The organism is Streptomyces sp. NPDC002580 (assembly GCF_042889485.1).
GTDB lineage: Bacteria > Actinomycetota > Actinomycetes > Streptomycetales > Streptomycetaceae > Streptomyces.
In genome coordinates this window covers 1-57,671 of sequence record NZ_JBIAQZ010000005.1, presented here as the reverse complement: position 1 = coordinate 57,671, position 57,671 = coordinate 1, and the positions used below count along the sequence as shown (strand labels likewise).

The window sequence follows — 57,671 nt, the reverse complement described above, 5'->3', positions numbered from 1 at the left end:
AGCCGGTCGGGAAGTCGCGCGCCCATGGGGGGCGGCCGGCACCGGCCGGTTCGGCGTCCGTCCCCACGCCCATGGGGACTCCGCTCCGGAAGGCGAAGCGGCGGACGGCGACCACCGGGATCCACGCCCGTCACGCATCAGTGCGTACGGGCCCGGCCACAGGTCTTTCCTTTCAAGGCTGGTGAGCACCAGCCCGCACACGAAAAGGACCCTCAGCATCAAGCAGGCGCCAAAGGTCCCGATACGGTGCTACAGGCGTTTGGTCACCATACGACATGGCAATGCGGCTTATGGAAGGACTTGAGACATGGATCACAGGTGATCATGGAACCAGATCGATCATTCGAAGGTGATCTCCAGGATCGCATCCCCTACCCCCAGGTAAGAGACACGCGGGCGGACGGTGTGAACCACGGAGGCCGATCGCTGCCCGGGCGCCACGCACGGCGGACTACCATCACCCCATGACCCGTGTACTGCTCGCCGAGGACGACGCGTCCATCTCGGAGCCGCTGGCCCGTGCCCTGCGCCGGGAGGGTTACGAGGTCGAAGTGCGCGAGGACGGACCCACCGCGCTCGACGCAGGAATGCAGGGCGGTGTCGACCTGGTCGTCCTGGACCTCGGACTGCCCGGCATGGACGGCCTGGAGGTCGCCCGCCGGCTGCGCGCCGAGGGGCACACCGTGCCCATTCTCATCCTGACCGCGCGCGCCGACGAGGTGGACACCGTCGTCGGTCTCGACGCGGGCGCGGACGACTACGTCACCAAGCCCTTCCGGCTCGCCGAACTCCTCGCCCGGGTGCGGGCGTTGCTCCGGCGCGGCTCGGCCGAGCCGCAGCAGCCGCCGGCCACCCACGGCGTGCGGATCGACGTCGAGTCGCACCGCGCCTGGATGGGCGACGAGGAACTCCAGCTCACGGCGAAGGAGTTCGATCTCCTGCGGGTCCTGGTGCGCGACGCGGGCCGGGTGGTCACCCGGGACCAGCTCATGCGCGAGGTCTGGGACACCACCTGGTGGTCCTCCACCAAGACGCTCGACATGCACATCTCCTGGCTGCGCAAGAAGCTCGGCGACGACGCGGCCAACCCCCGCTACATCGCGACGGTACGAGGGGTCGGCTTCCGCTTCGAGAAGAGCTGAGGCCCCGCCGGGCGTCCCGGCCGGGCTTTCCCGGCCGGGAACCCCGGACCCGGTGTCCGGGACCTCCGGAGGGTGTCGGTCTCTCCGGCGGGTGCGGGCCGGCCGGCACCGGTTTCCGGCCGGTGGGGTGCCGCCGGGCGGGGCTCGACGCGGAGCCTCACGCCCCACACTCTCCTGCGGGGCCCCGCGGGAGAGCCCGGCGGGACGGCGACGGCGATCCCGATCCCGCCTGCGTCCTGCGTCCTGCGTCCTGCGTCCTGCGTCCTGCGTCCTGCGTCCTCTGCCGTGTGCCCGCCTCCGCCTCCGCCTGTATGCGGGCACGGCACGCTTGCCGCGCCCCGGCTCCGTCCCAAAGGCTTGGGGGCGGCCCTCCCGGCGGGCCGACGACGGAAACCCGCGCCCCCGTCCCCGGCGTCCCGCCCGGGACGGAGCGGCGAACGTGCACACTGGTCCCCGTACAGCCACCTGCCCGGAGGGCCCCGTGCGTCGCCGTCTGATCCAGTCCACCCTCGCCGTCGTCCTCGTCGTGATCGCCGTCTTCGGCGTCTCCCTCGTCATCGTCGAGACCCGCACGATCAGCAACAGCGCCCAGGAACGCGTGGACTCCGAGGCGCTGCGGCTGGCCAGCATCGTGGACAGCCGCATCCTCGGCGACGAGAACATCTCCGGCGCCACGTTCAAGAACCAGGTCACCGACCAGCGCTACGCCGTGATCAGGATTCCGGGCCGCGACCCCATCGAGATCGGCGAGCAGCCCACCGGCGACGTCATCCAGTACACCGCCAAGGGTGAGGAGGGTGAGAAGGTCACCGTCCAGGAGCCCCGCTCCTCGGTGACCAAGGAGGTCGGCCGCACGCTCCTGATCATCGGCGCCGTCGCCCTCCTCGCGATCATCGCGGCCGTCCTGCTCGCCGTGCGCCAGGCCAACCGGCTCGCCTCCCCGCTCACCGACCTCGCCGAGACGGCGGAACGGCTGGGCTCGGGCGACCCCCGGCCGCGCCACAAGCGGTACGGCGTCCCCGAGCTGGACCGGGTCGCCGACGTCCTGGACGGCAGCGCCGAGCGCATCGCCCGGATGCTCACCGCCGAGCGCCGCCTCGCCGCCGACGCCTCCCACCAGCTGCGGACGCCCCTCACGGCGCTGTCCATGCGGCTGGAGGAGATCACCCTCACCGACGACCCCGACACGGTGAAGGAGGAGGCGACGATCGCGCTGACCCAGGTGGAACGGCTCACGGACGTGGTCGAGCGGCTGCTCACCAACGCCCGCGACCCGCGGACCGGCTCGGCCGTCTCCTTCGACCTCGACGAGGTCATCAAGCAGCAGCTGGAGGAGTGGCGCCCGGCCTACCGCGGCGAGGGCCGCGCGATCGTCAGCTCCGGCAAGCGCCATCTCCAGGCGGTGGGCACCCCGGGCGCGGTCGCCCAGGTGCTCGCGGCGCTGATCGAGAACTCCCTCATGCACGGCGGCGGCACGGTCGCCCTGCGCACCCGCGTCACCGGCAACCAGGCCGTCGTCGAGGTCACCGACGAGGGCCCCGGTGTCCCCGCCGACCTCGGCGCCCGCATCTTCGAGCGCACCATCAGCGGCCGCAACTCCACCGGCATCGGTCTCGCCGTCGCCCGCGACCTCGCGGAGGCCGACGGCGGCCGTCTGGAGATGCTCCAGGCCCAGCCCCCGGTCTTCGGACTGTTCCTGTCCCGCACCCCGCTGAAGCGGACCTCGAGGAACACGGAGGACGGCGAGGAGCGCACGGTCAGGTAGGGGAGGGGCCGGCGGGGAGGGCCGGTCTGGGGACGGGAACGGGAACGGTCCTCGGGGATCAGTTCACCCGGGCTCGGGGCCGTTCTGGTTCGGGCTCCTCGTCCAGGAACGATTCCGCACTGGCCACGGCCTCCCGGGCCGGAAGCGTCCGGAACACCCAGGTGCGGTAGGACCAGAAGCGGAAGAGCGTCGCGACGCCGATGCCGAGGAACTTGAAGATGTTGCTCTGCAGCGGACTGTCCCAGCCGAAACCGTACGTCGCCGCGTACAGCACACCGTTCTCGATGACCAGTCCCACCGTGCTGAACAGCAGGAAGAGCGTCAGCTCCTTGGTGCGGCCACCCTTGTCGCGGTCCCGGTAGGTGAAGTAGCGGAACCCGACGTAGTTGAAGACGATGGACACGACCGTGGCGATGACGCTGGCCCGCACGACCTGCAGGCCCGTGAGATGACGTACGACGTTGAACACGAGCAGGTTGACCAGCAGGCCCGCACCGCCCACCGCGCCGAACTTGGCGACCTCGCGAAAGAGCAGGTCGAAGCGGCGCCGAACCGCGCTGCGGGGCCCCGCCTGAGGCCCCGAGGAAGCACTGCCCATGGTGTCGCCAGCCCCTGTCGGTGGGTCATGTCGTCGATCATCTGATGCGTTACGTCAACCCGGCCATGCTAACCAGCCCCTCCGCGCGGCGCCCGTGACTGGGTTCACAGGTAAGAAAAGACGGGGTCACCGGAACGGAAAATCGGTCTTGTCGGTGCGGAAACCGGCCACGGTGGCGCGGCCGATACTCTTGGAGCGTGACGTTCCCGGTAGTCGGCATGGTCGGCGGTGGCCAGCTCGCTCGTATGACACACGAGGCGGGCATCCCGCTCGGCATCAAGTTCAAGCTCCTGAGTGACACCCCCCAGGAATCCGCGGCGCAGGTCGTCGGTGAAGTCGTCATCGGCGACTACCGCGACCTCGACACGCTGCGTGACTTCGCGCGGGGCTGTGACGTGATCACCTTCGATCACGAGCACGTCCCGACCGAGCACCTGCGGGCCCTGGAGGCCGACGGCATCCCCGTCCGCCCCGGCCCGGACGCGCTCGTGCACGCCCAGGACAAGGGCGTGATGCGGGCGAAGCTCGACGGGATCGGTGTGCCGTGCCCGCGGCACCGCATCGTGACCGACGTCGAGGACGTCGCCGCGTTCGCCGCGGAAGGCCTCGCCGAAGGGGCCGGGGGCGACGGTTTCCCGATCATCCTGAAGACCGTCCGCGGCGGCTACGACGGCAAGGGCGTCTGGTTCGTCCGCTCCCTGGAGGAGGCCGCCGACCCGTTCCGCGCCGGCGTGCCCGTCCTCGCCGAGGAGAAGGTCGACTTCGTACGGGAACTCGCGGCGAACGTCGTCCGCTCCCCGCACGGCCAGGCCGTCGCGTACCCCGTCGTCGAGTCCCGGCAGGTGGACGGCGTCTGCGACACCGTGATCGCCCCGGCACCCGGCATCGCCGAGGAGCTGGCCCTCGAGGCCCAGGAACTGGCCCTGCGCATCGCCAAGGAACTCGGTGTCGTCGGCCACCTGGCCGTCGAGCTCTTCGAGACCCGCGACGCCGACGGGAAGCCCGGCATCCTCGTCAACGAACTGGCCATGCGCCCGCACAACTCGGGCCACTGGACCCAGGACGGCGCGATCACCTCCCAGTTCGCCAACCACGTCCGCGCGGTCCTCGACCTCCCGCTCGGCGACCCGCGCCCGCGCGCGAAGTGGACGGTCATGGCGAACGTCCTCGGCGGCGACTTCCCCGACATGTACTCCGCGTACCTGCACTGCATGGCCCGCGACCCGCAGCTGAAGATCCACATGTACGGAAAGGACGTGAAGCCCGGCCGTAAGGTCGGCCACGTCAACACCTACGGCGACGACCTGGACGACGTGCTGGAGCGCGCCCGTCACGCTGCCGGCTACCTGAGAGGGACCATCACCGAATGAGCCCGGTTGTAGGCATCGTCATGGGTTCGGACTCCGACTGGCCGGTCATGGAGGCCGCGGCGCAGGCGCTCGACGAGTTCGAGATCCCCTACGAGGTGGACGTCGTCTCCGCGCACCGCATGCCGCACGAGATGATCGCGTACGGCGAGCAGGCCGCGGAGCGCGGCCTCAAGGCGATCATCGCGGGCGCCGGCGGCGCGGCCCATCTGCCGGGGATGCTGGCGTCCGTCACCCCGCTGCCCGTCATCGGCGTGCCCGTCCCGCTCAAGTACCTCGACGGCATGGACTCGCTGCTCTCCATCGTGCAGATGCCGGCCGGCGTGCCCGTCGCGACCGTCTCCGTCGGCGGTGCCCGCAACGCCGGTCTGCTGGCCGCGCGGATCCTGGCCGCCCACGACGAGGAGCTCCTCGGCCGGATGCGGGAGTTCCAGCAGGAGCTGAACGACCAGGCCACCGAGAAGGGCAAGCGACTGCGCGCCAAGGTCGAGGGCGCCGCCGGCGGCTTCGGCTTCGGGAAGTGACGCGCATGACCTCTCCTTCCCCGGACCTGCCCTCGCTCGACCGTGCCCGCGCGCTGCTCGGCGAGTTCCCGATCGTCGACGGGCACAACGACCTCCCCTGGGCGCTGCGCGAGCAGGTCCGCTACGACCTCGGCGCCCGGGACCTCGCCGCCGACCAGAGCGCCCACCTGCACACCGACCTGGCCCGGCTGCGCGCCGGCGGCGTCGGCGCCCAGTACTGGTCGGTGTACGTCCGCTCGGACCTGCCCGGCGCGCTCACCGCGACGCTGGAACAGATCGACTGCGTACGGCAGTTGATCGACCGGTATCCGGCGGACCTGCGGGCCGCGCTGACCGCCGCCGACATGGAGGCGGCGCGCTCCGAGGGCCGCATCGCCTCCCTCATGGGCGCGGAGGGCGGTCACTCGATCGACAACTCCCTCGCCGCGCTGCGCGGGCTGTACGCGCTCGGCGTCCGCTACATGACCCTCACCCACAACGACAACATCGCGTGGGCGGACTCGGCGACGGACGTCCCCGTGGTGGGCGGTCTGTCGGCCTTCGGCCGTGAGGTCGTCCGGGAGATGAACCGCGAGGGCATGCTCGTGGACCTCTCGCACGTGGCCGCGACGACCATGCGCGACGCGCTCGACACCTCCGCCGCGCCGGTGATCTTCTCGCACTCCTCGGCGCGCGCCGTGTGCGACCACCCGCGCAACATCCCCGACGACGTGCTGGAGCGGCTGGCCGCCAACGGGGGCATGGCGATGGTGACGTTCGTGCCGAAGTTCGTCCTCCAGGCGGCGGTCGACTGGACGGCCGCGGCCGACGAGAACATGCGGGCCAACGGCTTCCACCACCTCGACACCACCGCGGAGGGCATGAAGGTCCACCGCGTCTTCGAGGAGGAGCACCCGCGGCCCATCGCCACCGTGTCGACGGTCGCCGACCACCTCGACCACATGCGCGAGGTCGCCGGCATCGACCACCTCGGCATCGGCGGCGACTACGACGGCACGGCGTTCACCCCGGACGGGCTGGACGACGTCTCCGGCTACCCGAACCTGATCGCCGAACTCCTCGACCGCGGCTGGTCGTCCACGGACGTGGCCAAGCTGACCTGGCAGAACGCCGTGCGCGTCCTGGGCGCGGCGGAGGACGTGGCCCGCGACCTCCGGTCCAGGCGGCCCCCGTCGAACGCGACGCTGGAACAGCTGGACGGCTGACCGCTCGCCTGCTGACCTGGGATCAAGGGTCACCAGCCATGGGCCACGGGTCAGGGGCTCGGTGTTCCTGAAGGCGTCCGGGCCGTGTGCCCAGGCGCCTTCGTCGTGCGCCGGGCCGGTCCCGCGCGGATCTCGGACCCTCGCCCGATGCTCCTGCCGTGGGTCCGGACGGGCCCGTCCCGGCAAGCGGGGAACGTATCGACGGGTGCGCGGCGGAGGCGTCGGAGGGCGTACGAGCCGGGCGTACGCCCGAACGCGCCGTCCACCAGGAAGGCCCCCGGGCTCCGTGCGACGGTGGCGGTACCGGGACCGCCGCCGCCCACCCCACGGAGCCTGTCATGGCAGAACTGCAGGACGAACTGCACCCCGCCGTCGAGGTGGGAGCGCTCGGTCCGCCCGCTGCCTGGCCCTCCTCCGAGCCCCTGCCCTCCGGCACCGACCTCGACGGAGATCCCCGGCTCGACCACGATCCCCGCCTCGACACGGCCGCCGGCACCCCGGACCGCGCCCCGGCGGCCGGTCCGGGCACCGACCCGCTGGCGCGGGCCCGCGCCCTCCTGGCCCGCCATCCCGTCGCCGACGGCTACAGCGGGCTGCCGTGGGCGCTGCGCCACCTGCCCTGGTTCGACCTGGAACTGGGCGAGAGCGCCGTGGACACGGACGTACCGCGACTGCGCGAAGGGCACGTGGGCGCCCTGTTCTGGTCGCTGCACCTGCCGGAGGGGCTCGCCGGGGACCGGGCCGTCGGCGCCACCCTGGAGCAACTGGACCTGGTGAAGACGGTGGTCCACGCGCACCCGGAGGGCCTGCGCATGACCCACGGCGCCGGCGAGGTCGCCGACGCCCGCAACTGCGGCCGCGTCGCGGTCGTCCTCGGTCCCGCCGGTGCACGCGCGCTCGGCGACTCGCTGGGCATCCTGCGCGCCCTGCACACGCTCGGCCTGCGCGTCCTCACGCTCGCCGGGGCCTCCTGGGCCAGCGAGGCGGGCCTGACCCGGTTCGGCGAGGAGGTGCTCCGCGAGATGAACCGGCTCGGCGTGCTCGCCGACCTCTCGGGCACCTCGGACGCCACGACCGGCCGGGCCCTCGCCGCCTCCAAGGCCCCGGTCCTGTTCACCCGTTCGGCCGCCCGCGCCCTGCGCCCCCATCCGTCGAACCTCCCCGACGAGGTCCTCGTCGAACTGGGCGCGGCCAAGGGGCTGTGCATGGTCCCGCTCACCGCCGAGCAGACCGGTCCGTCCGTACGGGACGTCGCCGACCACCTCGATCACGTGCGCCGACTCGCGGGAGCGGACTGCGTAGGCCTCTCGGGCACGTACGACTCGGGGGCGGCCCACCCGCAGGATCTCGCCGACGCGTCCTGCTATCCGCGTCTCGTGGCGGAGCTCATCACCCGCGGCTGGTCGGCTTCCGACCTCGCCCTGCTCACCTGGGGCAATGTCCAACGCGTCCTGCGCGGCGCGGACTTCACGGCCCGCGTCGCCCAGCAGCGCCGCGAGCCGTCCACCGCGAAGATCGCCGACCTGGACGGCTGACCACCGCAGGGCCGGACGGACGGCTCACCCCGGGGGAGCGGGGCGGGCCCGACCCGCCGGAGCGTCGTCCGTGTCCGGCGGGCGCCGAACGGCTTCCTGACGTGCTCCTCGACCGGACGGGCTCAGCCGGCGCAGAGGCAGAACGGGTGCCCCGCCGGGTCGGCGTACACCCGGAACGAACGCGCCCTGTCCTCGGCGTCCAGCGGACGGGCGCCGAGCGCCAGCACGCCCTTCTCCGCCACGTCCAGGTCCTCGACGGTCAGGTCCAGGTGGAACTGCTGCGACCCGTCGGGCGCGGGCCACCGCGGCGGTACGTGTCCGGGGGCGGCCTGGAACGCCAGCTGCTGACCGCCGGGCAGGTCCAGGTCGATCCAGTCGTCGTTGTCCGTGAGGGTGCCGCCGAGCACCTCGGCGTAGAACGCGGCCAGCGCGCGCGGGTCGGGACAGTCCAGGACGACGGTACCCAGCTTGGCGAGTGCCATGACTTCCTCCGTGGTCTTCCAGCTTCGACGGGCTTCGACGAGTTACCGGTGAATCACTTCAAGCGGTAACGGTTACTCCATGCTGCCGCACAGGAGGTAACGTCGCAAGCATGAATGACAGAGCGCCCGCGCCGGGTGGTCTGGCCCTGGTCCAGGCCCTGGTGAACACCCTGAACCTCGAGTCGGGTGCCGACTCCCTGAACACGCCCGAGGGGCTGGCGCGCTTCGGAGTGGCGCCGGGCGAGGCGGAGGACGCGTGCGAGCTGCGCGAGTCACTGCGGGCGGTGTGCCTGGGACACGCGGGTCATCCGGCGCACCGGGAGGTGACCCCGCTCGACGAACTCCTCGCCCGGGCGACCCTGCGGGTGACGGTCGACGCGGACGGCTTCGGCGCGCGCCTGGTCCCGGCCGGCGAGGGAACCTCCCCGGCCTCCCTGGCCGCCCGGATCGCCGCCGCGATCGCCGAGTCCCTGATCGAGGGCACCTGGCCGCGGCTGAAGGCGTGCGAGGACCCGACCTGCCACTGGGCGTACTACGACCGCTCCCCGGCGGCCCGCGGCCGCTGGTGCTCGATGTCGGTGTGCGGCGCGCGCGCCAAGATGCGCCGCTACCGCGCCAAATAGGCGGTGGCGCGGACGCCGGGCGGGCAGCGGACGAGCGGGCACGTGGGGCGTACGGCGGGAACAGGCCGGCGGCGCGCGACCTCCCGCCGGGCCGGACGCGGGCCGGGCGGCGGACCGGCGCGCAGCTCGCGGTCGGGCCCGGCACGGGGTGGGCGGCCGGACGGAGTGCGGCGGTCACCGGTCGGCGCACAGCGAAGTGGTGCAGAATGCAACGGACGCCGGTCCGGCCGACTGAGCCTCGGCCGGACCGGCGTCACCCGTCTGAAGGACCCCGATCGGACCGACGGCACCCGCGAAGCGCCCCGGCCGGTGACGGAATCGGGCCAGTGGCCTCGCGCGTCCCCGGGCCTCCGGCCCTTTGCCCCGGCCGACGGCGGACGTCAGGCGGTCGGCCGCCCCATCGCCCGGTACGTCCAGCCGGCCCGGCGCCACGTCTCCGGGTCCAGCGCGTTCCGCCCGTCCAGCACGATCCGGGACGAGGTGGCCTCGCCCAGCACCGCCGGGTCCAGCTCGCGGAACTCGCGCCACTCCGTCAGGTGCAGCACGACATGCGCGCCCCGCACGGCCTCCACCGCGGTGTCGGCGTACCCGAGCGTCGGGAAGAGCCGCTTGGCGTTCGCCATGCCCTTCGGGTCGTAGACGGTGACCTGACCGCCCTGGAGGTGTATCTGGCCGGCCACGTTCAGGGCCGGGGAGTCGCGCACGTCGTCCGAGTCCGGCTTGAAGGTCGCGCCGAGCACGGCGACCCGCTTGCCGAGGAACGAGCCGCCGCCGAGCGCCTCACGGGCCATCTCCACCATCTGGCCGCGGCGCCGCATGTTGATGGAGTCGATCTCGCGCAGGAACGTCAGCGCCTGGTCGGCGCCCAGCTCACCGGCGCGCGCCATGAAGGCGCGGATGTCCTTGGGCAGACAGCCGCCGCCGAAGCCGATCCCGGCGCGCAGGAACTTCTTCCCGATCCGCTCGTCGTGCCCGATGGCCTCGGCGAGCTTCGCGACGTCACCGCCGGCGGCCTCGCAGACCTCGGCCATCGCGTTGATGAAGGAGATCTTGGTGGCGAGGAAGGAGTTCGCGGCCGTCTTCACCAGCTCGGCCGTCGGGAAGTCGGTCACCACGAAGGGCGAGCCGTCGGCGACCGGCGTCGTGTAGACCTCGCGCAGCAGCTTCTCGGCGCGCTCGCTGCGCACACCCACCACGATCCGGTCGGGGTGCAGCGTGTCGTTCACGGCGAAGCCCTCGCGCAGGAACTCGGGGTTCCAGGCCAGCTCCGCGTCCTCGCCCGCGGGCGAGAGCTCGACGAGCCGCGCCGCCAGCCGCTCCGCCGAACCGACGGGCACGGTGGACTTGCCGACGACGAGGGCGGGGCCGTGCAGATGAGGGGCCAGCGCCTCGAAGGCCGAGTCGACGTACGACATGTCGCAGGCGTACTCGCCGTGCTTCTGGGGCGTGTTCACGCAGACGAAGTGGACGTCCCCGAAGGCCCCGACCTCGGCCCAGTCCATGGTGAAGCGGAGCCGGCCCGTGGAGCCCTCGATCCCGGCCACGTGCTTGCGCAGCAGTTCCTCGAGACCGGGCTCGAACATCGGGACCTCGCCCCGCTGGAGCATCTCGATCTTCTCCGGAACCACGTCGAGCCCGAGCACCTCGAAGCCGAGCTCGGCCATGGCCGCGGCGTGAGTGGCGCCGAGGTAGCCGGTGCCGATCACGGTGATCTTGAGGGCCATGGGTGCTCCTGAGGTGTGCGGCGTCGGTGCGCGCCCGAGCATAGTCGGGGCTCGGGGGAGCGCTTTCACGGGCACTTTCTCCCTGTCGGCAAGCTCACGTATCCCTACCGGCGGGCAGGCCGTTAAAATTTGTGTTACTTAACGGTAGTTAGCGTCGCCAGCACAGCATCCCTTGGAGCGTGAGAGACCTTGGCCGGATCGGCTGATTTCGACCTGTACCGCCCGTCCGAGGAGCACGACATGCTCCGGGACGCGATCCGATCGCTGGCCGAGGCGAAGATCGCGCCGTACGCCGCCGCGGTCGACGAGGAGGCGCGCTTCCCCCAGGAGGCGCTGGACGCCCTGGTCGCCAGCGACCTGCACGCGGTGCACGTGCCCGAGGAGTACGGCGGCGCGGGCGCCGACGCGCTCGCGACGGTCATCGTGATCGAGGAGGTGGCCCGCGTCTGCGTGTCCTCCTCCCTCATCCCCGCGGTGAACAAGCTGGGCTCGCTGCCGGTGATCCTCTCCGGCTCCGAGGAGCTGAAGAAGCAGTACATGACCCCGCTCGCCAAGGGCGACGGCATGTTCTCGTACTGCCTCTCCGAGCCGGACGCCGGTTCGGACGCGGCCGGCATGAAGACGAAGGCCGTCCGTGACGGGGACTTCTGGGTCCTCAACGGCGTCAAGCGCTGGATCACCAACGCGGGCGTCTCCGAGTACTACACGGTCATGGCGGTGACCGACCCGACGAAGCGCTCCAAGGGCATCAGCGCCTTCGTCGTCGAGAAGTCCGACGAGGGCGTCTCCTTCGGCGCCCCGGAGCGCAAGCTCGGCATCAAGGGCAGCCCGACCCGCGAGGTCTACCTCGACAACGTGCGCATCCCCGCCGACCGCATGATCGGCGAGGAGGGCACCGGCTTCGCGACCGCCATGAAGACGCTGGACCACACCCGCGTCACCATCGCGGCCCAGGCCCTCGGTGTCGCCCAGGGCGCCCTCGACTACGCCAAGGGCTACGTCCAGGAGCGCAAGCAGTTCGGCAAGCCGATCGCCGACTTCCAGGGCATCCAGTTCATGCTCGCCGACATGGCCATGAAGATCGAGGCCGCCCGCCAGCTGACGTACGCGGCCGCCGCCATGTCGGAGCGCGGGGACAAGGGGCTCACCTTCCAGGGCGCCGCCGCCAAGTGCTTCGCCTCGGACGTCGCGATGGAGGTCACCACGGACGCCGTCCAGCTCCTCGGCGGCTACGGCTACACCCGCGACTACCCGGTCGAGCGCATGATGCGCGACGCGAAGATCACCCAGATCTACGAAGGCACGAACCAGGTGCAGCGGATCGTGATGGCGAGGAACCTTCCGTAGCGCGCCCCGCGCCGGCGAAGGTGAGCGGCGGAGCGGCGGAGTTGTCGAGCCGTGAAGCTGTGAAGCCGTGAACTCGTAGGACAGCAGAGGTGAGAGGCACTCCGTGTGCCTCTCACCTCTCGTTTTTCCCGCGGACCGGGTTCCCCGCCCCATGCGGGAGACGGCGGACTGCCGGGAGTCCATGCGCGGAGCGTGGCGGCTGGAGTACTCTCTGTGCCCTCGGTCGCACGTCTGGTGCGTGTGAACCGGCGGGGGCGCGGGGGCACGGGTTGGGGATCCCCGGTTGCCGTCGACGCACCCCCGCGTCCGTCGTGTTGTGGGGGTGGGCATGCCGTCAGGCGCCCTGATGGACCGTCATGTCATCGCGCAGAGCATCGAGAACCTCGCGAGGCGGCCGGCGCTCGGAACCCGGAAGGAAGAACTGTCCGCGCTCGCTTCGGCGTTGCGGGACGGGGACGCCGCCGCGCTGGACGCCTGGTCCGAACTCGACCTCCTCGCCGCCTACGCCCGCCCCGAGAGCCTCCGGGCGGCGGGCGGGCAGGACGCGGAACACCGGATCTGGTCCTACGCCGAAGGGGTGCTGGGCGCGCTGGTCTTCGTACCGCTGATGCTCACCTGGTACGGCCTGACCCGGGCGTCGAGCGCCTACGGGGCGCTGACCGGCGCCGACCCGAAGGCCGCCGCCCGGCCCTTCCTGCAACTGTGGCAGTCCGGTTTCGAGGGGCACCTCACCGGCGCGTTCACCTTCGGCCACGTCGCGATGAGCGCCACCGTCGCCATCGCGGTGCTCTTCGCCCTGGTCCTCGTGCACGGTGTGCGGCGGTCCACCGTCGCCCGCCGGGAGGAGGACGCGGACCGCGCCTCCGGGGAGCTGATGGCTGCCTTGGTCCCGGTGCTGACCCGCGCCCAACTCGTCCTGGGCGGACGGCGGTCGAGTTCCCCGCAGCGCTTCGCGGCCGAACTCGCCGGAGCCGCCGCGACCCTGCGGCAGCTGGGCGACCAGGCCGTGCGGGTCCAGGAGGACCTGACGTCGGCCGCCTCGGCCGTCGGCGGTGCGGTGCGGTCCGCAGAACGGACGCTGGCCGGGATCGACACCTCCGTCAAGCCCCTGGAGGCCGCGATGGGCCGCGTCGAGGCCGCCCTGAGCGACGGCGGAGCGCGGGTCGGCGAGGCACTCGACGGGGTCCGCGACGCGAGCGGCGAGGTGCGGCGCGCGGTCGCGGGCGCCGGTGACCGGGTCGAGGACTCCGTCACCGTGCTGGCCGCCTCCCAGCGCGCCTACACCACCGGCATCGAGGTGGCCTCGGACGTCTCCGCCCAACTGCTCGGCCGATTCGCCGAGGTGGCGGACGGGACGGCCCGCGCGGTCGAGGAGTCCCAGCACGCGGTGCGTGAACTGAACGCCCAGACCGGGGTGTTGCGGGCGACCGCCGACGAATTCGCCCGGCTCGTCCAGGAGCTGCGGGCGGACCGCCAGGAACGGGCGGGCCGGGCGACTCCTGCGGGCCCGACCGCTTACGCCGGCCCGACGGCCCCTGCGGGTCCGACCGCTTACGCGAGCCCGGTGGCTCACGCGGACAGATGGGCTCACGCCGGCCCGGCGGATCCGGCCGATCACGCCCACGCTCACAGCCATGCCCACCGCGGTGGCCGTCCCGGCGACGGGACCGGGGCGTTCGAGGACCGGGCATCCGCGGACCGGGGAGGCGCTCCGGCCGAAGGACCGGGCCGCCCCGGCGTCCGCCCCGACCTCCGCAAGCCCCCCGGCGACGACCCCCGCAAGGATCCCCGGCAGCTGCCTCCCACGTCCCTGACCGAGGCCCGATGAGGCGCGGTGGACGGTTCCAGCCGCTGCACCTGGCGGGCTGGCTGTTCGCGGACATGCTGCTCGTGCTCGCCCTGGTGGCCATGGGGGACCGGGGCGACCCCGAGGCCGCGAAGCGGCCGGCCCCCTCGTCCTCCGGCGACACGTCGGCCACCGCGAGGAACAAGCCCCGGCACACCGGCCCGCGGGCGGTGGTCCGCACACCGGTCAAGGTGGCGGTCGACGCGCGCGCCGGGGACGAGGACGGCATCGTGCGCGCCCTGCGCGGGGCGACCGCCCGCTACCAGGGCCGACGCGCCGCCTTCGTGCTGACCTTCGGACGCCACACCGACCCGGCCTCCGGGGGCCGCTACGCCCACGACGTCAACGCGCTGCTGGAGAAGGCCCGTCCGGACATGTTCCGCGCCGCCACCACCCGCGACTTCTGGAAGGGCGGAGCCTCCTCGGGGCACGCCGACATCGAGATCTACTTCTACACGTACTGACCCGGAGGTCCGAGACCTTGCAGATCCTGCCCTTCTACCTGCTCTGCGACGAGTCCGGGTCGATGATCGGCGAGCCGATCGACGCCATCAACGGCGCGCTCCCGGACCTGCACCACGAGATCAGCACCAATCCGACGGTCGCCGACAAGACGCGCTTCTGCCTCATCGGCTTCTCCGACACCGCCACCGTGCTGCAGCCCCTCGCCGACCTCAGCGACATCGACTCGGTGCCCGCGCTTGCCGCGGGCGGGCTCACCTCGTACCGCGACGCGTTCCACATCCTGCTGCGCTGTGTCGAGGCCGATGTGGCGGCGCTCAAGGCGGAGGGCCACGAGGTCTACCGCCCCGTGGTCTTCTTCCTGTCCGACGGCATCCCCACCGACCCCGACTGGGAGCAGGCGTACAAGGAGCTCACCCGGTCACGGTTCTGTCCGAAGATCATCGCCTTCGGCATCGGCGAGGCGCAGGAGCCGACGATCGCGCGGGTCGCCAACTTCCGGGCGTTCATGCAGAAGGACTCGTCGGTGTCACCGGCCCAGGCGCTGCGCGAGTTCGCCTCCAGCCTGACCCGCTCGATCGTCCGGTCCGCCGGGAGCATCGGGGCGGGCGGCGGCCAGGGGTTCACGCTGGCCGTGGACGACACCGTGCCCGGGTTCTCCATCGTCTCTCTCGACAAGATGTGAGGTCGCACCGATGGGGAACGACATGAACTCCGCCGGGCAGCCCCGGTCCGGTCCGCGGCGACCCGGCCCGTGGGAACCCGACGCACGGGAGCCCGCGGACGGCGGCCGGGCGTACGCGGACGAGGCGCACGGCGGCCAGGGGCATCCCGGTCAGGAGCGCGCGGGACAGGGGCGCGCGGGCCGGGCGGACGGCGGCTCTGGGGACACGGACCGGGCGGACGCGCGTCAGCCGGATCTCCCCTGGCCGGAGGCGCGGGAGCCCGACCCGCTGGACGCGACCTGGCAGAGCGTCGACCAGTTCTTCACCCACCAGCCGGAAGCCGACGCGCCGGGCAGCGGGCCGACGCCCTCCACGGCGCCCACGGCCGGACCGCCGCGACCTTCACCGGCCACGACGTACGGGCCGACCCCGCACGCGGCACCACCCGCCTCGTACGACCCGGCACCCCCGGTGCCGTCGTCCGGCTCCGTACAGCGGCAGCCCATGCCCCGCTTCGAGGAGCACACGCCCCCGCCGTCCTCGTACGAACCGACTCCCGCGTCACCGATGCCCGGATACGGGCAGCGGCCGTCAGCACCGTCCGCGCGCGATGCGGCGGAGTCCGGGTCCGACTCCGGTTCCGGGGCCTGGTCCGGGTCCCGGCCCGAGTCCGGGTCCGGGTCCGGTTCCTGGTCAGAGTCCGGGGCCTGGTCCGGACGGGCGGAGGCCGGACCCCCGCGCGAGGAGCCCGTCACCCGGACCGTGCCCGTACCGGTCCTCGGCGCTCCGCGCCACTCCGGTCCCAAGCCCCCGCTGTACGCGCCCGAACCCCTGGAACTCCCCTCGGTCCGGCAGGACCCGGCCGCGGCACTGACACCCGACATGGTGGTGGACGGTGCCGGGTACGGCGCCCTGACGGTCCGGGCGGCGTCCGTGCGCGGCGACTCGCACCGCTACCAGGGAGAGCCGCGCCAGGACTCCCTGGCGGTGGTGCGCCTCGGGGCGCCCGGCGCCGACGGACTGCTGCTGCTCGCGGTGGCGGACGGCGTGGGGTCGGCGGCCCGTTCGCACGTCGGCTCGCAGGAGGCCTGCCGGCTCGCCGCGATGGAGCTGGACGGCCTCTCCGGGGAGCTCTCCGAGACCCTGCGCGTGGGTGACGGGCCCCGGTTCGCCGCGCTGGCGGACACCGCGGTGGGCCGGGTCGCGACCCTTCTCGCGCACCGCGCCCGCGAACGCGGCGACGACCCCGCCGCGTACGCCACCACTTTGCGCGCCCTGCTGGTCCCGCTCGACCCCCGCGTCCGTACCCGCGGATTCCTGGCCGTCGGCGACGGCGGCACCGCGCTGTTGCGCGCCGGCGCCTGGAACCTGTCCCTCACGGACCCCGAGCACGACGGCGACGGAATGATCGACACCCGCACCGCCGCCCTGCCGCACGGCCACCGCGCCCGCGCCCGGCTCCTGGCCCCGGCCCTGCCGGGCGACGTGCTCGTGCTGTGCACGGACGGCCTGTCCACCCCGCTCGCGGGAGACGCCGGGATGCGGGACTTCCTCGGGTCCGGGTGGGGCACCGGGACCGTGCCGGCACCGGCCGACTTCCTGTGGCAGCTCCAGTACCGGGTCAAGTCGTACGACGACGACCGCACCGCCGTCGTCCTGTGGGAGGCCGCTCCGTGAGCCACGGCGACGGCGCCGACGTGTCCCTCGGCCCGCTCGCCCTCGGGGCGCGGATCGGCGACGGCGGCCAGGGCGAGGTGTACGACGTCACCGGTCCGGACGGGCTGCTGTACAAGAGCTACCGCGAGCCGGGGAAGGTCGACGGCGCCGAACTCGCCGCGCTCGTCGCCCTGCGGCAGGGGCTCGCCGCGGCCGACCGGGAGCGGCTGGACCGGGAGACGGCGTGGCCGCTGTGCCGGGTCGTGGACGGCGGCAGGGTGACGGGCTTTTTGATGCGCCGCGCGCCCGGCTCCATGACCTGGCGGACAGGGCGCGGCGAGACCCGGCTGACCGACCTGTCGTATCTGCTCCGGCCGCCGAGGCCGGCCTGGCAGGCCGTGGCGCAGCCCTCGCCGGCCGAGCGGTACGCGCTGGTGGTCGCCGTCCTCGGACTCTTCCGATGGCTGCACACCCTGGGGCTGGTCGTCGGCGACGTGTCCCACGCGAACGTGCTGTGGACCGTCCGGCCGGCCCCCGCCCCGTACCTCCTGGACTGCGACGGCGTCCGCATGGCCGGCCGTCCGCCGGTCCTGGAGCAGGCGGACACACCCGACTGGCACGACCCGCTGGCCGCCGCCGGTACCGCCACGGTGGACAGCGACCGCTACAAGACGGCCCTGCTGGTGGGCCGCGTGCTGAGCCAGGACGCGTACGTCTCCCCCGGCACGTCCCTGAACCCGCTGTCCGGCGTGCTCGACGACCGGCGGGCCGGCGCGGTGCGCGCCCTGTGGGAGGAGGCGTCCGGTCCCCGCGGCACCCGCCCCCACCTGGCCCAGTGGTGCACCGCGCTGGCGGGCCGCGACACCATCCGTCTCGTCGCCGCGGAACCCGGCCCGAGGCCCGTCGTCGACCGCTCCAAGTTCGACGGGCCCCGCACCCGGGGCCACATCACCCTCCGCAAATGAGCGACGGGCACGGGTTCCCGTACGCGTACAGGCACGCGTACAGGCACGCGTGCGGGAACCCGTGCGGGAACAGGTGCGGGAACGACATCACGCGGAGCACCGCGCCGAAGGGCGGTGCTCCGCGTGAGTCGGAGGGTACGGCGGTGCTCAGTTCCCCGAGACCGTGACCGTCTCGTCGTTCTTCAACTGCTCCACCAGGGCCTTCATCTTGGTCCGGTCCCAGACGAGGTTGCCGCCGCTGGAGCCCGAGATCGGCATGTTCATGGACTTGCCGTCGCCGCCGGTGACGCCCTTCATGGCCCAGAACATGTCGGCCAGGTCCCACAGGCCCATGTCCTTGTCGACGATCAGCGAGTCGAGGCCCGCGCCCATCGTCGGGTAGAGCTTGAAGGGGTTCAGGACGGTCGAGGGGGTCGCGACCTGGTGGGCCAGGGCGGCCAGGAACTTCTGCTGGTTCTTGGTGCGCTCCAGGTCCGAGGCGGCGAAGGCGTGCCGGGTACGGACGAAGGCGAGGGCCTGCTCGCCGTTCAGCGTCTGCTTGCCCGCCTTGAAGTCGGCGCCCGAGTACTTGTCCTTGAAGCCCTTGTCGAGGGTCATCTCGACACCGCCGACGGCGTCGACGATGCTCGCGAACCCGCCGAAGCCGATCTCCACGTAGTGGTCGATGTGCAGACCCGTGTTGGCCTCGATGGTGCGCACGAGGAGCTCGGGTCCGTCCATGGCGTAGGCCGCGTTCAGCTTCGTGTGCTTGCCGGTGCCCTGGTACGTCTTGCCGGACTCGGAACCCTTGAACGTGGGGATCTCGACGTCGGAGTCACGCGGCAGCGAGACCAGTGTCGAGCCGTTGCTCCCGGTGTGCAGGATCATCATCGAGTCGGTGCGCTTGCCCTCGGCGGAGCCGGTGTGCAGCTTCTTCTTCTCCTCGGCGGACATGCCGGCGCGGCTGTCGGAACCGACGATCAGGTAGTTCGTGCCCTCGCCGGTCTCCGGGCGGTCGATGACCTTGGAGAGATCCACGTCACGGTGGAGCTTGGAGTCCGCCCAGAAGTAGGTGCCGACGGAGACCACGACCAGCGCGGTGACCAGCGTGATGGCGGTCCACTTGATCCGGCGCCGCCAGTTCGGTGCCGGGCGCTGCGGGTACGCGCCGCCGCCGGGTCCCTGCGGGCCGCCCGGCCCGTCGGGGGCGCCGTACGTCTGGCCCGTGTTGTAGCCGGAGTCGTACCCGTTGTCGCCGTAGCCGTCGTCGTAGCCCTGGCCGTCGACGTACGACGGCTGGCGGGGCACGCCGCCGCCGTAGGGCGGGGCGTCCTGGCCCGGTCCGGGGGCGGACGGGCCGCGGCGGACCTGTCGCATGACGCGGGCGCTCTCAGGCTGGGCGCCTGCGCTGCCGCGTCCGTAGCGGTTGCTGCGGTTCTCGTCGGACCACCCGTCGGGCCAATCATTCATGCGGACCAGTGTGCCGCTCCCCACCAGGCCCCTTACAAGGGAGCGGGGAGATCTGGGTCACGCCTGTTGCAGAGCTGATGCAAAGGGACCGTCCGGCGCCCGGCATAAGGTGGAGGACATGACAGATCAGGCCCCCAGTCCGGAAAACGATATTCCGGGCAAGCCGACCTCAGCGTCCCGGACCACCCTCAGCCACATCATGACCCACAACGACACCAACCTCCTGGGTTCGGTGCACGGCGGAGTGATCATGAAGCTCGTCGACGACGCGGCGGGCGCGGTGGCCGGGCGGCACTCCGGCGGGCCCGCCGTCACGGCCTCGATGGACGAGATGGCGTTCCTCGAACCCGTCCGCGTCGGCGACCTGGTCCATGTGAAGGCCCAGGTCAACTGGACCGGACGTACCTCGATGGAGGTCGGCGTCCGGGTCCTCGCTGAGCGCTGGAACGAGTCCACGCCGGCCCAGCAGGTCGGCTCGGCCTATCTCGTGTTCGCCGCCGTCGACGCCGACGGCAAGCCCCGCCGGGTCCCGCCGGTCCTCGCGGAGACGGAGCGCGACGAGCGCCGCTACCAGGAGGCGCAGATCCGCCGCACCCACCGCCTGGCCCGCCGCCGCGCGATCATGGAACTCCGCGAGAAGCGCGCGGCGGAAGGCCTCGACGACTAGGACCCGCTGTCACCTTCCCGTCCGCCCCGCGACGCCCCGCACGCCAGGGCCCGGGACCTGTCCGTGCGGTCGCGGCGGACGTCGCCGGCGCGGGCCCGGTCCGGGGTCGTCACGGGCACACCACCTGGTCTCCCGTCACCACCCCGGACTCCCCCTGCTGCCGGTCCTCCGCCCGTACCCGGGCGACCTTCTTGAAGTCCGCGCCGGCGATCACCTTCAGCAGCGGGCCCTGACCGGGGACCGCGCGCAGTTCGGAACCGGGCAGCGCGGTCGCGAGGGACTTCGCCGAGCGGTCCCAGCGGGGGTCGTACGCGACGACGGTGCGCCGGACCGTACGGTCCCCGGCGGTGACGGGCCGCCCCGTCGTCCGGAACCCGGTGGCGGCGAGCGCGCCGTCGACCCGTTTGCCGAGCCCCGTCGTCGCGGTCCCGTTCTCGACCTGGACCCGGATCTGCTGCGGGGCCACCGCGACCCGGACGGCCTTCGGCCGCGGCGCCCGGGGCGCCGCGAGCGGCTTGTCCTCGCGCAGATCCTGGAACAGCTTCCGCGCCTTGGTCTCGTCCCACTTCAGGGTCGAGCCGATGCCCTTGACGACGTAGCCCATCCGGCCGATCGGCACGGTCGTGAACTCGGACGAGGACGGGGAGAAGTTCCGCATCGCCCGGCCCAGATCCAGCAGCTCGTCCGTGCCGAAGCCCTTGTCGGCCCGTACCGAGCCCAGCGCGGCCCGCGTCACGTCACGGAACTTCATGGGGTTCAGCAGCACGCCGGACGACGTGGCCTGTCCCACGAGCGCCGCCAGGAAGCGCTGCTGGCGCTGCATCCGGCCGAGGTCGGAGGAGCCGTCGGTGTGCCGGGACCGTACGTACTGAAGGGCCTGGCCGCCGCTCAGCAGGTGCGAGCCCGCGCTCAGGTCGAGGCCGGTGTAGCTGTCCTTGAGCGGCCGCGCGGTGCAGACCCGGACGCCGCCGAGCACGTCCACCGTCTTCATGAAGCTGGCGAAGTCGACCTCCAGATAGTGGTCGATCTTCACGTGGGTCATGTCCTCGACGGTCCGCACGGTCAGGGTCGGGCCGCCCTGCGCGTACGCCGCGTTCAGTTTGAGGGGGTGCGGGGCGGTCCGTCTGCCGGTGACCGGGTCGGTGATCTCGGGGGTCTCGGCGTAGGAGTCGCGCGGCAGGCTGACGATGCTGGCGCGCTCCCGGTCCTCCGAGATGTGCACGATCATGATCGTGTCCGTGCAGTGACAGGGGGCGCCGCCGAGCCGGTACTTCCGCCGCTCCGCCTCGGTGATCCTGTCCCGGCCGTCGGTACCGACCAGCAGCACGTTCATGCCGTTGCCCGCCTCGGGCCGGTTCTTCATGTCCTTGAACGGGTCCACCCGGGCGATGTCCGCGTCCAGGCTGGTCACCACCGCGTGCCCGATCCCCGCCGAGGCGAGGACCACCGCGGAGACGGTGGTCAGCGCCCGGACGGCCCAGCGCGGCTTCCTGCGCCGTACGCGGCGCACCGGGCGTCCGTCGTACCGCCGGGTGGGACGCCGTGCGGGTGACGGCTGCGGGGGGCGCTGGGGTCGGACGGGGGAGCGGGGCGGCGTGGGCAAGGGGGACACCTCCGCGAGGCTGGACGGGGGAGGGGCGCGTTCCGCGAGACCGGGCGGGGCCGCGTTCCGCTGGGCGTGGGGATCCGTGAGCACGGTAGGCCCATACGATCTGCGGCCCGGTCCTTAAGGCCGGGCGGCGCGCGACCGTGTCCCCCGTTCGCGGTAACGTGAGGCCCGATGAGCGAGAAGCCCGACGTGCGGTCCCCCGCCGTTTCTGTGATCATGCCCGTCCTCAACGAGGAGCGGCATCTGCGCGGGGCCGTGCAAGCGATCCTGGCGCAGGAGTACGACGGCGAGATGGAGGTCGTGATCGCCATCGGTCCCTCCACGGACCGGACCGACGAGATCGCCGCCGAACTCGTCCGCGAGGACCCGCGGGTCCACACCGTGCCGAACCCGACCGGTCGCACGCCCGCGGCGCTGAACGCCGCGATCAAGGCGTCCCGGCATCCCGTCGTCGTGCGCGTCGACGGGCACGGCATGCTTTCCCCGAACTACATCGCCACCGCCGTACGGCTCCTGGAGGAGACCGGCGCGCAGAACGTCGGCGGCATCATGCACGCCGAGGGCGAGAGCGACTGGGAGCACGCCGTCGCCGCCGCCATGACGTCGAAGATCGGTGTCGGCAACGCGGCCTTCCACACCGGTGGCGAGGCGGGCCCTGCCGAGACCGTGTACCTCGGTGTCTTCCGGCGCGAGGCGCTGGAGCAGCAGGGCGGCTACAACGAGGAGTTCATCCGCGCCCAGGACTGGGAGCTGAACTTCCGTATCCGTGAGGCCGGCGGACTCATCTGGTTCTCGCCCGAGCTGAAGGTGTCCTACCGGCCGCGCCCGTCCGTCAGGGCGCTCGGCAAGCAGTACAAGGACTACGGCCGCTGGCGGCACGTCGTCGCCCGCTACCACGAGGGCTCCATCAACCTGCGCTACCTCGCCCCGCCGACCGCCGTCTGCGCGATCGCGGCGGGTGTGGTCGTCGGCGCGGCGCTGACCCCCTGGGGCCTCGTCGTCCCGGCCGGGTATCTCGCGGCCATCGCGCTCGGCTCGCTGCCCGCGGGCAAGGGGCTGCCGGCGAAGGCCCGGATCCAGATCCCCGTCGCCCTCGCGACGATGCACATGTCGTGGGGCTGGGGCTTCCTCACCAGCCCGAAGGCGCTGGCGAAGAAGGTCATCGCGTCCCGTCGCCCCGCCGTCCTCGTCGGCTCCGACTGAGCCCGTCCGTACATGAGTCGGGCCCCTCTCGAAACCGAGAGGGGCCCGACTGCCTTTCACCGTCCGTCCCCCGCTACCAGACGAAGTCCGGATTGATGTCCATGCAGGCTTCGGTGTCCGCGCCCTTGTCCAGCTTCGCGGACTCGGGAACCGAGTTGTCGTCCGCGGGCGCCTTGTACGCGGTGCCCTCCCGCCAGTCGGCGCCGACGGCCAGGGTGATCCCGGAGACGTTCGCCGACTGCTCCACCGAACTCGTCGGAATCCCGAGGGACTTGGCGATCCTCAGGGCGTCGCCCTCCAGATCGGCGCTCGGGTAGCGGATCACCGTGGCGTCCTCGGTGGTCGCCGTCGTGGTGTCGGCCTTCGCCTGGGTGAAGCCCTTGCCGACGAGCAGTCCGGTCACCGCGCTCGCGCGCCCGCTGACCGGGGCCAGGGTGCTGGTGCGCGTGCCGTTCTGCACCTGCACCGCGATCTCGCCGTCGGCCGCGGCCGGGTCCTTCGAGGTGCGCTCGGTGGCCTTCTTCTTGCCCTTGCCGTCCAGCGCGATGTCCTCGCGGAGCAGTCGCCAGACCTTGTCCGCGTCGGTCGCCTTGGGGAGCACCCGGGCTCCGTCGGGGGCGTACACCCACGGCATGGTGGTCATGGTGATGCGCTTCGACGGGACCTTCTTCAGCTCGTTGCTGAGGTCGTAGAGCTTGGTCACCGTGCCCAGGCTGTCGTCGACGGTGAGCGCCTTGGTGGCCGTCTCCGCGAGGCTCCTCAGCTTGCCCGGGTTGCTCAGCGTGGCGTTCTCGCGCAGCTCGCGCACCATCGAGTTCATGTACTGGTGCTGGGCCTTGGTCCGGCCGATGTCGGTGTTGTCCTCGAAGCCGTAGCGCGTCCGCAGCCACTGCAGGGCCTGCTTGCCCTTGACGGACGTCGTGCCCGCCTTGAGCTTCAGTCCGGAGCCCTTGCCGGTGGAGGTGCGCGAGTAGACGTTCTCCTTCACGCAGACCGGGACGCCGCCGATCGCGTCGGCCATCGAGACCACACCCGCGAAGTCGACCATGATGAAGTGGTCGATGTGGATGTCGGTCAGCTTCTCCCAGGTGGCGACCGTGCAGCCGGGGCCGCCGCGGCGCAGCGAGTCGTTCGTGATCGTGGGATACGTGCTCGCGGCGTACGTCTTCCGGGTGTCCGGGTCGGTACAGGCGGGTATGTCCACCATGGTGTCGCGCGGCATGCTCACGACCGACATGTTGGTGCGGTCCGCCGAGAGGTGCAGCAGCATCTGGACGTCCGCGCGGACGGACCCGTCGAAGGTGTTCCGCGCGCCCCCGAGCTTCCGGTTCGCGGCGGAGTTCCGGGCGTCCGAACCGATCAGCAGGATGTTCAGCGGGGTCTGGCCCGCAGCGTTCGGCTTCGACTTGGCGGCGCGGTCCTTCTCGTCGCCGATGTTCAGCTCGTCCTGCTTGATGTTGCCGTTCAGATGCCGGTAGTACAGGTAGCCCGCGCCGGCGGTCCCGAGTATCAGGAGCGACAGGATCATCGCCGACCAGCGCAGTATCCGGCGTCCGCGCCGTGGGCGGTTCCCGGTGCCGCCCCGTCCGCCGCCGCCCCCGCCGTGCCGGCCCTGCCCCTGCGTGGCGAGCGGCATGGTGTCGTCGGACGCCGGACTCGCTCCGTCGTCGCCACCCTCGCCGACGGGCCGGGCCCGATCGTCCCCAGCCGTACGAACGGGCTCGCCGCCCTCCTCGTACACGCTGTCGTCCCAGCCCAACTCACCGGCTCGCGGGACACGTGATCGTGCTCCCTCCCCATGCACACTGCTTTGCGCCATCTCCAGCCCCTCCCCACCCTGCGCCTGACAAACGGGTCCGTCACACACCTGGCGGCCGGACGCGCATCGCATCCGGCCGCCGGGCGCCCCTCACGTCCTGTAGGACGCTCGACGGACCCGTCAGGTCATCACTTGGCGCACACTGTTTTGTCCGCCGTGGTCTTGTCGTCCACGTCCGGCGCCTTCGTCGGAGCCGCCAGAGGCACTCCGGCGCCCTTGAAGTCCTTGCCCAGGGTCAGCACGATCGCCGGCAGTCCCTGCGAGTTCTTCTCGCTCTTGCCGGGCTTCATCGCCGAAGCGGGCAGTCCCATCAGATCCGCCAGCTTGCGTGCCTGGTCGGCCTGGTCGGGCGAGTACTCCAGCGTCGTCCTGCCGAGCGGTTCGTCGGCGTTTCCGAGCTGGGTGGACTTGAGCACTCCCTCATCATTCTGCAGCCAGTTGAGAGTCTCCTGTGCGGAGCCGGCCTTGGCGCCGCCGTTGTAGATGTCGACGCGGATGTCGGACGCGGCGGACCGGGAGCCCTTGAGACGGGCGGCCACCGAGGCCTTCTCCTTCTTCTCCTTCTGCTTCACGGCGGTGAAGGAGACGTCGTTCTTGATCGCGTCGAAGACCGGCTGGGACTTCGTCGGGCTGACCACGACCGTGACCGGGGTCTTCTCGGCCGGGTTGTCTATCACCGGGACCGTCGTGAAGGTGATGTTCTTCGGCGGCACCTTCTTCAGCTCCAGGGCCATGTCCTTGAGCGTGGTGGCCTTGCCGATGCCGGTGTCGACGGTGAGCGCGTCGGTGGCGGCCTCGGCCAGCTTGTACAGCTTGGTGGCGCTGGTGAGGGTGTCGCTCGAACTCATCTTGCGCATCAGGGAGCCCAGGAACTGCTGCTGCACCTTGATGCGGTCGAGGTCGCCCTCGTTGCCGAAGCTGTGCCGGGTGCGTACGAACGCGAGGGCCTGCTCGCCCTCGATGGTGTGCTTGCCCGCGGACAGCTTGAGGTGCGAGTCGGGGTCGTCGACGTTCTTCGCGAGACAGACCTCGACGCCGCCCACCGCGCTGGTCAGCGTCTTGACGGCGTTGAAGTCGGCCATCACGAAGTGGTCGACGGTGATGCCGGTGACCGCCTTGACCGTGTCCATCGTGCAGCCCGGGTTCCGGTCGTACTGGCCGAGACTCGTGTTGAAGCGCTGGTTCTCCGTGCCCCGGATGAGCTTCTCGGAGCCGTCCTCCTGCTTCGACTTGCACTCGGGGATGTCGACGATGAGGTCGCGCGGAATGCTCATCGCGGTCGCGTTCGTCCGGTCCTTGGCGACGTGCAGCAGGATGTTCGTGTCGGCGTGCCCGACGCTGTTCTTGTCGCCGTAGCCCTCGTTGCCCGCACCGGTGCGCTTGTCGGTGCCGATGATGAGGAGGTTGAAGGCCTCGTCCTTGCTGAAGCCGCTCTTGGCCGAGCCGCCGACGTCCTCCGTGTGGATCTTGCCCTCAAGATGCTTGAGGTAGGCGTACGCGCCGCCCGTCACGGCCACCAGCACCAGCGCCATGGTGCCGCCGGTCCAGAGCAGGACCTTCTTGGCCTTCGACTTCTTGGGCGCCTTGGTGCGCCCACGGCGACGACCCGGAAGAGGCTCCGGCGGTTCACCGCGCCGCCTGCGCGGCCCTGGTACATCGGGGCCGGGCGCGTCATGTTCCCGCCCCGGCGCTTCACGGTCCCGGCCCGGTGCCGCGCGATCCCTGCCGGATGCCGTCCGGGAGCGGGCCGCCTGGGAGGGATTGCCCCTCCGAGGCCGCGGCACTCCCGATTGCGCTCCGGAAGGGGGCAGTCGCAGTTCGTATTCACCGGTGTTCGGGTTGAGCACCCACTGGTCTGCGGGATCGATGTCGTCCGCCCGCCCACGGCCTTGCGCGTCCACGGTTGTCTGAATCCTCCGTCGGGGCCACGCGGCGCCTTTTTCCCCCTCAAAAAGGCGCTCGGGTCTCGGTCAAGCAGTGCGCGACCGCCAGGACTGTCCTCGTGGCCGGGTGCACCGGATCGCTCACACTATCCGTCCAGTTCAGCGTCTAGCGACGGCCGTGACGAATTCAACGTTCCTACAACCGGGCAATCCGTCCTATTTCTCGGAGAGTTCTTAGCTCAGCTGTTCCCACCCTTGGCGCGGGCTTTACCCGCAGGCATCCTCGGCGGCCGTGTTGCCCCGGAAAGTGGGTGCCGGGTCGGGTGTCCCGGCGAGCGCGGCGGGCCCTGTCGCGTTCGACTTTCCGTCGCCGTCCGACTCCTTTTCGTAGCCGCGCGACGAGTTTCCGTACGGGCTCGGGGAAAGCGGTGGCCGGCCTTGGGTGAGCTTCCGCGACGGTTCCTCGGTGACCGTCACCGGCCGGTCCGCGCGCAGTCGGGCGAAGAGCCGGGTGGCCTCGGGCTCCACGAGCTGATCGCGGTTGGCGTTGAGGACGTAGGAGGTCCGCGGGACGGTCAGGAACTGCACGTTGTCGGTGGGTATGTCCCGCATGCCGCGCACCAGGTCGTACAGGCCGCGCAGGCTCGCCAGCCCCGGGTCGGTGGTCAGCGACGAGGTGGCCGCGTCCAGGACCGGGTACAGCTTCGCCGGGTTGAGCAGGACGTCGTTGCTGCGCACCTTGTTGACGAGCGCGCCCAGGAAGCGCTGCTGGCGGTCCATGCGGTCGGTGTCGCTGCCGTCGCCGATGCTCTTGCGGGCGCGGACGTAGCCGAGGGCCTGCTCGCCGTCGAGCACGACCTTGCCCGCGGGCAGCCTCAGCTTGGCCGCCTTGTCGTCGATCGGCTCCTTCAGGCACACCTCGACGCCGTCCACGGCGTCGACCATGTCCTTGAAACCGTGGAAGTCGACCACCATGTGGTGATCGACGCGGATGTTCGTGAGCTTTTCGACGGTACGGATCGTGCAGGCCGAACCGCCCACCTGGAAGGCGTAGTTGAACATCGCGAACATGGGATCGGTGCGGGTGCCGTCCGGACGCCGGCAGCCCGGCACGTCCACCATCAGGTCGCGGGGCAGCGACATGGCGGTCGCGCTGCGCCGGTTCGCCGAGAGGTGCAGCAGGATCGTGGTGTCGGACCGCTCGGTCCCGGAGTCGCGGCCGTACTTCTTGTTGCCGGCCCCCGATCGCGAGTCCGACCCGATCAGCAGGATGTTCTGCGCGTCGTGCACCAGCGCGGTGGGCCGTTCCTTCTCGTACCGGGCGAGCTCGGCGGCGGCGTCGTCGTCGGCCGTGATGTTCCCGTTCAGCTTCTCGTACGCGGCCCAGCCGATCCCCGCGGCACCGAGGACCGCCACGGTCACCCCGATGGCGGTGTACCGCAGCCAGCGCCGCCGCCGGCGTCCGACCCCGGTGGGCGACGCCCCCAGCCCCGGCCCCTGTTGGCGCCCGGAGGGTGTGCCTGCGGTGTCGGTCACGTCGGAACCACCACCCCTCATGGCGTACGAGCGTGTCGGGCTGCTCCTACGACCATGTCCCGGAGCGGCCGGTGAGGGGCGCCGGTGATGAGCCGAACGGGGGACGGGTCCGTCCGGGCCCCGGACGCCGCCAGGGCCGCCCGCGCCGGGCCGTACGGCTTCCGGACGGGCCGCACGGATGCGTGCGCGTACGCGCGGCGTCGTGGGCGCATGCGAGCGGGTCCCGGCGGAACGGGCGCGTCCCTCCGGCCTGACGCTCCCCGGACGGCCTCTGAGGCCTGCCCGCGATCCCGGGCGGGCGCCCGCCACGACGGCGGCGCCCAGCCACCGGCCGCCCGGTCGGATCGCCGAACGCGCCCGGTGCGAGCACGGCCGCACGGCTGTCCCCCATCGGCGCCGCGCTCCGATGGGCCGCGGACCACGGGGCGGACCGGAGGCGGACCAGGTCCTGCCGCCGCCTTCCCGCCGTCTTTCCGTCGTCGTCGCCGCGGGGCGGGGGGAAGGTGACGGCAGGACCTGGAGGTCGGACCTCAGCGGGCCGTCGCCGTCACCCGCTCGCTCTCGATCCGCTGGGCGAGCGAGTCGTCGTCCAGCCGGTCGAGGTGGCGGCAGAGCACCACCGATCCGCCGGTGGCGAGCGGCGCGTACAGGCCGGCGGCCAGTCCCTCCCAGGTGTCGTACGAGAGCGCCGACAGGATGCGTGAACCGGGTCCCGTCAGATCCAGCCCGGGGGCGTCGGACCGGGCCTGCTCCACGACCTCCGCGCCCGTGTACGCGGCCCCGGCGACGATCAGCGCCCGCTCCTCCGGATCGACCGGCGCGTACGGCGCGAACCGGTCGCCCTGGCTCGGCACCTCCACCGCGTAGTCGGCGTAGCCCGCGGGCGGGGTCGGGAAGCGGCGGCCGAGCGGCGCGAGCGAGAGGGCGAGGCGCTCGCCGGAACAGGCGAGCCCGTCCTCGAACCGCCCGGGGCCCGCGACGACATGGTCGGCGGCGGCCGGGTCGCCCCCGACGTCCGCGACGACGCCCACCGAGGAACAGGCGAGCAGCCACACCGCCGTCTGCCAGTGCGCGGGCAGCAGCAGCGCCACCCGTTCGCCGGGCTCCGCGGACATCTCGCCCTGGAGCAGGTTGGCGGTCTTGGCCACCCAATTGGCGAAGGTGGCCACGGACAATTCGACGCGTTCGCCCGTCGCGTCGTCGTAGAAGGTCACCAGGGGGCGCGCCGGGTCCGCGGAGAGCGCGGATCGCAGCAGGTCGGCAGGGGTGCGGTCGGTGGCGTTCACGCGGGCAAGCGTACGCGGGGGTGCCGCGCGGCACCGGCCGCGCACACCACCGGTTCGGCGGAGCGCGTCCGACGGCCCGTCAATTCCGCGATGGACAGATATGTATGACTATGTCCAGGATCAGGAGCATGCGTGGATTCCTTGCTTCCTCGGTCGGCGTCACCTGCGCGGCCGCTCTCGCCCTTCCTCTCACCCTGCCCGCACCGGCCCAGGCCGGGACGCCGGGGTCGCCGTCCGAGGCCGCCGTTCCCGGCAGCACCCGGTCCCTGCCGCTCGTCCCGCTCAGCGGTGAACGAGCCCTCGGTCCCGCCGCGTCCGAACAGGGCCTCGCGCGCCGGGACGTGAAGCCGTTCTCCCTGGTCGGGATCGTCTGGGACGACCCCGACAGCGAGCTGAACGGCCGGGTCCAGGTCCGCACGCGGGCGGTCGGCACCGACCGCTGGTCGGACTGGCAGGACGTCGACACCCACAACCACGAGCACGCCGCCGACCCGGACACCGCCGAGGGCACATCGCGCCGGGTGCGGGGCTCCACCGCCCCGCTGTGGGTGGGCGACTCGGACGGCGTCGAGGTCCGCGTCGACGCCGAGCGCGTCCCGGGAACCGGGGAGGGCGCGCGGGAGAGCCCGGAACAGAGCTCGGCGGAAGGCCCGGTGGGGAGCTCGGCGGAGCGCCCCGGGGGGCGTTACGGGGTGGGTCCCGAGAAGCGGCGCCCGGCCGCACCGGCGGACTCCCTCCCCAGGGGCCTGCGCCTCGAACTGGTCGATCCCGGCGGGACCGCACCCGGCACGGCCGCCCGGACGGGCGCCGCCCGCCCGGGCACGCGGGTGGGCTCGACGGACGGGGACCAGGGGATCGGGGAGTCGGAGGGCGACCTGGGCGCGGGCATGACGGGCGGAGAACCCGACGAGGGCGCCGGCGCGTGGAACGGGAGCGAGAGCGCGGGCGCCAACGAGATCGCCGCGCTGTCCCGGGAGGAGACGGAGCGCGAGTACCTCCCCGACGAGTTCGGAGAGCGGCGCGCGCAGCCGTTCATCGGACCGCGCCCCCGCATCATCACGCGCCACGGCTGGGGCGCCAACGAGAACCTGCGCGAGCGCGGCTTCGTCTACACGAAGAAGGTCAAGGCGGCCTTCGTGCACCACACCGCCTCGGGCAACAAGTACTCCTGCTCGCAGGTCCCTTCGATCATCCGCAGCATCTACCGCTACCACGTGGTGAGCAGCGGCTGGCGTGACATCGGCTACAACTTCCTCGTCGACAAGTGCGGAAACATCTACGAGGGCCGGGCCGGAGGCGTCGCGAAGGCCGTCAAGGGCGCTCACACCCTCGGCTTCAACACGAACAGCATGGGGATCGCCGTCCTCGGCAACTTCGGCAACACGAAGCCGTCCGACGCCGCGCTCAAGGCCGTCTCGAGGCTCACGGCGTGGAAACTCGGCCTCTACGGTGCCAATCCGCGTGGCAAGACATACCTGACGTCAGCCGGTGGCAATCTCTACCGAAAAGGAAAGAACGTGCGACTGAACGTGATCTCGGGCCATCGGGACGGGTTCTCCACGGAGTGCCCCGGACGGCTTCTCTACGGCAAGCTCGGCTCGGCCAGGAAGACGGCAGCCGGCTACCAGGGCCGCTAGGGAGCAGGGAGCGGGACCCAGGAACGAGCAAGGCCGGCGGGGTTCGTCCCCGCCGGACCGGCACTGATCACCCGAAGTCACGACAGAGGCCCGTCGAAGGACACCGCACGGCCATCGAAGGCGCCATCGAACGGTCTGCATACACTGGCCGGCCGAAAGACAGTTCGGCCGGTCCCGGCAGGAAGCAGAGACGACAGGTGACAGAAGCGATCCTCCTGGTCGGCGGCAGAGGCACCCGGCTGCGCCCCCTCACGGTGCACACGCCCAAGCCGATGGTTCCGGCGGCCGGGGTCCCGTTCCTCACGCACCAGCTGGCGCGGGCGCGCGCGGCGGGCGTCGAGCACATCGTGCTGGCCACGTCCTACCTGGCCGAGGTCTTCGAGCCGTACTTCGGCGACGGCTCCTCGCTGGGCCTCCATCTCGAGTACGTCACCGAGGAGGAGCCGCTCGGCACGGGCGGCGCCATCCGCAACGTGGCGTCCCGACTGCGGTCGGGGCCCGACGACCCGGTGCTGATCTTCAACGGCGACATCCTCACGGGTCTGGACATCCCGGCCCTGGTGGCGACCCACGAGACGACCGGCGCGGACGTCTCCCTCCACCTCACCCGGGTCGAGGACCCGCGCGCGTTCGGCCTGGTCCCCACGGACCCCACCGGCCGCGTCACGGCGTTCCTGGAGAAGCCGCAGACCCCCGAGGAGATCGTCACCGACCAGATCAACGCGGGGGCGTACGTCTTCCGCCGCTCGGTCATCGACACGATCCCCGAGGGCCGTCCGGTCTCCGTCGAACGCGAGACCTTCCCGGAGCTGCTGGCCGGCGGCGCCCACCTCCAGGGCATGGTGGACTCCACCTACTGGCTGGACCTCGGAACCCCGCAGGCCTTCGTCCGCGGCTCCGCCGACCTCGTGCTCGGCCGCGCCCCGTCCCCGGCCGTCCCCGGCCGCTGCGGCGACCGCCTGGTCCTGCCCACGGCCACGGTGGCGCCCGACGCCAAGCTCACCGGCGGCACGGTGGTCGGCGAGGGCGCCCGCGTCGGCGAGGGCGCCCGGATCACCGGCAGCACGGTCCTCGCCGGAGCCGTCGTGGAACCCGGCGCGGTCGTCACCGACTCCTTCGTCGGCGTCGGCGCCCGCATCGGCGAACGCACCGTCCTCACCGGGGCGGTCATCGGCGACGGAGCGGTCGTCGGCCCCGACAACGAACTGCGCGACGGAGCCCGCGTCTGGTGCGACGCCCACATCCCGGGCGCCACCCTGCGCTTCTCCTCGGACCAGTAACCCCACCTCGACGAACCCCGGACGGGCTGGAGATACAGCCCGTCCGGGGTTCGAGGGCGAGCAGATTCCAGCCTGTCCGGCGTTCGAGGACGAGCGCGCAGCGCGAAACGGGGGAGGCGGGGGCAGCGCCCCCGGACACGGGAAGGGCAGGGGCGGAGGGGGCGAAACCCCTCTCGGACCGCCGCGAGGCCGACCGACCGGGCAGGCGGGGGAGAAGCCGACCGGCGGGGAGAAGCCGCCCCCGGCTACAGCCGCCCGATGTCCCCCCGGGGCATCTTCGGCACGCGCCGCGGCGGCGTACGCCCGGCGAGCAGAATCAGCCGGGCGGCCCGATGCCGCTGCCCGGCGTACGGCTCCAGCAGCTCCAGCATGACGGAGTCGTCCGCGTCCCGGTCCCCCGCCAGCGCGTACCCGACGATCCCCGGCAGATGGAGATCCCCCACGGTCACGGAATCCGCCGCGCCGTGACTGCGCTGGACCACCTCCGCGGACGTCCACGGCCCGATCCCGGACACCAGCTCCAGTCGCTGCTGCGCCCGCACCGGATCGAGGGCCACGGCCTCCTCCAGCCGCGCCGCGACCCGTACGGCCCGCAGGATCGTGGCGGCCCGCTTGTCGTCGACCCCGGCCCGGTGCCACTCCCAGGACGGGATCAGGGCCCAGGTCCGCGGCGCGGGCATGACGTGCATCCGCTCCGGGGCGGGCCCGGGCGCCGGCTCCCCGAACTTCCGGACGAGCAGCCGCCAGGCCCGGTACGCCTCGTCGGTGGTGACCTTCTGTTCGAGGACGGAGGGGATCAGCGACTCCATCACCATCCCGGTCCGCACCAGCCGCAGGCCGGGACGGCGATGCCGGGCGAGCGCGACCAGCCGGTGCCGTGGTTCGAAGGCGTCGGGGTCGTCGGCGGCACCGAGCAGGTCGGGGAGCCGGTCCAGCAGCCACTCGGCTCCCGGTCCCCAGGCGTCGCCCCGGACCACCCCACCGCGCAGCGCGACCCGCAGTGTGCCGGGCCCGGCGGGCGTACGGGCGACCCGCCACACGGAGCCGTCGGGCGTCGTCCGGAACGTCGGGTCCCCCGGTCCCCGTCGCAGCGGCCCGAGGACGAGCCCGAGATCGAGCGGTCCGTCGGGAGTCCAGGTACGAGCGCGACCGGGCTCGGCCGACCGGCGGGGCACTCCGCCCGTCGCGGCCCCGCCGGGCACGACGACATGGCCGCCGCGCACGGTCGTACGCGTCGGCCGGGGAGCGAATCGTCCAGACACGAATGAGGTCCTAGAGGTACTTGGGGATGCCCTACGAGAGTAGGCGCTCCCCCCACACCGAGGCCTCCGAACACCACGACACCCCCGGACGGTGCGACGCCGGACCCCCGGCGCCTGCTCCGAGTCCGGCCGACCGGTACCTCCGCTGCCACGCCCCTTCCACAGCTGCGCGAACCGCCGGCCGGGGCCGGGTCCGCCAACCCGAGGCAAGCGGCGCCGTGCAATTTCGGCGCAGCCCCGGCGGGGCATGGACGCACGCACGCCGAACCGGCCCGCACGCCGAACCGGCCGCACGGCGAACCGGCCGCACGGCGAACCGGCCGCACGGCGAACCGGCCGCACGGCGAACCGGCCGCACGGCGGAAGGGCACCCTCGCCGGATCCGGCACGCATCAAAGGGCGGCAAGCACGGCGGCCCGGCACCCACGCCGGATCCGGCGCTCATCGAGGGCCGGTAGGAACGGCGGCCCGACCCGCACAGCGGAGACCCGCACCTCGGGTCGGGCCCGCACATCGGGACGGACTCACACCGGTTCGCAACCCGCACCCCGGCGGGTCAATAGACGGCGAGCCAACCGGCGGCAAGCCCCCGCCCAAGGCGCCCCGCCAGAATCAGCGCAGCTCGATGAAGCCCGCCGCGTCCCGCTCCGGGCGGGCCCGGGGTTCCTCCGCCGCGTGACCGACGGCCACGGCGCCCATGGGGTCCCAGTTGTCCGGCAGCTCCAGAACCTCGCGCACGACGTCACGGCAGAACATCGTCGACGACACCCACGCGGAGCCGAGCCGCTCCCCGGCCAGCGCGACCAGGAAGTTCTGCACGCCCGCCCCGGTGGCGACCACGAACATCTCGCGCTCGGCGGCGTCCCGCCGCTCGTCGCCGTAGGTGTGCGATCCGTCCATGACCAGGCACGGCACCACCAGATAGGGCGCCCTGCGCAGCACGTCGCCCCGGCGGACCCGCTTGGCGATGGACTCCTCGCTCTTCGCGTCGCCCCGCAGATCCGCGATCCACGCGTCCCGCATGGCGTCGAGCAGCCGCGTCCGCGACTCCTCGGACTCCAGGAGCACGAACCGCCAGGGCGTGGTGTGGTGCGGCGCGGGCGCGGTCACCGCCGCGGCGACCGCACGGCGTACGGCCCCGGGGTCGACGGGCTCGTCGGTGAAGGCCCGTACGGTACGCCGCTGGGTCACCGCCTCCCGTACCGCCTCCGAGGTGCCCAGCCGGAACATGTCGTCGCGCGCGTCGCGCACCATCGCCCGCGCCCCGTCGCCGTCCCCGTCGGTCACCAGGCGCGCGAGCCCGCGCACCACGGCGACGGGCAGTCCGGAGGACTTGCCCTTGACCAGGTCACCGGCGGCGGCGAGCTCGTCGGCCGTGGCGACGACGGTCGCGCTCAGCGGATTGCCGTGCGCGTCGGTGCCGCCGCGCAGGTCGTCCAGCACCTGGACGCCCGCGGCGCCGATGGCGACGTCCGTGAGCCCGGTGCGCCAGGGCCGTCCGAAGGTGTCCGTGATGACGACGCCGACGTCGACCCCGAGGGCGTCCCGCAGTCCCGCGCGGATCGCGCGCGCGGAGGCGTCCGGGTCCTCGGGCAGCAGCAGAACGGTCCCGGCGGGGGTGTTGGAGGCGTCGACCCCGGCGGCGGCCATCACCAGACCCTGCCGGTTCTCGACGATCCGCAGCGGGCCGCGGCGCGCCACGACCCGGACGGTCTCGGCGTCGATGGCGGCCTCGCGGTCGGCGGCCTCGACGATCCGGGCCTCCGCCTTGGAAACGATCTTGGAGGTGACGAGGAGCACGTCCCCGTCGACGAGACCGGGCTCGGCCGCCGCGACGAGTTTCGCCAGGTCGTCCCCGGGGCGCACCTCGGGAATCCCGCTCAGTGCCCAGACCCGGTAACCCGCGTCGGCGGGCGGGCCGACGTGTCCCCCCACAAGGGACACCGCGGTCTCGATGCCGGTCACGAGGTCCGCACCTCCTCCGCCAGCTCCAGCGCCGCCCGCGCCATCAGCTCGGTGGCGTCGAGGTCGGACATCATCAGCGGTACGGCCCGGCACCGGATGCCGGCCGCCTCGACGCGCTCCACGGCCGAGGCGTCGACCGTGTCGACGAGCCAGCCGTCGAGGAGACCCGAGCCGTAGTGCTCGGCGACCGCGGCGGCGGTGGACTCGACGCCGACCGCGGCCAGTACCTTGTCGGCCATGCCGCGCACCGGCGCGTCGCCGACGATCGGGGAGAGGCCGACGACCGGTACCCCCGCCTCGGCGACGGCCTCCCGGATGCCGGGCACGGCGAGGATGGTGCCGACGGAGACGACGGGGTTGGACGGCGGGAAGAGGATGACGTCCGCCTCGGAGATGGCCTCCAGGACTCCGGGCGCGGGCTTGGCCTGCTCCGCGCCGACCGGCACGATCGCCTCGGCGGGCACGGAGGCCCGCAGCCGCACCCAGTACTCCTGGAAGTGGATCACCTTGCGTTCGCCGGCGGCCCCGGCCGGGTCGCCGTCCGGCAGCGTGACCGCGACATGGGTCTCGACGCGGTCGTCGGACATGGGGAGGAGGCGCACGCCCGGCCTCCACCGGTCGCACAGGGCCTCGGTGACGGCGCTGAGCGGGTAGCCCGCACCCAGCATCTGCGTCCGCACGATGTGTGTCGCGAAGTCGCGGTCGCCGAGTCCGAACCATTCGGGCCCGAGTCCGTACGCCGCGAGCTCCTCCTTGAGGTGGAAGGTCTCGTCGGCCCGCCCCCAACCCTGCTCCTCGTTGATACCGCCGCCGAGCGTGTACATCACCGTGTCGAGGTCCGGGCAGACCTTCAGCCCGAAGAGATGGATGTCGTCGCCGGTGTTGCCGATGACCGTGATGTCCGCGTCCGGCACGGCCCGCTGGAGACCACGCAGGAACCGGGCACCACCGATACCGCCTGCCAGAACCACAATGCGCATGGGGTTCAGTCTCGCAGGCGGGTACGACAACGTGTCAGCCGGTCACGAGACCCCGGCGCCACGGGCCCGCGGTCCGGTACGGCCTCCTCACACGGCTTCGGCGACCGCGCAGCGCGCCGCGCGCATCGGCATCTCCGTGAGACCCGGGTAGTAGACGTGCAGGCTGACGGCCGGTTCGAGCGAGTCGTTGACGACATCGTGGACGTAGCCGGGCGCGAACACCCGCTGCGCGCCCGCGCTCAGGGCGCGCGTGCCGCGCTCGGTGTGTTCGGTCAGCGCGCCGTCCAGGACGGTCAGTACGCCGGAGGAGCCGCCGTGGTCGTGCCGTCCGCTGCCCTGTCCGGGCACCCAGGACAGGAGCCACACCTCGTAGCCGGGGCCGGTGCGCAGCCGGTGGTACCAACGCGAGGTGGCGTCGTACCGGACGAGGTGCTCCCACTGGGAGCGGTCGGCGGCGATGGAGCGCGCCAGGCCGACGAACTCGGCCACGGTGGAGGGGTGTTCACGCGGCGGCTGGAGCAGGTGCGGTACTTCGAGGATGTCGCCGGCGATCTGGAGGTCGTTGTCGCTGTTCATGGGTGCGGTGGTTCCTCGGCGGGAGAGTGCTGGGGTGTCGCTGGCCGTTCCCGCCCGGGTGACGGGCGGGGGACTCCGCCCGGGTCACGGGCGGGAGAGGAGCCCTGGTGCGGGCGGTGGCCCGGTGAGGGGCGGGGGTTCGCCTCAGTGGCGGCGAGGCAGCCGGAGCGCGGTAGGGCTCAACAGCTGGAACAGCAACAACAGCTACAGCGGACGTGGACAGCACCCTGGGACCCGGCGGTGCGGGTCGAGGTGGTGGCCGAGTTCGCGAGCATGCCCACTAGGACACCGGTTCATCCCTCGACTGTCAACTTCATGTCCGTTATGTGGGAGATGTTTCACCTCATCCGGTTCATCTGGCAGGCGAAAGGTTTGTTCAGGGGTCCCCCCGGACACATGGCGCACAACCGGGTGAACAAACCTCGCCGCGGCCCCGTGATCCAAATGTGATCAGTTTCGCTTCGGAGTCCGCGTCGGAACGAGATCGAACTCCTGGACGTCCTCTCCTCCGAAGGGGTGGACGTCTGACCTGGACCTTTGGGCCGTCAGGGTTTATGCCGATTTGAACACTTTCCGCATAGCCTTGGTTCCGCAGAGTGAATAAGGGGCCCAATAGCAGATCTCGGCTTGACTGGCCCGGATCGGCACACTTGTAATTTCACTCGTGTCGTTCAGCCGAAATCGGTGACGGCAGCATCACGGGGACGCGAAAGACAGACGAGGGGCGCACATGACCGAGCTGGTGCAGCAACTGCTGGTCGACGACGCGGACGAGGAACTCGGCTGGCAGGAGCGCGCGCTGTGCGCCCAGACCGACCCCGAGTCCTTCTTCCCCGAGAAGGGCGGCTCCACCCGCGAGGCCAAGAAGGTCTGCCTCGCCTGTGAGGTCCGCTCCGAGTGCCTCGAATACGCGCTCGCCAACGACGAGCGGTTCGGCATCTGGGGCGGTCTGTCCGAGCGGGAGCGGCGTCGTCTGAAGAAGGCCGCCGTCTGAGGGCGGTCGCACGGAAAAGCGGACTCGGAACAGTCGCCCGCACACGTGGGTACGCCGAACCAAACGGCACACACACCTACGTAACGAACGGCCCGTCGTCAGTGGCTTGTCCACAGGCGGCGGGCCGCCGTCCTGCCCAGCCGTTAGTGTGGGCCCTCGTCCGAGACGTCGCGCTGTCCCCGCCGGACACAGACGTCCACCGCAGTCCATCGAACCGGGGCCCGTACCTCGATGTCCGTGCACAGCCATTCGGCAGCCCGTAACGACGCCGCTGCCGCCCCTGAGTTCCCGCGCCACGTCGTGACCGCGGTGCTCGTCTCCCACGACGGCGCCCGCTGGCTGCCCGAGGCGCTCGCCGGGCTGCTCGGCCAGGAACGCCCCGTGCAGAACGCGTTGGCGGCCGACACCGGCAGCGGCGACGAATCCGCCGAGCTGCTCACCGAGGCGCTCGGCGCCGACCATGTGCTGCACCTGGCACGGCGCACCGGCTTCGGCCAGGCGGTCGAGGAGGTGTCCCGCACCGCCGGCGTGCTGACCCCGGACGACCTGCCCTACCTCAAGCGCCCGAGCGGCTGGGACCCCGTCACCCGCAGCTGGCGCGACGACGCCTACGACCTGCCGGACCTCCCGTACGGCGAGCCGGAGCAGTGGCTCTGGCTGCTGCACGACGACAGCGCCCCGGAGCCCGACGCCCTGGCCCACTTGCTGCGGGTCGTGGAGAACGAGCGGGAGATCGGCCAGGACGTGGCCATCGTCGGCCCCAAGCTCCGCGGCTGGTACGACCGCAGGCAGCTCCTCGAGGTCGGCGTCACCATCGCCAACTCGGGCCGCCGCTGGACCGGCCTCGACCGCCGCGAGCAGGACCAGGGCCAGCACGACCACGTCCATCCCGTGCTGTCCGTGTCCACCGCCGGAATGCTGATCCGGCGCGACGTCTTCGAGGAGCTCGGCGGCTTCGACCGCAGGCTGCCCCTGATGCGCGACGACGTCGACCTGTGCTGGCGCGCCCAGGCCGCAGGCCACCGTGTCCTCGTCGCCCCGGAGGCGGTCGTACGGCACGCCGAGGCCGCCTCCCGCGAGCGCCGCACCGTCGACTGCGTGGGCCGCACCTCCGCGTCCCCGCACAAGGTCGACAAAGCGGGCGCCGTCTACACCCTTCTCGTCAACGCCCGCACCGCGCAGCTGCCCTGGATCCTGATCCGTCTCGTCCTCGGCACCCTGCTGCGCACCGTCGCCTACCTCGTCGGCAAGGTCCCCGGACAGGCCGTCGACGAGATCCGCGGCCTCCTCGGCACCCTGCTGCGCCCCGAGCGGATCATCGCCGGCCGGCGCAGGCGCGGCCGCCCACAGGTCGACAAGGGCGAGCTGCGGGCCCTGTTCCCGCCGCCGGGAGCCACCGTGCGGGCCACCGTCGAGCAGGCCGCCGGGAACCTGACGAGCCGCGCCGACGCCGAGGCCGCCACGGGTGCCGGACGGCACGGCGGCGCCGTCGAGTCCGGACCGGGCGACGACGACGGCGACTTCCTGCAGATCGAGCAGTTCGCCCGGATCAAGCGCATAGCGCGGAACCCCGGCCCGATGCTCTTCCTGGTCCTCCTGTTCTTCTCGCTCCTGGCCTGCCGGGACCTGATCGGCGGCGGAACCCTCGCGGGCGGCACGCTGCTCCCCGCGCCCGCCGACGCCTCCGAGCTGTGGGCGCGCTACCTCGACGGCTGGCATCCGGTCGGCGCGGGCGACACCACGTCCGCGCCGCCCTACCTCGCCCTCGTCGCGCTGCTGGCCTCCACGCTCCTCGGCTCCACCGGGCTCGCCGTCACCGTGCTCCTCGTGGGATCCGTCCCGCTGGCCGGCTTCGCCGCGTACTTCGCCTCGCGGCCCCTGGTCGAGTCGCGCCTGCTGCGCGCCTGGGCCTCGGTCGCGTACGCCTTCCTGCCCGCCGCCACCGGCGCGCTCGCGGGCGGCCGCATCGGGACCGCCGTCCTCGCGATCCTGCTGCCGCTCATCGCGCGCGCGGGCATCGCGGCGAGCGGTCTCGCGCATGCCTCCCGTGCGCGCGGGAGCTGGCGCGCGACCTGGGCGTACGCCCTGCTGCTGACGTTCACCACGGCGTTCACCCCGATCGTGTGGCCCATCGCGCTGGTCCTCGGCGTCGCGCTGCTCGTGGTGCGCCGCAGGGAGATCCCCGCCTACGGGCTGCGTTTCGTGGCCCAGCTCGGCACCCCGCTGCTGGTCCTCGCCCCCTGGTCGCTGACCCTGCTGCCGTTCGGCTTCTTCAAGGAGGCCGGCCTGGAGTACGGCGGCGGCGCGGCCTCCCCGCTCGACCTGCTCGGCGCCAGTCCCGGCGGCCCCGGGACCGTCAGCGGCCTGATGCTCTTCGGTGTCGTACTCGCCGCGCTGGCCGCCCTGATGCGCACCGAACGCCAGGCGGGCATCCTGACCGCCTGGATCGTCGCCGTCGTGGCCCTCGTCTTCGCGGTCCTGTCCAACAGTTCCACCTGGGCCGGCCCCGCGACGCTCGTCTACGGCCTCGCGCTTCTCGCCGCCGCCGCCGTCGGTGCCGACGGCGCCCGCGCGCGTGTCGCCGAGCAGAGCTTCGGCTGGCGTCAGCCGGTGGCCGCGCTCATCGCCTTCTCCTGCATCGCGGGCCCGCTGCTCGTCGCCGCGGGATGGATCATCCGCGGCGCCGACGGCCCCCTGGAGCGCCGCGACCCGGTGCAGGTGCCCCCGTTCGTCGCCGAGGAGAGCGGCACCCGCGACCAGGCCCGCACCCTCGTTCTCGACAGCCCCTCCGCCGCCAAGGTCGGTTACGTCCTCGTGCGCGGTTCCGGCGCCCGCCTCGGCGACGCCGAACTCGCCTCGGCGGGCGGCGGGAACAAGAAGCTCGACAAGGTCGTCGCCAACCTGGTGGCGGGTTCCGGCGCCGACCAGGCCGACGAACTCGGCGGTTTCGCCGTGCGCTACGTCCTGGTACGCAAGGGCGCGCCGCGCCAGGTGAGCCGCGTCCTGGACGCCACCACGGGCCTGACCCGGCTGAGCCAGCGGGACGGCAGCGCCCTGTGGCGCGTCGACCAGCAGGTCTCGCGCGTCGCCGTCGTCCCCGCGTCCGGCGACCCGGAATCCGTCGCCGCCGGACCGGTCGAGGTGCACACGACCGTTCCCACCGGGGGCGAGGGCCGTGTCCTGCGCCTGGCCGACAGCGCCGACGCGGGCTGGACGGCCACCCTCGACGGCAAGCCGCTCACCCGCACCACCGTGGACGGCTGGGCGCAGGGCTTCGAGCTGCCCTCCGGCGGCGGCAGGCTGGACGTCACCTTCGACGCCCCGCTGACCCACACGGCCTGGCTGTGGACCCAGGGCGCGCTCGCCCTGGTCCTCGTGGTGCTCGCCCTGCCCGGCCGGCGCCGGGACGTCGACGACGACCTCCCCGAGGAGCGGGCCGTGCCGGCCCAGGACGTCACGGGCGACGGCCGCCGCGCCCGCCGACTGCGGGCCCAGGCGGAAGCCGAGGCCGAGGCGGAGGCCGAGCCGTCGGACGGCGACTTCGCCGACGAGCCGGCGGCGGACGAGGAGGTCCCGGTCGGGGCCGTACCCCAGCAGGGGACGTACGACGAGTGGGACGCGGCGAACTACGCGGGCGCCGAGTACGGCACCTACGGCGGCGAGCAGTACGACGGGCAGCAGCAGTACCCGGCGGGCGGCTACGACCAGACGTACCGGGCGGACGCCTACCAGGGCGGCCAGTACGACCCGTACGCCTACGGAGGCACGGCGGCGTACGACCAGTACGGCCAGGGTTACGACGCCCAGGGCCAGGGCCAGGGCTACGAGACGGGCGGCCAGGGCTACGACCCGGCGTACGACCCCACGCAGCCCGGGCACGGCACCGACAGTGAGCGCCCCGACGGGAGCCAGCAGTGAACCGCACGACCCTGTCCCTGATCGCCGGCGTGACCACGCTCGCCGCCGTCACCGGATTCGCGACCCTCAAGACGCCGGACGCCACCGGTGGCGACACGGCGAGGACGGCCGCGCGGCTGCCCGTGGAGCGCACCAGCCTGCTCTGTCCGCAGCCGAGCACCTCCGACATCGCCGACACCACCTACACGTCCTTCACCCCGGTCGCGGAGGGTGCGAGCGGCAGCGGCAAGGCCCAACTCCAGGCCGCCGCCGAGGAGTCGCAGGACGACGACGGCAAGAAGAGCGGTGCCAAGGGCAAGACCGCCAAGCCCGTCGTCACTCCCAAGGAGCCCGGCAAGCCGGTGACCGGTGACACCTCGGGTGCCACCACGCCCGCCCTCGTGGGCATCGCGCAGGGCAAGTTCGCGCCGGGCTGGACGGTTCAGGAGACCACGGACGTCGCCGTGGGCACCGGGCGCGGCCTGCTGGGCACCAACTGCACCGCTCCCGACACCGAGTTCTGGTTCCCGGGCGCCAGCACCGCGGAAGCGCGCAGCGACTACGTGCATCTGACCAACCCCGACGACTCCGCGGCCGTCGTCGACATCGACCTGTACGGCAAGGACGGCAAGCTCAAGTCCGCGGTGGCCGACGGGATCACGGTCCAGCCGCACGCCAGCGAGCCGATCCTGCTGAACACGCTGGCCGGCGATCCGCAGACCGACCTCACCGTGCACGTCACGGTCCGCAGCGGCCGGGTCGGCGCCGCCGTACAGGCACTGGACGACAAGATCGGCGGCGACTGGCTGGCCGCCGCCACCGACCCCGCGGACACCCTCGTCATGCCGGGCATCCCCAAGGACGCCACGTCCGTCGACCTGGTCGCCTTCGTGCCCGGTGACACGGACGCCGACCTGAAGGTGCGCCTCGCGTCGCCGTCGGGGACGATCACCCCGGCCGGGGGCGAGACGCTGCACGTCAAGGCCGGCATGACGTCCGCCCTCGACCTCGGGGACGTCACCCGCGGCGAAGCGGGCTCCCTGGTGGTCTCACCCACCGGCACGGCCGTGCCGGTCGTCGCCGCCCTGCGGGTCGTGCGCGGCAAGGGCGACCAGCGGGAGATCGCCTTCATCCCGGCCACCGCCCCGGTCGGGGCGCGCGCGACGGCCGCCGACAACAGGGCCAAGGGCACCACGCTGGCCGTGACCGCCCCCGGTGCGGGGGCCCGGGTCAAGGTCACCGCGTCCGCGGGCAGCGAGGGCGGCGAGGCCGTCACGGAGACGTTCACGATCAAGGGCGGGACCACCCAGAACGTCGAGGCCCCCGTCCCGGACGGCCTCAAGGGCACGTACGCCCTCACGGTCGAGCCGGTCTCCGGAGGCCCGGTCTACGCCTCCAGGATGCTCGCGGTGACCGAGGACGGCGTCCCCGGCTTCACCGTCCAGACCCTCCCGGACGACCGCGGAACGGTCTCGGTGCCGGAGGCGGGACAGGACCTCTCGGTACTGCTCAAGCAGTGATCCGTCACGGCTGATCCGTCCGTACGACCCGGCCCGGGGCCCTCGTACGGACGGATCGGCCTGCCTGCCCACACGGCGTCCGGTCACCACGGACCGATCACCACGGACCGATCACGCCGGAACCTTCCCCACCGTGGACGGCCGCTCACCGTGGGCACCGACCGCCGCCCACCGCCGGTCGCGCATCGCCGGCACTCTCGGCCCGAGCGGCTGCGTGGTCCGTGCCCGCCCGGTCCTCAGTCCTCGCCGTACCGCGGGTCCACCGTCTCCGGTGTCAGTCCCAGCAGTTCCGCGACCTGCTCGACGACGATCTCGTGCACCAGGGCGGCCCGCTCGTCGCGGCCCTTGGTACGGATCTCGACCGGGCGGCGATAGACGACCACGCGCGCGGGATGCCCGTCGCGCGCCGCGATCGTGCCGCCCAGGGGGACCGCCTCGTCGCTCCAGTTCTCGCCCGAGCCCTCCAGACGGGGGACCTCGAGGATCATGAAGTCGATGTCCGCGAGCTGTGGCCAGCGTCGCTCCAGCCGCTCCACGGAGTCCTGCACCAGGTCCGCGAACACTTCGGAACGGCTCGCCGCGAGCGGCACCTGGGGCGGCGCCACGGGGCCGCGCATGCCCCTGCCGTGGCGGTCACGACGACGGGGACCGGCTGCTGCGGCGCGGGGCGGTACGGGGTTGTCCATCACTGACGAAGAGTAGTCCCCGCCCGGCCCGGCCGCCCGGCCCCACGCGGCCGCCCGCCGTCGGGCGGGCGGACCGACGGCGGTGGCCGGAATCCGTTCCGAATGTCTCTCAATGACCATTCAAGCCAACTTGGGCTCGATTTCGTATCCCTCCAGGACTGTCATTGGCATGGAAATTGACATGATTCGTACCAAGTGGTGATCGGATTCAGGTCTGTTCGGCACTCCGGCACCTGATGTCGCCCCAGGCCAGGGGCTGATGGCCGGAGGACGGCGCGCGGCGCTCCACAACACGACACGGTGGGGTGACCTGGGGGAGAGTCGTCGCGGCCCGCTCAAGAGTGCGGTACCGTCCAACCTCGTGAGCCCTGTACGTCGCTGTTCGCGCACCGCTTGCGGCCGTCCCGCCGTCGCGACGCTGACGTACGTCTACGCCGACTCGACCGCGGTCCTCGGCCCCCTCGCCACCTACGCCGAACCCCACTGCTACGACCTGTGCGCCGAGCACTCCGAGCGGCTCACCGCGCCGCGCGGGTGGGAGGTCGTCCGGCTCGCCGACTCCTCCGGCCCCTCGCGCCCCAGCGGTGACGACCTGGAGGCGCTGGCGAACGCGGTGCGCGAGGCGGCCCGTCCGCAGAAGCGCCCGGCGGAGGCCGGCGGCGGAAGCGCCCGCTCGGTGGACCCGATGGAGGTCGCGCGCCGCGGCCACCTGCGGATCCTGCGCTCGCCCGACAACTGAGCCCCGCTCCCCGCGACCGCCCCCTCCGGGCGGCTCGCCCCCTTTCGACGCCGCTCCGCGGACCGGCGACCCCGCACCCGGTTCTCCGCGCTTCCCCGTGATCGCCGCACCCGTCGTCGCGCCCTCGCCCCGCCCGCCTCGGGCGGCGCCTCCTCGCGCCGGTGTCCGGGGCGTCCGTGCGGCACGCGTCCCGCGCCCACCCGGCCCGCCCGCATCCGCCCCGCGTCCTTCCCGTGTGCCGATTCCGCTGAGCGACGCACACCCATCGACGTGAAGCTGTCGAGTCGAGGACATGACGATTTCGCTGTCGTGAGAAATCGCTTTCCGCATCACGGAAACCGGGGAGGCCTCCGTGTACGTCCAGGAGCTGCAACCCGTCGCCGACCCGCCCGGCCTGTCCGCCCTGGTGGCCGCCCTGCCCCTCGTCCTCGTGCTGATCCTTCTCGGCGGCGCCCGCGTGAAAGCCCACCTGGCGGGCCTGACGGGCCTTCTGGCGGCCCCGCTGGTCGCCTGGCTCGCCTACGGCATGCCGGTGGCCCAGACGCTCTCCAGCGCCGCCCAGGGCGCCGTGTTCGGTCTCTTCCCCATCCTGTGGATCGTCGTCAACGCCCTGTGGGTGTACCGGACGACCGTCCGCACCCGGCACTTCGACATCCTGCGCCGCTCGTTCGGGCGGCTGTCCGACGACCCGCGCGTCCAGGCGCTCGTGGTCGCCCACGTCCCGGCGCAACTCGCCGACATCGGCGCCGACTTGGCCGGCGCGGCCGCCCTGGTCGCCGTGCCCCGCGCGCAGGTGCCCGCCGCCGCGTCCGTACGGGCCCGGTCCTGACCGGCGTCCGCGGCAAGGACCTCGACGAGGAGGACCCCCGCCGCGAAGTCGTCCGCGCCCACGCCCCGTACGCCCTGATCGTCGCGATCTTCTCGACCGCTCGGATCCCGGCCGTGAAGGACTGGGCGACGCGGACGTGCGGCTGGCCCTTCCTGGACGTCGTCGACCCCAACGGCAGACCGGTGGGCGGGAACGTCTTCACCTGGCCGATCGTGGCCACCGGTGGCACCCTCGTGCTGCTCGCCGGGGTCTGCACGGCCGTGGTGCTCGGGGTGCGCGCGCGTGGCGCTGCGGGAATGGCTCGCCACCGCGCGCGAGTTGAGGTTCGCGATCCTGACCGTGACCTCCGTGCCGGCCCTCGCCTATGTCATGAACCTCTCCGGACAGGCCGCGACGATCGGCCACTTCGTGGCGGCGGCGGGCGCCGGACTCGCCTTCCTGTCACCCGTGCTGGGCTGGTTCGGCGTCGCGGTGCCCGGCTCCGACACCTCGTCGAACGCCCTCTTCGGAGCCCTCCAGGTGAGCGCCGCCCGCGAGTCGGGGCTGTCGCCCGAACTCCTCGCCGCCGCCGACGGTTCGGGCGGTGTCCTCGTAAAGATGATCTCGCCGCAGAACCTGACCACCGCCTGCGCGGCCGTCGGGCTCGCGGGCCGCGAGGGGGATCTGCTGCGCAAGGTGCTGCCCTGGAGTCTCGGGCTCCTGCTCGTCATGTGCCTGATCGTGGTGGGGCAGAGCTCGCCGGTCCTCTCCTGGATGCTGCCCCGAAACCGTCCGGAGCCCGTCCCGGGTCGGTCCGGTTTCGCGCGCGTGACGGGGCCGTTCCGCTGGTCACGGATGCGCCCCACTCGGGCTCGGCGCGGCTCGCCGTCAGCCCGGACGGGTAGTTTGGGGCGACCGAAGTGGACTTCTGGAGGGTTGGCCGTGACTGCTGATCTGTCGCAGCTCGTGAAGGCGTACGACGTACGCGGGGTGGTCCCGGACCAGTGGGACGAGCCGCTGGCCGAGCTGTTCGGCGCCGCCTTCGTCCAGGTGACCGGAGCGGACGCCATCGTGATCGGGCACGACATGCGGCCGTCGTCGCCCGGACTGTCCCGCGCCTTCGCGCGCGGTGCGGCGGCGCGCGGGGTCGACGTGACCGAGATCGGCCTGTGCTCCACGGACCAGCTGTACTACGCGTCGGGCGCGTTCGGACTGCCGGGCGCCATGTTCACCGCCTCGCACAACCCGGCCCAGTACAACGGCATCAAGATGTGCCGGGCGGGCGCGGCCCCCGTCGGCCAGGACACCGGCCTCTCGGAGATCCGCCGCCTCGCCGAGACCTGGCTCGACTCCGGCGCCCCGACGTCGGACGCCACACCCGGCGCGATCACGAGCCGCGACACGTTGGAGGACTACGCGGCCTACCTCCGCTCGCTCGTGGACCTGACCTCCGTCCGTCCGCTGAAGGTCGTCGTCGACGCGGGCAACGGCATGGGCGGCCACACCGTGCCCACCGTCTTCTCCGGCCTGCCGCTGGAGCTCGTCCCGATGTACTTCGAGCTCGACGGCACCTTCCCGAACCACGAGGCCAACCCGCTCGACCCGGCGAACCTCGTGGACCTCCAGAAGCGCGTCCGCGAGGAGGGCGCCGACCTCGGCATCGCCTTCGACGGCGACGCCGACCGCTGCTTCGTCATCGACGAGCGCGGCGAGCCGGTCTCCCCGTCCGCGATCACCGCGCTGGTCGCCGCCCGCGAGCTGGCCAAGCACGGCGGTGGCACGGTCATCCACAACCTCATCACCTCCTGGTCGGTCCCGGAGGTCGTCCGCGAGCACGGTGGCACCCCGGTCCGCACCCGGGTCGGCCACTCCTTCATCAAGGCCGAGATGGCCACGTCCGGCGCGATCTTCGGCGGCGAGCACTCCGCGCACTACTACTTCCGCGACTTCTGGAACGCCGACACCGGCATGCTGGCCGCCCTCCACGTCCTCGCCGCCCTCGGCGGTCAGGACGGCCCCCTCTCCGGGCTCGTCGCGGAGTACGACCGCTACACCGGCTCCGGCGAGATCAACTCGACCGTCGACGACCAGGCCGCCCGCCTCGCCGCCGTCAGGGCCGCGTACGAGGGCCGCGAGGGCGTCACCATCGACGAACTCGACGGCCTCACGGTGACCACCGAGGACGCGTGGTTCAACGTCCGCCCCTCCAACACCGAGCCCCTGCTCCGCCTCAACGCCGAGGCCCGCGACGAGGCCACGATGACGAAGCTCCGGGACGCGGTGCTGGAGATCATCAGAGCCTGAGCACCGCCCGCCGTCCGCTCCGACCGTGCTCACCGCCCGCCCCCGGCCGGGCGGCAGGCCCACCCTCCCGCGCCTCGTCCGGAGCGGCCGACTGCGGGTCTGCCGTCCGGACGGAGGTCCGGCCGTCCACCAGGAAGGCCGGCCCGGTGCCGGTCGGCCCGGACACCGGACCCGCCGTCCCGGCCGTGCGCCCGGGCGCACGGCCCGGCGAGGACCGCGCGGGGACGCGGCTCCGCACGGCCCGGTGCTCCGGCCCCCACGCCTCCACGAACCGGTCCCGCACCCCGGCGTCCGGGTTCCCGCAGCGGTACCCTGACCTGGCCGCATCCACCGTTTCGGAAGGACACCCCATGCCGCTCGAAGCCGGCCTCCTGGAGATCCTCGCCTGCCCGGCCTGCCATGCCCCGATCAAGGAGCAGGAGACCGAGCTGATCTGCACGGGAGCGGACTGCGGCCTCGCGTACCCGGTCCGTGACGGCATCCCCGTACTCCTGGTCGACGAGGCCCGCCGCCCCGCGTAGCCGAGGCGGCCGCCCGCCGGCGACGGCGCCGCGACCGCCGCGCGCCCGGGGAACGCCGCGCCGTCCCCGGGCGTTCCCACGGCGCGGCAGGCACGACGACACCCGACGACAGGCGACAGCGCCGCCGCCCGCACCGAGAACGGCGCCGCCGCCCCGATCGGCGACCGGCGCACCCGGCCGGCACCGGTCCGACCCAGCGCCGCTCGGCAGCCAGCGCGAGCGGCCCCGTGCAAGTGACCCCGGCGGCTCACGCGCAAGCGGCCCCCGGCGATCGGAGGCTCCCGACCCCATGCTCGACGAATCGCTCCTCGACGATCCCGAAGCGCTCGCCCGGGCCGACCGGCGGGCGCTGCTCCGTGGCGCCGCCGAGGCCGGCGCCCGGGTGCGCACCGCCGTCCGGCACGCCGCCGAGGCCGGCATCTCCGAGCTGAAGCCGGACGGCCGCCCGCGAGGCGTCCTGATCGCCGGCCCCGGCATGGCCGCCACCGGTGTCGCCGAACTGCTCGGCACCCTCGCCGGAGCCAGCTGTCCGTTCACCCGGATCACCCCCACCGGCGTCGCTCCCGCCGGAGGCGCCCTGCGCTGGGACCTTCCCGGCTGGGCCGGCCCCGTCGACCTCCTGCTGATCGCCACCCCCGACGGCAGCGAACCCGGCCTGGAACTCCTGATCGAGCAGGCCTACCGCCGCGGCAGCACCGTCGCCGCGGTCTCTCCCGCGGGCTCCCCCCTCGCCGAGTGGGTGGAAGGCGCGCACGGCCTCTTCGTGCCGATGGCGACCGCCCCGTACGACCAGGAGGAGCCCCTGGGAGCCTCCGCCCCCGGCGTGCTCTGGGCGCTCCTCACCCCGCTGCTGGCCCTCCTCGACCGCACCGGCCTCGTGTCGGCCCCGCCGGAGGCACTGCAGAAGGTCGCCGACCGCCTCGACCGCGTCGCCGAACGCTGCGGCCCCGCCACCGCCGCCTACAGCAACCCGGCCAAGACCCTCGCCGTCGAACTAGCCGAGGCCCTCCCGGTGATCTGGACCGAAGGCACTTCGGCGGGCCCGGCCGGCCGCCGTTTCACCGCCGCGCTCGCCGAACTCGCAGGCCGCCCCGCGCTCACCGCCGAGCTGCCCGAGGCGCTCGCCTCGCACAGCGTGCTGCTCTCCGGAGCGCTCGCCGCCGGCGCGGACCCCGACGACTTCTTCCGCGACCGCGTCGAGGAGGCACAGGTTATGCACGCGCGCGTTGTGCTCCTGCGGGACCGTCCGATCGGCGGGATCAGCGCCGCACCCGCCGCCCGCGAACTCGCCCTCGGCCACGACACCGCGATCAGCGAGCTCGAACCCGAGGAGGGCGGCGAACTGGAGACCCTCGCGGAGCTGATCGCCATCACGGATTTCGCCGCCGTTTACCTGGCGCTCGCCTCGGGGGCCTGATCTTGGGCGGGACACCGCGGCCCCGGCCCGCCGCCGGATCCCGGCACCGGCGTCCCTGACGCCACGCCTTCCGATTCACCGCCCGCCCCCGAGCGGGCCGAGCAGCGCACGTACGGAGAATGAAGACAGCCATGGACCGCCTCGACAACACCGTCCGCCCCTACGCCTGGGGTTCGACCACCGCGATCCCGCACCTGCTCGGCCTGGAACCGAGCGGCGAGCCCCAGGCGGAGATGTGGATGGGCGCCCACCCGGGCGCCCCCTCACGCACCGGGCGCGGTCCGCTCAACGAGGTCGTCGCCGAGGACCCGGAGAAGGAACTCGGCCGCGCCGCCGTCGCGAAGTTCGGCCCCCGGCTGCCGTTCCTCCTCAAGCTGCTCGCCGCCGGAGCCCCCCTCTCCCTCCAGGTCCACCCCGATCTCGAACAGGCACGGGAGGGCTACGAGGACGAGGAGCGCCGGGGTGTCCCGATCGACGCCCCGCACCGCAACTACAAGGACGCCAACCACAAGCCCGAACTGATCTGCGCGCTCACCGAGTTCGACGGCCTGTGCGGATTCCGCGCCCCCGAGGAGGCCGCCGAACTCCTCGCCGCCCTCGACGTCGACTCCCTCAAGCCGTACGTCGACCTGCTGCGCGCCCACCCCCAGGAGGCGGCGCTGCGCGAGGTCCTCACGGCGGTGCTGAGCGCCGACCCCGACGACATGGCCCGTACGGTCACCGAGACCACGGCCGCCTGCGCCCGCCTCGGCGGCGCCTACGCCCCGTACGCCGACATCGCCCACCACTACCCGGGCGACCCCGGAGTCATCGCCGCGATGCTCCTCAACCACGTCCGGCTCCAGCCGGGCGAGGCCCTGTTCCTCGGCGCGGGCATCCCGCACGCCTACCTGAACGGCCTCGGCGTCGAGATCATGGCCAACAGCGACAACGTCCTGCGCTGCGGCCTGACCCCCAAGCACGTCGACGTCCCCGAACTCCTGCGCGTGGTCCGCTTCGAGGCGGGCGACCCCGGCGTCCTGCGCCCCGAGGCGTCCGCCGACGGCGAGGAGGTCTACGCGACCCCCATCGACGAGTTCCGTCTCTCCCGGTACGTCGTCGCCGAAGGCGCCGACCCCCGCGACCTCACCCGCGGGACCCCGCAGATCCTGCTCTGCGCCTCGGGCGCCGTGCGGGCCGACGGCATCGACCTGACCTCCGGCGGATCGGTCTTCGTACCGGCGGGGGAACGGGTCGAAGTGTCCGGATCCGGCACGATCTTCCGTGCGACAGTGGTGGCCTGACGGGACGACAGCGCAGACCTGGGGCGCCGCCGCCGGACCGGGCTGCAAGAATGACGCACCGCAAAGAGCGGGCAAAGCCCTGGACCGGGGGTACGAGGGTACGAACGGGTCCGGACGGCGTACGAAGGGACAGCAGGAGCAGATGAGCGCTTCAGGCGGCACCAAGGCGATCGTGGCGGCACTCGGCGCCAATCTCGCGATCGCGGTATCGAAGTTCGTGGCGTTCGCGTTCAGCGGCTCCTCGTCGATGCTCGCCGAGGGCGTTCACTCGCTCGCGGACTCCGGGAACCAGGCGCTGCTCCTGCTCGGCGGCAAGAAGGCACAGAGAGCGGCGACGCCCGAGCACCCGTTCGGCTACGGCCGCGAGCGCTACATCTACGCCTTCCTGGTCTCGATCGTCCTGTTCTCGGTCGGCGGCATGTTCGCCGTCTACGAGGGCTACGAGAAGATCCAGCACCCGCACGAGATCGAGAACTGGTACTGGCCGGTGGGCGTCCTGGTCTTCGCGATCATCGCCGAGAGCTTCTCCTTCCGTACGGCCATCCAGGAGTCCAACGAACTGCGCGGTTCGCACTCCTGGTCCCAGTTCATCCGCCGGGCCAAGGCCCCCGAGCTGCCGGTCGTCCTCCTGGAGGACTTCGGCGCGCTCATCGGTCTCGTGCTGGCCCTCGGCGGCGTCGGCCTCGCCCTGCTCACCGGCGACGGTGTCTGGGACGGCATCGGAACGGTCTGCATCGGTGTCCTGCTCATCCTGATCGCGTTGATCCTCGCCGCCGAGACGAAGTCCCTGCTGCTGGGCGAGTCGGCGGGCCCCGAGAACACCGAGAAGATCGAGGCGGCGATCGTCGACGACGCCACCGTCACCGGCATCATCCACATGCGCACGCTCCACCTCGGCCCGGAGGAGCTCCTGGTCGCCGCGAAGATCGCCGTCAAGCACGACGACACGGCCGCCCAGGTCGCGACCGCGATCAACGCCGCCGAGTCCCGCATCCGCGCCGCCGTACCGATCGCCCGGGTCATCTACCTGGAGCCCGACATCTACAGCGAGGCCGAGGCCGCCAAGGGGCCGGACCGCGCGGCGACTCCCGGCGGACCGACGCCCTCGGCCGACCACTGACCGCTCCCGCCCGTACGTCGTCGGGGCCGGCCCGGAACCCGGGCCGGCCCTGACGGCCGTTCACCCCCTCGAACCCGAACGGTCCATGGCGGCGGCGAGGGCACCGTCCGACGTCCTACGACCGGGCCGGCGCCCCCGGGAGCCGGCACGGCCAGCACGGAACCGGGCCCGATCGGCGTGCCTGGACCCCTCCGTGGCCGAAGGCGGACTGGGGGCGGCGGGGCCCACCGGTGTAGCTTGGTCGGTGAGCCAGACGTCGCTGCTGATGGCGGTCGGGCGGTCCTCACGGACCGTCCGAGGGAGAGAGGGCCTCCGACGGACTGCGCTGCGCGCACCGGGTACAGCTGTGCCCTGCCGGAACACGTCCGTGCCCCGACGGGCATGCGGCAGTGCCCGTCGTCGCGCAGAACAGCCCTATCCACCTCGCCCCGACTCCGAGGAGCAGTTCGTCATGACGACTGTCGACCACCGACAGGACTTCAAGGTCGCCGATCTCTCTCTGGCCGCGTTCGGCCGTAAGGAGATCACCCTCGCCGAGCACGAGATGCCCGGCCTGATGGCGATCCGCAAGGAATACGCCGAAGCCCAGCCGCTGGCGGGTGCCCGGGTCACCGGTTCGCTGCACATGACGGTGCAGACAGCCGTGCTGATCGAGACCCTGGTCGCGCTGGGCGCCGAGGTCCGCTGGGCCTCCTGCAACATCTTCTCCACCCAGGACCACGCGGCCGCCGCGATCGCGGTCGGCCCGGAGGGCACGCCCGAGAACCCGCAGGGCGTCCCGGTGTTCGCGTGGAAGGGCGAGAGCCTGGAGGAGTACTGGTGGTGCACGGAGCAGGCGCTGACCTGGCCGAACACCCCCACCGGCGGCCCGAACATGATCCTGGACGACGGCGGTGACGCCACCATGCTCGTCCACAACGGCGTCCAGTACGAGAAGGACGGCAAGGTCCCCTCGGTCGACACCGCCGAGTCCGACGAGCACCGCGTCGTCCTCGAACTCCTGCACCGCACCATCACCGACGGCTCGCAGAAGTGGACCCAGCTCGCCTCGGAGATCCGCGGCGTGACCGAGGAGACCACGACCGGCGTCCACCGCCTGTACGAGATGTACCGCGACGGCACCCTGCTGTTCCCGGCGATCAACGTGAACGACGCCGTCACCAAGTCGAAGTTCGACAACAAGTACGGCTGCCGGCACTCCCTGATCGACGGCATCAACCGCGCCACCGACACCCTGATCGGCGGCAAGACCGCCGTCGTCTGCGGCTACGGCGACGTGGGCAAGGGCTGCGCGGAGTCCCTGCGCGGCCAGGGCGCCCGCGTGATCATCACCGAGATCGACCCGATCTGCGCCCTGCAGGCGGCGATGGACGGCTACCAGGTCACCACCCTGGACGAGGTCGTCGCCACGGCCGACATCTTCATCACCACCACGGGCAACAAGGACATCATCATGGCCGCCGACATGGCCAAGATGAAGCACCAGGCCATCGTGGGCAACATCGGCCACTTCGACAACGAGATCGACATGGCCGGCCTCGCCAAGATCCCCGGCATCGTCAAGGACGAGGTCAAGCCCCAGGTCCACACCTGGAAGTTCCCCGACGGCAAGGTCCTCATCGTGCTGTCCGAGGGCCGCCTGCTCAACCTCGGCAACGCCACCGGCCACCCCTCGTTCGTGATGTCCAACAGCTTCGCGGACCAGACCCTGGCCCAGATCGAGCTGTTCACCAAGCCCGAGGAGTACCCGACCGACGTCTACGTGCTGCCCAAGCACCTCGACGAGAAGGTCGCCCGCCTCCACCTCGACGCCCTCGGCGTCAAGCTGACGACGCTGCGCCCCGAGCAGGCCTCGTACATCGGTGTCGAGGTCGAGGGCCCGTACAAGTCGGACCACTACCGCTACTGAGCACGCCCGCCGAGCAGTGGTACCACCGCTCGGCGTCCGGATGTCAGCAGGCCCTCGCCGTTCCGGCGGGGGCCTGTCCCCGATGAGGACCTGAACGCCCATGCCCCGCGGCCGCTATTCGCTCCACGACCCGCACGATCACACCCCTCTCGCCGACGAGCACTTCCACTGCGCGCCCGGCCCCTCCGGCTGGCGCTACGTCTCCCGACTCACCGCGCCCGCCGGCCCGGATCCCGACGACGCACCCCCGCACGGCGCCGCCGCCGCGGCCGTCACCGGTTCCGTCGACCTCGCCCTCGACGAGCTCGGCCGCCCCATCCGCCTCGAACTCCACGCCGCGAACTGGCAGGTACGCGGCGCCGCCATCGACGGCGTGACCTGGGTCCGCACCGATCCCACCGGAATGGAGGCCGACGAGGGCAATGTGCCCGCCCACGGCTTCACCGGCGCCTCTCCCGCGTTCCTCGTCGCCACCGCCCGGCTCCTTCGTCTCACCCCGTCCGCGGCCGCCCCGGCGACCCGCGTACGCCTCGTCGCCTTCACCGACCCGGTCCTCGCCCCGCGCACCCTCGACCAGTCCTGGGCCTTGATCGCAAGCGAGACACACGCCACTGACAACGGTCCGCTGACCGTGGACGAGTACCAGGTCACGGCGCTGGACACGGGGGAGCGGTACTCCGTCCACCTCGCGGGGGACGTCGTGCTCGCGGCCCCCGGCATCGAACTCGAGGACCTCGGATCACCGCCGTCGGTGTTCACCTGACAGCGGGATCGCGACGCCGGCCCACTGGGGTCCGGCTACGCGGGCGGCACGAATCCGGTCGAGGGGCGTTCCGCCGGCTCGACCGGCGCCGCCGCCGGCGGGGAGGGCTGCCGTGCCGCGGGCTGCTGAGCCGTGGCGGGGTGTCCGCCGGGACCGGACGGGAAGGGGCGGCCGTCAGGCCCGACGGGCGGCACGGGAAAACCGCTGTGACCGCCGAAGGGAACGGGACCGCCCACCGGACCACCCGGCTGGAAGGGAGGGCCGCCGTGCCAGGGTTCCGCGAACCCGCCCGGCGCGCTCCCGAACGTCCGACGGGCCTCCCGGGTCTGCCGTTCCTGCAGCACGGCTGCCAGATACGCGCCCGCCGGCACACCCTGCGGGGCCGGAACTCCGGTACGAGCGGCGAGATCCGCGGCGAGTCGTTCCGCCATCGCCCCACCGACCTGCGGATCCAGCTGCCGCATCCGGGTCAGGTACTGCCGGACGGCCAGCCACAGCCCGTCCGGCACGGCGGACAGATCGAGCTCGGCGAACCGCCCCGCCAGCCAGGGCGGCGGCGGAGGAACGTACGAGGTACGGCCCACCGGTATCCGTTCCCGCACGACCAGAGTTCCCGCGAACACGTCTCCGAGGCGTCGCCCGCGCTCCGACACGAGCGAGGCGACGCACGCGACGATTCCGAACGTCATCAGGATCTCGACCACTCCCACGGCACCGCGCACCAGCGCGTGCCGGAACCGGATGGGCCCGCCGTCGTCACGGACCACCCGCAGTCCGCACGCCAGCTTCCCCAACGACCGGCCGTGGCTGAGCGTCTCCACCGCGATCGGCCCCCCGACCAGCACCAGAAGGAAACTCGCGATCGACAGGGCGATCTGCGCCGCCTCGTCCAGCCCGGCGGTCGCCGCGACCAGACCGATGGTCACCACGATGTACGCCGCCATCGCCACCGCCAGATCGAGCAACACCGCCAGCATCCGGCTCGGCAGCTTCGCGGGGCGCAACTCCAGCGCCACCGCCTCGCCCGTCACTAGCTCACTCACGATCGCCGTCCTTCCCCTGCCCTGCCCCGAGAACCGCCAGTCTGCCAAGCTGAGGGCGCATCGCGTCCCCGTACGACAAGCTGACATCCAAGACGAGCAGCCGAGGAGCAGGCAACAGGATGGATCTGGACGTCTTCGTCTCCGCCCACCGAGGCGAGTGGGACAGGCTCGACGCCCTGCTGCGCCGTCGGCGCGGCCTCACCGGAGCCGAGACCGACGAACTCGTCACCCTGTACCAACGAACCGCCACGCATCTCTCGCTGATCCAGTCCAGTGCGCCGGACCCCCAGCTCACCGGGCGCCTCAGCCAACTCGTGGCCCGCGCGCGCAGCGTCGTGACAGGAACCCGTCGAGCCTCCTGGCGCGATGTCACCCGTTTCCTGACGCACGGCTTCCCGGCAGCGGTCTACCGTTCCCGCCACTGGTGGGTCCCCACGGCCCTCGTGTCCACGGCGATAGCGGCCCTCCTCGGCTGGTGGATAGGCACCCACCCCGAAGTCCAGGCCTCGATCGCCGCGCCCAGCCAGCTGCGCGACCTCACCCGGCCCGGTGGCGAGTACGAGACCTACTACTCCAGCCACCCCGCCGCCTCCTTCGCCGCCCACGTGTGGACGAACAACGCCCAGGCCGCCGCGATGTGCCTGGTCCTGGGTGTCTTCCTGGGACTTCCGGTCCTGTGGATCCTCTTCCAGAACATGCTCAACCTGGGAGTCGGCATCGGCCTGATGTCATCGGCCGGCCGCCTCGACACCTTCCTGGGACTCGTCCTCCCGCACGGCCTGCTGGAGCTGACCGCCGTCTTCGTCGCCGCGGGCACGGGACTGCGACTGGGCTGGACGGTGATCGATCCGGGCCCGCGCTCCCGCCGCACAGCCCTTGCGGAAGAAGGCCGTGCGGCCCTGGGGATGGCAGTGGGCCTGGCCCTCGTCCTTTTCGTCTCCGGTGCCATCGAAGGCTTTGTCACGCCGTCGGGTCTCCCGACCTGGGCCCGCATCAGCATCGGAATCGCGGCTGAACTGGCCTTTCTCCTGTACGTCTATGTCCTCGGAGGTCGCGCGGCACGATCCGGCGACACCGGTGACGTTGCGGCATCCGAGCGAAGCGCCACTGTCCCGACGGCCGCCTGATGTGCGTGCGCCCCAGCTGACCTGCTAGTCTCCTCCTCGCCCCAAAAAACCCGTTGACACGGGTCGAGCGGGGAGGTAGATTCGAACAGTTGCCTAGAACTGGACATGTCCGGTGGTGGCGGTTTAGAGTCTGCATGCTTCTCGAAGCAATCGATTCTTCGATTGAGCAGAAGCCCCTCCTGATGATTCAGAAATGGTTGCCGGTCATCCGGCCCAAATGCTTCTGATAAAGTCGGAGTCGCTGAAAAGGGAAAACGCGAGAGCGAAAACCTGGAAAGCACCGAGGAAATCAGGCCCGAAAGGTTCTGATAGAGTCGGACTCGCCGGAAAGGGAAACGCGGAAGCGGGATCCTGGAAAGCGCCGAGGAAATCGGATACGGAAACGGATCTGGTAGAGTCGGAAACGCAAGACCGAAGGGAAGCGCCCGGAGGAAAGCCCGAGAGGGTGAGTACAAAGGAAGCGTCCGTTCCTTGAGAACTCA

Annotated in this window: 44 protein-coding genes and 1 pseudogene; 30 read left to right on the top strand and 15 right to left on the bottom strand. The window is 72.2% G+C overall.

Going from position 1 to position 57,671, the window contains the following annotated elements; genetic code table 11:
* The first annotated feature begins 464 nt into the window (after nt 1-464).
* Both ACFYW7_RS17025 and ACFYW7_RS17020 read left to right on the top strand, forming a co-directional pair.
* Nucleotides 465-1,142, top strand: a complete 678-nt coding sequence (locus ACFYW7_RS17025; protein ID WP_037628240.1) for a response regulator transcription factor — start codon at nt 465-467, stop codon at nt 1,140-1,142.
* A gap of 481 nt (nt 1,143-1,623) precedes the next feature.
* Nucleotides 1,624-2,907, top strand: coding sequence for an ATP-binding protein (locus tag ACFYW7_RS17020; RefSeq protein ID WP_389502844.1), 1,284 nt, complete (start codon nt 1,624-1,626; stop codon nt 2,905-2,907).
* Between the two features lie 58 nt (nt 2,908-2,965).
* Here the strand turns inward: ACFYW7_RS17020 and ACFYW7_RS17015 are convergent, their stop codons facing one another.
* Nucleotides 2,966-3,505 carry a GtrA family protein gene (locus ACFYW7_RS17015; RefSeq protein WP_389502842.1) on the bottom strand — a complete coding sequence of 180 codons (540 nt, stop codon included), beginning with the start codon at nt 3,503-3,505 and terminating at the stop codon, nt 2,966-2,968.
* Between the two features lie 197 nt (nt 3,506-3,702).
* Between ACFYW7_RS17015 and ACFYW7_RS17010 the strand changes: the two genes are divergently transcribed.
* The 4 genes from ACFYW7_RS17010 to ACFYW7_RS16995 all read left to right on the top strand — a co-directional run bounded on the left by ACFYW7_RS17010 (nt 3,703) and on the right by ACFYW7_RS16995 (nt 8,136).
* Entirely contained in the window at nt 3,703-4,875 is a 1,173-nt protein-coding gene (locus ACFYW7_RS17010) for a 5-(carboxyamino)imidazole ribonucleotide synthase (protein WP_389502840.1), read from the top strand.
* Nucleotides 4,872-5,396 (top strand): 5-(carboxyamino)imidazole ribonucleotide mutase, encoded by a 525-nt coding sequence (purE, locus tag ACFYW7_RS17005; protein ID WP_384795620.1) that lies wholly within the window; start codon nt 4,872-4,874, stop codon nt 5,394-5,396. Before ACFYW7_RS17010 ends, purE begins: the two co-directional genes overlap by 4 nt.
* A 5-nt stretch (nt 5,397-5,401) precedes the next feature.
* The gene (locus ACFYW7_RS17000; RefSeq protein ID WP_389502837.1) at nt 5,402-6,601 is read left to right on the top strand and encodes a dipeptidase; all 1,200 of its coding nucleotides are present in this window, start codon (nt 5,402-5,404) and stop codon (nt 6,599-6,601) included.
* 338 nt (nt 6,602-6,939) lie between these two features.
* Complete coding sequence (locus ACFYW7_RS16995) at nt 6,940-8,136, top strand: dipeptidase (protein ID WP_389502835.1); 1,197 nt, start codon at nt 6,940-6,942, stop codon at nt 8,134-8,136.
* Between the two features lie 122 nt (nt 8,137-8,258).
* Here the strand turns inward: ACFYW7_RS16995 and ACFYW7_RS16990 are convergent, their stop codons facing one another.
* The gene (locus tag ACFYW7_RS16990) at nt 8,259-8,618 is read right to left on the bottom strand and encodes a VOC family protein (protein ID WP_389502833.1); all 360 of its coding nucleotides are present in this window, start codon (nt 8,616-8,618) and stop codon (nt 8,259-8,261) included.
* A gap of 110 nt (nt 8,619-8,728) precedes the next feature.
* Between ACFYW7_RS16990 and ACFYW7_RS16985 the strand changes: the two genes are divergently transcribed.
* On the top strand, nt 8,729-9,241 hold the full coding sequence (locus tag ACFYW7_RS16985; RefSeq protein ID WP_389502831.1) for a CGNR zinc finger domain-containing protein: 513 nt from the start codon (nt 8,729-8,731) through the stop codon (nt 9,239-9,241).
* Nucleotides 9,242-9,621: 380 nt separating this feature from the next.
* Here ACFYW7_RS16985 and ACFYW7_RS16980 read toward each other — a convergent pair whose 3' ends face one another.
* Complete coding sequence (locus ACFYW7_RS16980; protein WP_389502829.1) at nt 9,622-10,965, bottom strand: UDP-glucose dehydrogenase family protein; 1,344 nt, start codon at nt 10,963-10,965, stop codon at nt 9,622-9,624.
* Between the two features lie 189 nt (nt 10,966-11,154).
* On the opposite strand from ACFYW7_RS16980, the gene ACFYW7_RS16975 reads away from it, so the two are divergent.
* The 6 genes from ACFYW7_RS16975 (at nt 11,155) to ACFYW7_RS16950 (ending at nt 17,906) form a co-directional block, all read left to right on the top strand.
* The gene (locus ACFYW7_RS16975) at nt 11,155-12,312 is read left to right on the top strand and encodes an acyl-CoA dehydrogenase family protein (RefSeq protein WP_389502827.1); all 1,158 of its coding nucleotides are present in this window, start codon (nt 11,155-11,157) and stop codon (nt 12,310-12,312) included.
* Between the two features lie 328 nt (nt 12,313-12,640).
* The gene (locus tag ACFYW7_RS16970) at nt 12,641-14,140 is read left to right on the top strand and encodes a methyl-accepting chemotaxis protein (protein WP_389502825.1); all 1,500 of its coding nucleotides are present in this window, start codon (nt 12,641-12,643) and stop codon (nt 14,138-14,140) included.
* Nucleotides 14,137-14,622 (top strand): hypothetical protein, encoded by a 486-nt coding sequence (locus ACFYW7_RS16965; RefSeq protein ID WP_389502823.1) that lies wholly within the window; start codon nt 14,137-14,139, stop codon nt 14,620-14,622. The genes ACFYW7_RS16970 and ACFYW7_RS16965 overlap by 4 nt, the downstream gene beginning before the upstream one ends.
* Nucleotides 14,623-14,639: 17 nt before the next feature.
* The gene (locus ACFYW7_RS16960; protein ID WP_389502821.1) at nt 14,640-15,305 is read left to right on the top strand and encodes a VWA domain-containing protein; all 666 of its coding nucleotides are present in this window, start codon (nt 14,640-14,642) and stop codon (nt 15,303-15,305) included.
* A gap of 10 nt (nt 15,306-15,315) precedes the next feature.
* Nucleotides 15,316-16,962 carry a protein phosphatase 2C domain-containing protein gene (locus ACFYW7_RS16955; RefSeq protein WP_389502819.1) on the top strand — a complete coding sequence of 549 codons (1,647 nt, stop codon included), beginning with the start codon at nt 15,316-15,318 and terminating at the stop codon, nt 16,960-16,962.
* Nucleotides 16,959-17,906, top strand: coding sequence for a hypothetical protein (locus tag ACFYW7_RS16950; RefSeq protein WP_389502817.1), 948 nt, complete (start codon nt 16,959-16,961; stop codon nt 17,904-17,906). The genes ACFYW7_RS16955 and ACFYW7_RS16950 overlap by 4 nt, the downstream gene beginning before the upstream one ends.
* Before the next feature lie 147 nt (nt 17,907-18,053).
* Here the strand turns inward: ACFYW7_RS16950 and ACFYW7_RS16945 are convergent, their stop codons facing one another.
* A complete protein-coding gene (locus ACFYW7_RS16945; protein ID WP_389502815.1) occupies nt 18,054-19,355 on the bottom strand; it encodes an LCP family protein in 1,302 nt (433 codons plus the stop codon).
* Nucleotides 19,356-19,473: 118 nt separating this feature from the next.
* Between ACFYW7_RS16945 and ACFYW7_RS16940 the strand changes: the two genes are divergently transcribed.
* On the top strand, nt 19,474-20,022 hold the full coding sequence (locus tag ACFYW7_RS16940; protein ID WP_389502813.1) for an acyl-CoA thioesterase: 549 nt from the start codon (nt 19,474-19,476) through the stop codon (nt 20,020-20,022).
* Nucleotides 20,023-20,131: 109 nt separating this feature from the next.
* Here ACFYW7_RS16940 and ACFYW7_RS16935 read toward each other — a convergent pair whose 3' ends face one another.
* Nucleotides 20,132-21,634 (bottom strand): LCP family protein, encoded by a 1,503-nt coding sequence (locus tag ACFYW7_RS16935; protein ID WP_389502811.1) that lies wholly within the window; start codon nt 21,632-21,634, stop codon nt 20,132-20,134.
* Between the two features lie 168 nt (nt 21,635-21,802).
* Here ACFYW7_RS16935 and ACFYW7_RS16930 point away from each other — a divergent pair, with 168 nt between their 5' ends.
* Nucleotides 21,803-22,834: a glycosyltransferase family 2 protein gene (locus ACFYW7_RS16930; RefSeq protein ID WP_389502809.1), complete on the top strand. Its 1,032-nt coding sequence runs from the start codon at nt 21,803-21,805 to the stop codon at nt 22,832-22,834.
* Between the two features lie 73 nt (nt 22,835-22,907).
* Here ACFYW7_RS16930 and ACFYW7_RS16925 read toward each other — a convergent pair whose 3' ends face one another.
* The 4 genes from ACFYW7_RS16925 to ACFYW7_RS16910 form a co-directional block, all read right to left on the bottom strand.
* Nucleotides 22,908-24,653, bottom strand: a complete 1,746-nt coding sequence (locus tag ACFYW7_RS16925) for an LCP family protein (protein WP_389502807.1) — start codon at nt 24,651-24,653, stop codon at nt 22,908-22,910.
* Nucleotides 24,654-24,781: 128 nt separating this feature from the next.
* Entirely contained in the window at nt 24,782-26,554 is a 1,773-nt protein-coding gene (locus ACFYW7_RS16920) for an LCP family protein (RefSeq protein WP_389502805.1), read from the bottom strand.
* Between the two features lie 249 nt (nt 26,555-26,803).
* Nucleotides 26,804-28,093 carry an LCP family protein gene (locus ACFYW7_RS16915; protein WP_389502802.1) on the bottom strand — a complete coding sequence of 430 codons (1,290 nt, stop codon included), beginning with the start codon at nt 28,091-28,093 and terminating at the stop codon, nt 26,804-26,806.
* A 509-nt stretch (nt 28,094-28,602) separates the two neighbouring features.
* On the bottom strand, nt 28,603-29,358 hold the full coding sequence (locus ACFYW7_RS16910) for a TIGR03089 family protein (protein WP_389502800.1): 756 nt from the start codon (nt 29,356-29,358) through the stop codon (nt 28,603-28,605).
* Between the two features lie 128 nt (nt 29,359-29,486).
* Between ACFYW7_RS16910 and ACFYW7_RS16905 the strand changes: the two genes are divergently transcribed.
* Both ACFYW7_RS16905 and ACFYW7_RS16900 read left to right on the top strand, forming a co-directional pair.
* Nucleotides 29,487-30,995, top strand: a complete 1,509-nt coding sequence (locus ACFYW7_RS16905) for a peptidoglycan recognition protein (RefSeq protein ID WP_389502797.1) — start codon at nt 29,487-29,489, stop codon at nt 30,993-30,995.
* Between the two features lie 197 nt (nt 30,996-31,192).
* Nucleotides 31,193-32,275 carry a sugar phosphate nucleotidyltransferase gene (locus tag ACFYW7_RS16900; protein WP_389502794.1) on the top strand — a complete coding sequence of 361 codons (1,083 nt, stop codon included), beginning with the start codon at nt 31,193-31,195 and terminating at the stop codon, nt 32,273-32,275.
* Between the two features lie 245 nt (nt 32,276-32,520).
* On the opposite strand, the gene ACFYW7_RS16895 is transcribed toward ACFYW7_RS16900, so the two are convergent.
* The 4 genes from ACFYW7_RS16895 to ACFYW7_RS16880 form a co-directional block, all read right to left on the bottom strand.
* Nucleotides 32,521-33,537, bottom strand: a complete 1,017-nt coding sequence (locus ACFYW7_RS16895; protein ID WP_389502792.1) for a DNA-3-methyladenine glycosylase family protein — start codon at nt 33,535-33,537, stop codon at nt 32,521-32,523.
* A 612-nt stretch (nt 33,538-34,149) separates the two neighbouring features.
* Complete coding sequence (locus ACFYW7_RS16890; protein ID WP_389503701.1) at nt 34,150-35,493, bottom strand: coenzyme F420-0:L-glutamate ligase; 1,344 nt, start codon at nt 35,491-35,493, stop codon at nt 34,150-34,152.
* A gap of 5 nt (nt 35,494-35,498) precedes the next feature.
* A complete protein-coding gene (gene cofD / locus ACFYW7_RS16885; protein ID WP_389502790.1) occupies nt 35,499-36,482 on the bottom strand; it encodes a 2-phospho-L-lactate transferase in 984 nt (327 codons plus the stop codon).
* Between the two features lie 87 nt (nt 36,483-36,569).
* Nucleotides 36,570-37,058: a cysteine dioxygenase gene (locus ACFYW7_RS16880; RefSeq protein WP_389502788.1), complete on the bottom strand. Its 489-nt coding sequence runs from the start codon at nt 37,056-37,058 to the stop codon at nt 36,570-36,572.
* Nucleotides 37,059-37,788: 730 nt separating this feature from the next.
* Here ACFYW7_RS16880 and ACFYW7_RS16875 point away from each other — a divergent pair.
* The 3 genes from ACFYW7_RS16875 to ACFYW7_RS16865 all read left to right on the top strand — a co-directional run bounded on the left by ACFYW7_RS16875 (nt 37,789) and on the right by ACFYW7_RS16865 (nt 43,469).
* Entirely contained in the window at nt 37,789-38,052 is a 264-nt protein-coding gene (locus tag ACFYW7_RS16875; RefSeq protein WP_003975777.1) for a WhiB family transcriptional regulator, read from the top strand.
* A gap of 231 nt (nt 38,053-38,283) precedes the next feature.
* Nucleotides 38,284-41,970 (top strand): glycosyltransferase, encoded by a 3,687-nt coding sequence (locus ACFYW7_RS16870; protein WP_389502786.1) that lies wholly within the window; start codon nt 38,284-38,286, stop codon nt 41,968-41,970.
* Nucleotides 41,967-43,469, top strand: a complete 1,503-nt coding sequence (locus tag ACFYW7_RS16865; protein ID WP_389502783.1) for a DUF5719 family protein — start codon at nt 41,967-41,969, stop codon at nt 43,467-43,469. Before ACFYW7_RS16870 ends, ACFYW7_RS16865 begins: the two co-directional genes overlap by 4 nt.
* 236 nt (nt 43,470-43,705) lie before the next feature.
* Here the strand turns inward: ACFYW7_RS16865 and ACFYW7_RS16860 are convergent, their stop codons facing one another.
* Nucleotides 43,706-44,155, bottom strand: a complete 450-nt coding sequence (locus ACFYW7_RS16860; RefSeq protein ID WP_389503699.1) for a metallopeptidase family protein — start codon at nt 44,153-44,155, stop codon at nt 43,706-43,708.
* 259 nt (nt 44,156-44,414) lie between these two features.
* Here ACFYW7_RS16860 and ACFYW7_RS16855 point away from each other — a divergent pair, with 259 nt between their 5' ends.
* The 9 genes and pseudogenes from ACFYW7_RS16855 to ACFYW7_RS16815 all read left to right on the top strand — a co-directional run bounded on the left by ACFYW7_RS16855 (nt 44,415) and on the right by ACFYW7_RS16815 (nt 55,019).
* On the top strand, nt 44,415-44,894 hold the full coding sequence (locus tag ACFYW7_RS16855; RefSeq protein ID WP_389502782.1) for a DUF3499 domain-containing protein: 480 nt from the start codon (nt 44,415-44,417) through the stop codon (nt 44,892-44,894).
* Nucleotides 44,895-45,246: 352 nt separating this feature from the next.
* Nucleotides 45,247-46,485, top strand: a pseudogene (locus ACFYW7_RS16850) (L-lactate permease); the annotation flags it as partial.
* 159 nt (nt 46,486-46,644) lie between these two features.
* Nucleotides 46,645-48,006, top strand: a complete 1,362-nt coding sequence (locus ACFYW7_RS16845) for a phosphomannomutase/phosphoglucomutase (protein WP_389503697.1) — start codon at nt 46,645-46,647, stop codon at nt 48,004-48,006.
* A gap of 350 nt (nt 48,007-48,356) precedes the next feature.
* Nucleotides 48,357-48,527, top strand: a complete 171-nt coding sequence (locus tag ACFYW7_RS16840; protein ID WP_355767387.1) for a Trm112 family protein — start codon at nt 48,357-48,359, stop codon at nt 48,525-48,527.
* A 289-nt stretch (nt 48,528-48,816) separates the two neighbouring features.
* The gene (locus ACFYW7_RS16835) at nt 48,817-49,944 is read left to right on the top strand and encodes an SIS domain-containing protein (protein ID WP_389502779.1); all 1,128 of its coding nucleotides are present in this window, start codon (nt 48,817-48,819) and stop codon (nt 49,942-49,944) included.
* A gap of 131 nt (nt 49,945-50,075) precedes the next feature.
* Nucleotides 50,076-51,227, top strand: coding sequence for a mannose-6-phosphate isomerase, class I (gene manA / locus ACFYW7_RS16830; protein ID WP_389503695.1), 1,152 nt, complete (start codon nt 50,076-50,078; stop codon nt 51,225-51,227).
* Nucleotides 51,228-51,369: 142 nt separating this feature from the next.
* Nucleotides 51,370-52,347, top strand: coding sequence for a cation diffusion facilitator family transporter (locus ACFYW7_RS16825; RefSeq protein ID WP_389502777.1), 978 nt, complete (start codon nt 51,370-51,372; stop codon nt 52,345-52,347).
* A gap of 451 nt (nt 52,348-52,798) precedes the next feature.
* Nucleotides 52,799-54,256: an adenosylhomocysteinase gene (ahcY, locus tag ACFYW7_RS16820; protein WP_389502775.1), complete on the top strand. Its 1,458-nt coding sequence runs from the start codon at nt 52,799-52,801 to the stop codon at nt 54,254-54,256.
* A gap of 100 nt (nt 54,257-54,356) precedes the next feature.
* Nucleotides 54,357-55,019, top strand: coding sequence for a hypothetical protein (locus ACFYW7_RS16815; RefSeq protein WP_389502773.1), 663 nt, complete (start codon nt 54,357-54,359; stop codon nt 55,017-55,019).
* Between the two features lie 35 nt (nt 55,020-55,054).
* On the opposite strand, the gene ACFYW7_RS16810 is transcribed toward ACFYW7_RS16815, so the two are convergent.
* Nucleotides 55,055-56,062, bottom strand: coding sequence for an RDD family protein (locus ACFYW7_RS16810; RefSeq protein WP_389502771.1), 1,008 nt, complete (start codon nt 56,060-56,062; stop codon nt 55,055-55,057).
* A gap of 119 nt (nt 56,063-56,181) precedes the next feature.
* Between ACFYW7_RS16810 and ACFYW7_RS16805 the strand changes: the two genes are divergently transcribed.
* Entirely contained in the window at nt 56,182-57,189 is a 1,008-nt protein-coding gene (locus ACFYW7_RS16805) for a stage II sporulation protein M (protein ID WP_389502769.1), read from the top strand.
* Nucleotides 57,190-57,671: the final 482 nt, after the last annotated feature.

Excerpts from the sequence above, each read along its gene's own strand:
- ACFYW7_RS17025 (WP_037628240.1), top strand. The coding sequence starts at position 465 with ATGACCCGTGTACTGCTCGCCGAGGACGACGCGTCCATCTCGGAGCCG.
- ACFYW7_RS17015 (WP_389502842.1), bottom strand. The coding sequence starts at position 3,505 with ATGGGCAGTGCTTCCTCGGGGCCTCAGGCGGGGCCCCGCAGCGCGGTT.
- purE (WP_384795620.1), top strand. The coding sequence starts at position 4,872 with ATGAGCCCGGTTGTAGGCATCGTCATGGGTTCGGACTCCGACTGGCCG.
- ACFYW7_RS17000 (WP_389502837.1), top strand. The coding sequence starts at position 5,402 with ATGACCTCTCCTTCCCCGGACCTGCCCTCGCTCGACCGTGCCCGCGCG.
- ACFYW7_RS16995 (WP_389502835.1), top strand. The coding sequence starts at position 6,940 with ATGGCAGAACTGCAGGACGAACTGCACCCCGCCGTCGAGGTGGGAGCG.
- ACFYW7_RS16990 (WP_389502833.1), bottom strand. The coding sequence starts at position 8,618 with ATGGCACTCGCCAAGCTGGGTACCGTCGTCCTGGACTGTCCCGACCCG.
- ACFYW7_RS16985 (WP_389502831.1), top strand. The coding sequence starts at position 8,729 with ATGAATGACAGAGCGCCCGCGCCGGGTGGTCTGGCCCTGGTCCAGGCC.
- ACFYW7_RS16980 (WP_389502829.1), bottom strand. The coding sequence starts at position 10,965 with ATGGCCCTCAAGATCACCGTGATCGGCACCGGCTACCTCGGCGCCACT.
- ACFYW7_RS16970 (WP_389502825.1), top strand. The coding sequence starts at position 12,641 with ATGCCGTCAGGCGCCCTGATGGACCGTCATGTCATCGCGCAGAGCATC.
- ACFYW7_RS16965 (WP_389502823.1), top strand. The coding sequence starts at position 14,137 with ATGAGGCGCGGTGGACGGTTCCAGCCGCTGCACCTGGCGGGCTGGCTG.
- ACFYW7_RS16955 (WP_389502819.1), top strand. The coding sequence starts at position 15,316 with ATGGGGAACGACATGAACTCCGCCGGGCAGCCCCGGTCCGGTCCGCGG.
- ACFYW7_RS16945 (WP_389502815.1), bottom strand. The coding sequence starts at position 19,355 with ATGAATGATTGGCCCGACGGGTGGTCCGACGAGAACCGCAGCAACCGC.
- ACFYW7_RS16940 (WP_389502813.1), top strand. The coding sequence starts at position 19,474 with ATGACAGATCAGGCCCCCAGTCCGGAAAACGATATTCCGGGCAAGCCG.
- ACFYW7_RS16930 (WP_389502809.1), top strand. The coding sequence starts at position 21,803 with ATGAGCGAGAAGCCCGACGTGCGGTCCCCCGCCGTTTCTGTGATCATG.
- ACFYW7_RS16925 (WP_389502807.1), bottom strand. The coding sequence starts at position 24,653 with ATGGCGCAAAGCAGTGTGCATGGGGAGGGAGCACGATCACGTGTCCCG.
- ACFYW7_RS16915 (WP_389502802.1), bottom strand. The coding sequence starts at position 28,093 with ATGAGGGGTGGTGGTTCCGACGTGACCGACACCGCAGGCACACCCTCC.
- ACFYW7_RS16905 (WP_389502797.1), top strand. The coding sequence starts at position 29,487 with ATGCGTGGATTCCTTGCTTCCTCGGTCGGCGTCACCTGCGCGGCCGCT.
- cofD (WP_389502790.1), bottom strand. The coding sequence starts at position 36,482 with ATGCGCATTGTGGTTCTGGCAGGCGGTATCGGTGGTGCCCGGTTCCTG.
- ACFYW7_RS16880 (WP_389502788.1), bottom strand. The coding sequence starts at position 37,058 with ATGAACAGCGACAACGACCTCCAGATCGCCGGCGACATCCTCGAAGTA.
- ACFYW7_RS16875 (WP_003975777.1), top strand. The coding sequence starts at position 37,789 with ATGACCGAGCTGGTGCAGCAACTGCTGGTCGACGACGCGGACGAGGAA.
- ACFYW7_RS16870 (WP_389502786.1), top strand. The coding sequence starts at position 38,284 with ATGTCCGTGCACAGCCATTCGGCAGCCCGTAACGACGCCGCTGCCGCC.
- ACFYW7_RS16860 (WP_389503699.1), bottom strand. The coding sequence starts at position 44,155 with ATGGACAACCCCGTACCGCCCCGCGCCGCAGCAGCCGGTCCCCGTCGT.
- ACFYW7_RS16855 (WP_389502782.1), top strand. The coding sequence starts at position 44,415 with ATGGCCGGAGGACGGCGCGCGGCGCTCCACAACACGACACGGTGGGGT.
- ACFYW7_RS16840 (WP_355767387.1), top strand. The coding sequence starts at position 48,357 with ATGCCGCTCGAAGCCGGCCTCCTGGAGATCCTCGCCTGCCCGGCCTGC.
- ACFYW7_RS16835 (WP_389502779.1), top strand. The coding sequence starts at position 48,817 with ATGCTCGACGAATCGCTCCTCGACGATCCCGAAGCGCTCGCCCGGGCC.
- manA (WP_389503695.1), top strand. The coding sequence starts at position 50,076 with ATGGACCGCCTCGACAACACCGTCCGCCCCTACGCCTGGGGTTCGACC.
- ACFYW7_RS16825 (WP_389502777.1), top strand. The coding sequence starts at position 51,370 with ATGAGCGCTTCAGGCGGCACCAAGGCGATCGTGGCGGCACTCGGCGCC.
- ahcY (WP_389502775.1), top strand. The coding sequence starts at position 52,799 with ATGACGACTGTCGACCACCGACAGGACTTCAAGGTCGCCGATCTCTCT.
- ACFYW7_RS16815 (WP_389502773.1), top strand. The coding sequence starts at position 54,357 with ATGCCCCGCGGCCGCTATTCGCTCCACGACCCGCACGATCACACCCCT.
- ACFYW7_RS16805 (WP_389502769.1), top strand. The coding sequence starts at position 56,182 with ATGGATCTGGACGTCTTCGTCTCCGCCCACCGAGGCGAGTGGGACAGG.